Here is a 51,480-nt window from a genome sequence, read left to right as displayed (position 1 = left end):
CGAGATGTACAACGATACCGTCCTGGGCTTCAACAAGTCGGGCAAGGAAGTGGCGCGTATTCAGGTCGAAGAGCCGATCTACATTCGGCCGGCCGAGCGCGTGACCTGGCTGTAAGTCTGAGCTAGGCATCGCTTCACGGATGGGCGGGTCTCCGAAAGGGGCCCGCCCGTTCTGTTTTGTGCGAGTGATGGGTCTCCATCTTGCGGGCGGGAGAAGGACTCACGTATCCTTTGCCGGGGAATCGAATGGCTCGGTTCCGGTGCTCCCCCCAGAGGGCGGGCCTTTCTTCACGGAGGCTCCGGCAGAGACGCCCCGCGGGTGTGTGGTTGGCTGGAGAAGCGCGAATGCGCGATGTCGAAGGCAGTTATCGGGCCTTGCTGGCGGTCACCAACGTGCTGAACTCTCAGCGCGATACCGATAGTCTGTGGCGGGCGATTACGGAGCAGATCCGCCAGGTGCTGCCGTGGGAACGGGCCGGGATCACGCTCTACAATCCCGACACCGATTCGTTCCGGTTTTATGCCGTGGAAACCAGCATGCCCAATCGCCAATTGCAGCGCGATGCCGTCATCCCGAAGGTCGGAAGCGCGGTCGGCTGGGTGCATGACCATCGGACGATTCACGTGCGCCCCGATCTCCAGCGCGAGCGAATCTTTCTGGAGGATGAATATTATGTCCGGGAAGGGCTGGGGCGCATGATCAATTCGCCTCTGCTGGTCGGCGACTCCTGCATCGGCACGCTCAACATCGGCAGCGTCCAGCATGGAGAGCCCGACGCTGCGGATCTTGAATTTCTGCAGCTCGTGGCGACGCAGATCGCCTATGCCATCGACCATGTCCGGGCCTATGAACAGATCGATCAGTTGCGGCAGCAATTGGCGCGCGAGAACGAATACCTCGTCGAAGAGCTGAAATCCACGCACAACTTCGGCGCGATGATCGGGGTGAGCGGAGTGTTCCGCAAGGCGCTGATGCAGGCGCAGGCGGTGGGGACGACGTCGAGCACGGTGTTGATCGCCGGGGAAACTGGGACCGGGAAAGAACTCATGGCGCGGGCGATCCATGAGCTCAGCCCCCGCCGGGATAAGCCGTTCGTCCGCGTCAACTGTGCGGCTCTGCCGATGGGATTGGTCGAGAGCGAGCTGTTCGGCCATGAACGCGGGGCGTTTACCGGGGCGGATCAGAAGCGGCCGGGGCGGTTCGAACTCGCCAATGGCGGAACTCTGTTTCTCGACGAGATCGGTGAAATGCCGCTGGAAGCCCAGGCCAAACTGTTGCGGGTGCTGGAAGACGGGATGGTCGATCGCGTGGGAGGCACAAGGCCTGTGCCGGTGGATGTGCGCATCATTGCGGCCACCAATGCCGATTTGGCGGGTTTGGTGAGCGAGGGGCGATTCCGGTCCGATCTCTACTACCGCCTCCACGTGTTTCCGATTCTGTTGCCGCCGTTGCGTGAACGCCTCGAAGACATTCCTTTTCTGGTTCGTCATTTTCTTGAGGCCTATCGGGTGAAATTAAAGCGGCCGGCCTTGGAACTGAGCCCCGAGTCGATGGAGCGCCTGGCCCGTTATGCCTGGCCGGGGAACGTGCGGGAGCTGCAGAATGTCATCGAACGGGCGGTCATCCTGGCCCGCTCGCCGATCGTCACGGTTGATCCGCAGTCCCTGACGAATGTGGCGCCCCCCTCCGACCCGTCCGTCAACCTCGTGGAGATGGAGCGCCGCCATATCCTCCGCGTGTTGGACTGCACGCATTGGCGTATCTATGGACCCTCCGGCGCGGCCGCTCAGTTGGGTATGAATCCAAGTACCCTGCGCAGCCGGATGAAAAAGCTCGGGCTGCGCAGGGTGGTCCAATTGCCCATTGCCTGATGAAACACGGAGAGGGTCCGCCAACCTCCGTCTCGCATCGCTTTCAAGCACGGTAAACAGTAAGATGTGAGCGGTGGTCCGCCCGGGAGCCAATCAGGGCTTCCAGCACGGCAGGAAGATTCGTGAAATCAGAGAGCGATGAGCGAGAGGGGAGCTTGACGTCTGTCTAATGCAGCCAATAGACTGAGTTGATACCATCGTGTTTTTCCCACCTTGAATGAGGGTTATGACATGGCATCGATCAAAATAGAGCAGGATTCTCTCCCCGGCCGCCTGGTGACCGGGTTGTCCAAGATCGGCTTGGCGATGAAGAGTCGGCCCTGGCGACGGCAGGGGCGGCAGGGCGTCGGCCCCCTGCAGGTTCAGGTACTGAGTTTCTTGCGGACACAACCGAATCGTTGCGCGATGGTCTCGGTCATCGCGAGGGAATTATCGGTCAAATTGCCGACGGCTTCCGAGGTCATCCGCACGCTCGAGGAGAAAAAGCTGGTGCGCCGGCGCCGGTCGGATACGGATAACCGGGTGGTGACGGTTCATCTCACGGCCAAGGGGTTGAAGGCCGGCGAGGTGGTGACCGGATGGCCGGAGGCTCTCTCGGCGGCTGCGCAGCAGCTCTCAGGCCAGGAGCAGGTTGCCCTTCTGACGATCCTGACCAAATTGATCCGCTCGTTGCAGGAGCAGGGAGAAATTTCCATCGCCCGGATGTGTGTCTCCTGCCAATATTTCCGTCCCCATGTGCATGCGAATGCGGGGCAGCCGCACCACTGTGAATACGTGGACGCACCGCTCGGACCCCAGTCGCTTCGTCTCGACTGCCAGGAGTATGTCGCGGCGACGACGGCCGATGCGCAAGCGGCCTGGGTGAAGTTTACTCAGGCGAAGACCGCCTAGCGCCTGTCACCGTTAGGGCGCGCGAGGGAATGAGTGTGCGTGGAGGAGCCCGCGTTAGGGCATCGTTCCCCGCGTCGGTTCTTTAGGCAGGTACAATGGCCGGTCGGCCTCGATCTGTGAGAGGAGATCGTCCAGCGCATACTGCAGGGCGGCCTCGATCGGCTCACGATCGGAGGCCGTCACCCACCGGACTCTTGAGCCTGGAACGGATCGTTCCGCGCGATAAGCCTTGATCACGCCCATAGGCGCCTGTCGCATCTCAGCCTGCAATGTCACGAGGTACTGGTATCGGGCCCGTGAGGTCATGGCCAGCTTCGTCGTGACCGCCAGCGTAAGTTCGCCTGTGTCTGTCGAGACCGAGGTGAACGTGCCCCGCTCGCGAATGTAGTGGATGAGCGCCGGCGTAAGAGTGCGGGGGCGCCATTCCAACAGCGTGATCCCCGGCTGGTGGTCCGCGCCTTGAACGGTCAGCTCATTCAGCAGGACGCGCAGGGAGCGGGGAATCGTCGCATCCGCCGGATGCGCGGGAAGCGGGTGGACGTCGATCACGTGGGTACAGCCTGAGCACAGGGTCGCGAGCAGGACAAAGAGCCATGCGGCCATGCCCGTGGGATGACCTGCTGCGCCGGGTGCTGTGTGAATAGGGCTCATCGTATGCCGGGCAGTCACAGCCTAGGGCGCGGATTTCGCCGCGGGAGGCGCCATGATGTCGAGGTCTTTCAAGGCGCGCAGGGCCTGGTCTCGATAGGACCGGTCGGTCGGCTGTGTGTAGGTATCAAGGACTCGCTGGTAGGTGGCGCGGGCTTGCGGGTATTGCCTCTTGATCGAGAAGTATTGCCCTAAGGCCAGCCAGTTTTGCACCGCCGCCTCATTGGCTGTTTGCATCAATGCGAATTCCCGTTCGACATGGGAAGTCCCTTTGAGTTGAGCTTGGGTCCGAACGGTATCGGCCATGATCGCCGCCATGGCTTCAATCTGCTCGTTCTCGTGGATGGCGGATTCCACGCGGTTGGCCTTCAAGTGACCGTAAAAGCCTTCTACGTGCTCTTTTATGATATCGGCACGTTGCTGGTAGGTATCGTGGGCGCAGCCGAATACCAGCAGGAGGAGCATTCCTATGCCGGTCACCGTCGTCCGGGCCAGAGATCGGGATATGCGCATCATCTTGTGTCGGGCCGACAAGGCATGGAAAAGCTGATTGCTGGCTGAGTCTAACATATTTCGTTCAGGGACCGGTACCGGTGAGCGGCGCGGTCGGGAGCCTGTCGCGTCCCGGGATCCTCAAACAGTGTAGTGACAGGGCCTCCGTGAGTGTGGTAAAAAGCCGTTCGCTTGTGTGCCGTTGCCTCGAGTCCCCATCGTCTAGCCTGGCCTAGGACATTGCCCTTTCAAGGCAGTAACACGGGTTCAAATCCCGTTGGGGACACCACCTTCCCGCTGTTTCCCACTTCTGCACGATCCCTCCCGTTGTGTTTGCCGGACCTGATCGGTACACTCCCTCGATATTGTTTTCGGGCGAGCCGGTGAATGTGATGCTCAAGACTGTGAGGACAATGATGAGGCAGGGAATCTGTTGGGGTGTCGGGTTCGTCATCCTCTTCACTGCACCACTCGTCGGGGCGGCCGATATCGGGGCGCCTCCGCCTGCGTCGACCGTGGCGGTGGAGTCGGTCAAGGGCAAGGATGGCGCGCCGATGGTGCGTATTCCGGCCGGCGCCTTTCTCATGGGAAGCAACGATGGACTCCCGAATGAGCGGCCTGAACATACCGTCACGCTGAATGACTTTTACATTGATCAATACGAGGTGACGGCCGGCCGCTATCAGAAATTCCTTGAGTCGGGCAAGCAGGAGATTCCTCCGGTTCAAAATGATGACGCGGTGTCTTCCCTCGAAGATCGCCCCGCTGTGGGTATGACCTGGACCGAGGCGGCGAATTATTGCAAATGGGCGGGGAAACGGTTGCCGACCGAGGCCGAATGGGAGAAGGCCGCGAGAGGAAGGGACGGCCGGCGGTATCCCTGGGGGGACATGCAGCCGTTTGTGGATATCGCGAACTACAATCGGGGGCTTTGGGTGAGCGAGGCTGTTACGCTGGTGCCGGTCGGAAGCGGGCTTGAGGGCATGAGCGTGCGCCACGGGCTGAAAGAAGGGGGGAAGAGCCCCTATGGCCTGTTTCACATGGCGGGAAATGCGGCGGAATGGGTGAACGACTGGTATGACCGCGAGTATTATCAAAAGAGTCCGGACAAGAATCCCCCCGGACCGAGTACGGGAGAAAAGCGGGTGTTGCGCGGCGGGTCATGGGCTGACTTGCCGACGGCGCTGCGCGTGACGGCGCGATTTTCCGCTGAGCCGGAGTTTGAAGACCGGACGGTCGGATTTCGATGTGCGATGGATGCGGGGAAATAGACGGGGTCCGTTTCCCAAATCCCCAACAGTGATGGCTTCTTTGAAGCGAGTGCCGCATGGAATTGTCCATGTCCGAGTCTTCCTCTAAAAAGCCTCGTTCTCCACGTTCGCCTGAACAAGCCATCACCTTGATGGTCACCGGCCTGGTGTTGCTCTACGCGCTCTGGATGCTCAGGGCCCCGGGTCCGGTGTCTCCACCCGCTTCGCCCGTGAGCCCTAGCCTGGCTACCGGGCTCTCTCCGGAAAATATTCCTCTGGTGACGGGAGAAGAGCCGGTGAGCGAGATCTTTACCCGGGCCGGATGTGCGGTGTGTCACCTCATTCCCGGCATTCCAGGCGCCAACGGCCAGGTCGGTCCTGCGCTTGTCCTGGGGACAACGGGAGCCCGGCGGCTGGCGGATCCCTCATATGGCGGGACAGCTCAAACGGTGCATGAGTATATCGTGGAGTCCGTCGTCGATCCGGCGGCCTTCGTCGTGCCCGGTTTTCCTGAGCGGACGATGCCGTCGTGGTATGGGACGAAGTTGAGCGCTCTCGCGCTGGAGAAAATCGCCGACTATCTTGAGTCTCAGACCGAGCGTGCTCAAGTGAAATGAGCGCCGGGCGGCCGGAGGAGTGCGGCGTTGGCCGGCCTAGGTCTTCCGCAACTGAGCGATCTTCCCGGTACTCTGGATCTTGAATGCGTCGCCCTGCTGGCCCCCTCCCTGTTTGTCCAGCAAGGCATTCACGGCATCGTCGCCTTTCAGCCCTTCCAGTTTAATCTTTAACCGGAGATTGTTGGCGCTGTCGGCATTGATGAGGGCTTGCTCCAGGGAGATTTTGTTGGCCTTGTACAGTTGGAGCAGGACGTGATCGAAGGTCTGGCAGCCTTCGTCGATGCCTTGCTCCATCGCTTCTTTCAAAATGTCGACTTCCGCTTTTTTGATCAAGTCCTTGATGCGTGGGGTGTCCAGCATGATTTCGAGGGCCGGGACCCGTCGGCCATCCGTCGAGGGAATGAGCCGCTGGGAGATGATGGCCCGGAGGTTCAGCGATAATTGCAGATAGATCTGTGCGTGACGCTCAACCGGGAAGAAGTTCATGATGCGCTCGATGGCCTGGTTGGCGTTGTTCGAGTGCAGGGTGCCGATGCAGAGGTGGCCGGTTTCCGCGAAGGTAATCGCCGCCTCCATCGTCTCGGTATCCCGGATTTCTCCGATGAGAATCACGTCCGGGGCCTGCCGGAGCGTGTTTTTGAGGGCATTTTGAAAGTTCAGGGTGTCGAATCCGATTTCCCGCTGAGTGATCAACGACTTCTTGTGGCTGTGCACAAACTCGATCGGGTCTTCGACGGTGATGATGTGGCCGGGATGCACGGTGTTCCGGTGATCGATCATGGCCGCCAGGGAGGTGGATTTGCCGGAGCCGGTGGCGCCGACCACCAGCACCAGCCCGCGTTTCGTCATGACGATATCTTTGATGATGGGAGGGAGCTGGAGCTGCTCGACGGTTTGAATTTCCGCTTTGATATGACGAAAGACCAGTCCGACGTTGCCCTTTTGCCGGAAGATATTCACGCGGAACCGGCCGAGCTCCTTATAGTACAGGGCCAGGTTCATCTCCATCTTTTCTTCGAACTCGCCGCGCTGTTGCCCGCGCATGAGCGCCAGCGCCAGGGCCTCCAACTGTTCGTTGGTGAAGGGCGGGGCATCGGTGCGTTGTGTCGATCCGTGGATGCGATAGATGGGCGGGGCATCGATCGTCAGATAGAGATCCGAGGCTTCACGGTCGACCATCACCTTTAAGAGGCTGCGAATATCCATAATCGGGCTCCGTGGTAAATGGGCGGTTAGGCTGCGCCAATGGCCGACCCGAAGAGATTCGGGTTCATGCTGCGCGACTGCGCTTCGGCTTTGGTCACGACGCCGCGAGAGGCCAGCTCAACCAGGGCCATGTCCATCGTCTGCATGCCGTCCTTTTGGCTGGCCTGCATGATGCCGGGAATCTGATGGAGCTTGGCCTCCCGGATAAGGTTGCGCACGGCCGTGGTGGCCACCATGATTTCCAGCGCCGCGGCGCGCCCTCCGGTCTTTTTCTTGAGCAGCGTTTGGGTGATGACGGCTTCCAAGGCTTCCGAGAGCTGGGTGCGGATTTGGGCCTGTTGCGACGGAGGAAAGGCGTCGATGATGCGGTCGATGGTTTTGGGCGCGCTGGAGGTGTGCAGCGTGCCAAAGACCAGGTGGCCGGTTTCCGCCGCGGTCAGGGCGAGCTGGATCGTTTCGAGATCGCGCATTTCGCCGACGAGCACGATATCCGGGTCTTCACGGAGGGCGGACTTCAAGGCGTTGGCGAAGGAGAGGGTATGCACGCCCAGTTCGCGCTGGTTGACGAGGCATTTCTTGGACTTATGGACGAACTCGATCGGGTCCTCGATCGTGATGATATGCCCTTCAAACGTATTGTTCAGATAATCGACCATGCCGGCCAGCGTAGTGGATTTTCCGGAACCGGTAGGACCGGTCACCAGGATCAAGCCTTTTTCCTTGTCGCAGAGCTGGCGGAGGATTGGCGGCATGCCGAGCTTTTCGAGCGGCAGAATCTGAGTGGGAATATTCCGGAAGACGGCGCCGAGGCCGCGCTGTTGCACAAACACGTTGACGCGAAACCGCGCGATGTCGCCGAGCTCGAAAGAAAAGTCGCACTCGCGCTTCTCCTCGAAGTTTTTCCGTTGGGCGTCGTTCATCATGTCGTAGATCAGGGCATGCGTCTCGTCCGGGGTCAGCGCGGGGTGATCGAGCTTTTTGAGGTCGCCATGCAGGCGGATCATGGGGGGCTCGCCGGCGCTGATGTGGCAGTCGGAGGCGCCTTCTTTCACCGAGAAGGTCAGCAGCTTAGAAATATCCATTGAGCAGTCTCCGTATAGAAGGACGGAAGTACGGGCATCTCTTCCCCACCGGCTCGTCTCGGTCTGTGCGGGAGGAGAACTATGGGAGCATCATGCCATAGCACGATGGGAAAGCAAGAAATTCGCAGGAAGCGGTGGAGGGGGAAGCGTCAGCGCAGGCCGGCAGCGGTTCCCGCATGTGCGAATGCGGTGAGCGCGGCGTCAAGCTGCTCGGCTGTGTGTTCGGAGGTGACGGTGACCCGGATGCGGCTGGTGGCATCCGGGACGGTCGGCGGGCGAATCGCCGGGGCGTAGACCCCCTGCGCGAGGAGTTGTTCGGCGAAGGCCAGAGCTTTGTCCGCTTCCCCCACAAGAACGGGGAGGATGGGGCTGACGGTCTCTGTCAGGCGGAAGCCGATGCGCCGGAGCCCGGTGTAGAGCCGGTCACGGTTTGCCCAGAGACGTGCCCGGCGCGCCGGATCCTTCTGAATCACGGCGAGGGCGGCCGTGGCGGCGGCGGCGGCGCCGGGGGGCGGCGCGGTGGTGAAGATGAACGGCTTGCAGGTATTGATGAGATAGCGAATCAAATCTGCGCTGCCGGCAATGTAGGCTCCGCTGCTGCCCAGCGCTTTTCCGAGCGTTCCCATATGAAAAGGAATCTGACCCTCCACGTCAAAGTGTTCCAGGGTTCCCCGGCCTGAAGGCCCCATCACGCCGGTTCCGTGGGCATCGTCAACATAGAGCATGGCTTCGAATCGTGCCGCCAGCGCCGCCAGTTCAGGAAGGGGAGCCAGGTCGCCGTCCATGCTGAAGAGGCCATCAGTCACGATCAGGGTCGGCCGGCCGGCAGCGCGTCGTTTCAGAATGGATTCCAGATGATCGAGATCCCGGTGCCGGTAGACGCGAAAATCGGCGCCACTCAGCCGGCAGCCGTCGATGAGGCTGGCATGGCTGAGTCGATCGGCCAGGATCAGTCCGTCTTTGCCGATGAGGGTGGGGATGACGCCCACGTTGGCCAGGTAGCCTGATCCGAAGGTCAGTGCGGCCGGGGTGCGCTTAAAGGCGGCGAGCGCCGCCTCCAACTCTTCATGAGGGGGGAGTGTTCCGCAGACCAGGCGGGAGGCGCCCGCACCGGTTCCATATCGCTCTGTCGCCTGAATCGCGGCCTGAATGACCTCCGGGTGGGTGGCGAGGCCCAGGTAGTCGTTTGAGGACAGCAGAATGACGGTCCGTCCGGAGAGTTCGACGGTGGGGCCGGTGGCTGAGCCGAGCGGGCGCAGTTGTCTCAGCAGAGATCGGTCGGCCAGTTGTTGAAGACGATCATGAAACATGCGATTGAAGGCCTCATTCCCGGTCGACGATATGGGCGGGTCGGTGACTGGGAGGTCGGCCATGCTCTATCTGCATTGACAAGGCAAATCGATCCCTAGTATAAGGCCGAGGCTCATATGAAGGGAATGCCTATCCGGCTGATTGAATTATGACCTATCGCATCAAAGTTCCTCCGAAGACGTTGCCGATGGATGAAGCGCATCTGGCCGGCAATATGGAGCGCCTGCTCGAGACGTTGCGTCTCTATCGCGGTCCATTGCTTGTGGGGATTGCCATTGTCATTGTGGCGACCGGCATTGTCGGGGGGGTGTTGTGGTACGACGCTCAGACCGCACAAAAAGCGCAGGACCTGGAGCACGAGGCGACGCTGCATTATTTCACCCGGCCCGCCGACGATCCCAAGAAGTCGGAGATGAACCTGAAGGAAGCGATTGCCCTCTATCGAAAAGTCGTTGAGGAATACCCCCGCACTCAGACCGCTCCGGTGGCACTGTTTCAGCTGGGCAACGCCTTGGTCCAGGCCAACGAGGTGGACGCGGCCATCGAGGCCTATAAGCGTTTCATTCTGATGTATGGCTCCAATACGTCCTTGCTGGGGCTTGTCCAACAGCGCCTGGGGTATGCGTATTTATTGAAGGGCGACCGCGACCAGGCCGCCAAGGCCTATTCGTCCGTGCTCGAAATCCCCGGATCGCTGAATCGGGATCACGCCCTCTTTGAATTGGCCCGGCTTGAAGAAAGTCTCTCTCGCCCGGAGGGAGCCCTGGCGCATTATCAAGACTTGATGAAGAATTATCCGAACTCCCCGCTGGCGAATGAGGCGGCGGTCAGGGTGAAGGCGCTCGAAGTCAAGAAATCCCCGGATCCTGCTGCCGCGGCTCCCGCTCAAGCCTCATCCACGGCTTCACCAGCCGCCCCCAAGAAACCCTAAGGCACGTAACAGGCGCCACCGGGTCCGTTGCTGATTCCGGCAAGGGAGGAGGGCGGCTGTCCGCTATCGCCCGATGATTAAGAGTTCGCCGGGCTTGATGACGGGACTGGTCAGGTTGTTCTTCGTCCTGAGTGTTTTCAGTGGGACACGAAAGCGTTTGGAGACTTTCTCCAGCGTGTCGCCCGCGCGAACTTTGTACCACCGGCTGTTATCGGTTTTGACCTGCTTCGCCCGCGCCGGGAGCGGGGGGAATTTGTAGGTCGGTATGCGGTCGAGGAGTTGCGCGAGTTTCGACCCTGTCCCTACCGGCACCTTCAAGTGGTACGACGAATCATCGGGCGGGGTGGCATCACGCCGCAATTCCGGATTGAGGAGCTTAAGTTCTTCGTACGAGATGCCTGTGGTATTCGCAATGGCTCTGAAATGGAGCGGCCGATTGACCGCCACTTCCTCAAACTGGTGCGGGGCGACAGGCTCCTGTGAAAATCCGTATTGGTCAGGATTTCTCGCGATGACCGTCGCAGCCATGATTCGAGGAACATATTGTTTGGTTTCGGCGCGAATGAGTTTGGTTTTGGAAATATCCGAGAACGTCTCGGCTTGCGCCTTGTGCAGGGCCCGCATGACTTTCCCCTCGCCGGCATTGTATGCCGCCATGGCCAGCGGCCAGGTGCCGAATAAGTCGTAAAGATCTCGCAGGTATCGCGCCGCCGCAACGGTCGACTTGATCGGATCGCGCCGTTCATCGACGTAATGGTCGATCCGCAGGCCGTACAGCAGTCCTGTGCCTTTCATAAACTGCCAGGGCCCTGTGGCTTTGGCGCGTGAATAGGCATGGGGGTTAAATCCGCTTTCGACGAGCGATAAGTACACGAGATCGCTCGGGAGATTGAATTCCGAGAAGATGTTCTCCACCAGCGGCCGATAGCGGCTGAGTCTGATCAGCCACTGTTCAAATCGGGAGCGGATCGAGATGTTGAAAAAGTGAATATGGTTCTGGACGGTCGGATCAATTACTACGGGAATGTTATAGGCGGGTGCGGCGGTTTCCGGAGCCTGCGCAGTTTGAATGGTTGAACGGGGTTGCGGAGGTACGCTTTCCGCAGGGGCGGTCACATCGGGAGGAGTGAGGGTGAGTTCCGCTTCGAGTGGGACCAGGTTGGCATCGGGCTCATCGTCTTCTTCAGCCGGATTCATCTCGGGAATGATATCGGGAGAAGTCGTTTGCGCATGACTCTCAGCCGGCATGCAAAGGATCGCTGCGACCAGCAAAAGGGGCAGGAGGCATAGGGTGGAAACAACGGTTCTCAACTGATCCAAGGTAGCCCTCGCGTTCCGGTGAGGAGGTTGGGGAGGTGTCTCTTTTATGGGTAGACTAGCGATGCCTTTGTAGGTTGTCAAGAAATAGAACAGGTTAGGTCGTGGAGTGCGTGCGGCATGGTGGCGGGAGTGAGGCTTGGTTCGGAGTTTATTTCTGAGCGGACGCAACGGTGAAGAACATTCCGCTGCCTGATATTCGCTGTGCCCTTTCTGCCCTGTGATTTCTTGACAGTCTCGTGGCGCTAGTGGTAGCGTACCGCCTCTTTTCTGGTCAATTCCCCACGGGTATTATCGAAGGAGGATCGGTCAATGTTGAAGCGGTATCTATTGGCCCCCGGCCCCACGCCTGTGCCCCCGGAAGTGTTGCTGGCGATGGCGCGCCCCATGATTCACCACCGGGCGCCAGAGTTCGATCCGATCTTTGCCGAAGTCCGCGAGGGGCTCAAGTGGTTATTTCAGACCCAGAATGATGTGTTGATGCTCGCCTCTTCCGGAACGGGAGGGATGGAGGGATCGGTATCGAACTTCCTGTCACCCGGCGATAAGGCCCTGTTCGTGAATGGCGGAAAATTCGGCGAGCGATGGGGCAAGATCTGCAAGGCGTTCGGTGTCCAGGCAACTGAGATTAAGGTGGAATGGGGCCATGCCGTGGACCCGCAGCTCGTCGCCGACGCGCTGAAGAAGGATCCCGCCATTAAAGCCGTGTATGTGCAAGCCAGTGAAACCTCCACCGGCGTGTCCCACGATGTAAAGGCGCTCGGGGAGATCGTCAAGGGATGCGAGAACACGATTCTCGTCGTGGACGCCATTACCGCGCTCGGCGTCTTCGATATTAAGACCGATGCCTGGGGGCTGGATGTGGTCATTACCGGATCTCAGAAAGCGCTGATGCTTCCGCCCGGGATGGCGTTTGTGAGCGTCAGCGACAAAGCTTGGGCGTTTGCGGAAAAAGCTAAAAACGCGTCGTTCTATTTCAACTTCAAGAAAGAACGCGAGAACCAGGCGAAGAACCAGACATTGTTTACGCCCACGGTGTCCCTGATTATCGGTCTCCAGGAAGTGTTCAGAATTATGAAGGCCGAAGGGCTCGATAAGATGTTTGCCCGGCAGGGGCAATTGGCCCACGCCATGCGTGAAGGAATGAAAGCTGCCGGGTTGGCACTGTTCCCCAAGAATTCCCCCAGCGACGCCTTGACGACGGTGTGCGCGCCGGATGGAGTGGATGGGCAGGCCATCTATAAGAATCTCCGTGTCCAATACGGGATTACCGCCGCCGGCGGCCAGGACCAATTGAAGGGAAAGGTGTTCCGTCTCTCGCATATGGGCTATGCCGATCGGTTTGACGTGATAACGGCAGTGGCTGCGACCGAGATGGTCTTAAAGGGGCTGGGCCATCCCGTGAAGTTGGGCAGCGGTGTGGGTAAAGCACAAGAAATCTTGATGGCGAAATAGGCAGGTCTCCATGAAAATTCTGATCAGCGACAGTTTGTCGAAGCAGGGTGTCGAACTCCTCGAGAAGGCCGGATTCACCGTTGTAGTGAAATCCAAGATGCCGAAAGAGGAGCTGTTCAAAGAGATCAAGGATGCCGACGGGCTGATCGTGCGGTCCGGCACCAAGGTCACCGAGGAGCTGATCGCGGCGGCGGAAAAGTTGAAGATCGTGGGACGCGCGGGCTCCGGCCTCGACAACGTCGATACGCCGGCCGCCACCCGGCGCGGCATCGTCGTGATGAATACGCCGGGCGGCAATACCGTCACCACGGCCGAGCACACGATGTCCATGATCTGCGCCATGAGCCGGCGGATTCCCCAGGCCACCGCCTCGGTCAAGGCCGGGAAGTGGGAAAAAGACAAGTTCATGGGCGTCGAGCTCTATAATAAGGTGCTCGGCATCGTCGGCGTCGGCCAAATCGGCAGCCATTTGACCAAAATGGCGCAAGGGATCGGCATGAGAGTGATTGCCTACGATCCCTACTTGGCCCCGGATCGAGCGGAGAAAATGGGCGTGACGATGATGGAGTTGCCCGAGCTGTTCAAAACAGCCGATATCATTTCGGTCCACACGCCGTTGACCCCGGAGACAAAAGGCATCATCAACGCGCAAGCCATTGCCACGATGAAGCCCGGTGTCTTGATCGTGAATTGCGCCCGCGGCGGGATCATCAACGAAGCCGATCTGGTCGAGGCGTTGAAGAGCAAGCGCGTGGCCGCAGCGGCGTTCGACGTATTTGAAGAAGAGCCGGTCAAGGCGGACAACCCTCTCCTGGCCCTGGATAATTTCATTTGCACGCCGCACATCGGCGCTCAGACCACCGAAGCCCAAGAAAATGTTGCGGTCGGGATCGCCGAACAGGTGGTGGACTACTTTACGAAGGGGGTTGCCAGGGGAGCCGTGAACATTCCCTCCATCGCCCCGGAATTGTTGCCGCGCTTGCAGCCGTACCTGACGCTTGTGGAAAAGATGGGGTCGCTGCAGTCGCAATTGTGCCAGGGCGGGATCGAGCGGGTGACGGTGGAATACAGCGGGGAAGTCTCGACGCTCTCGATCGCGCCGCTGACGATCGGTGTGTTGAAGGGCCTGCTGACGCCCATCATGGAAAACCCGGTAAACTACGTGAATGCTCCGATCGTGGCGAAAGAGCGGGGCATCGAAGTGAAAGAGGTGAAGATCTCTGACGCGGGCGACTTTACCAGCCTGATTCGCGTCAAGGTGGAGGCGGGGAAGGTCTCGCACCAGGTGGCGGGCACGCTCTACCATAAGAAGGATGCGCGGGTCGTCGAGATCGACAGCTTTAAGGTCGAAGTGGTTCCCGAAGGGCACATGCTGTTCATTCACAATGTCGACCGCCCCGGTGTGATCGGGATGGTGGGCCATGTGCTCGGCGAGAACAATATCAATATTGTGCGCATGCAATGCGCGCTGGAAAAACGCGGCGGGAATGCGTTGTTGATCATCGGATCGGATACGGCGTTCCCGGCGGCAGTGTTGGACAAGATCAAGTCGAGCTCGAATATCTTGTCGGTGAAAGTCGCCAATCTCTCCTAGCAGGCTGTTGATAAAGCCCGCCAGCGGCGTTCTCGCGGCGCTCAGAGGCTCAACGTACCGGAGCGTACGCCTCGCCTCTTCGCTTGCTGCGGCCTAGCTGGACGGCCTTTCTGAACAACCTGCAAAGAATTGTAAGGGTGTCTGTGGGCGTCCAGGTGCTCATGGTTTCTGAGTGCTCAAGTAGTTTGTCGATAATCTCCTAACCATCGAGACGCGCATCGGTCTGCTATGGCCTCTGTTCCTTCGAAGCCTCCCGTCCAATCGGGGCAGACGAACTCTCTGCGTGAGCGTTCTCTGGTCCCCTCCGGCATGGCCACCATTCTGCCGGCTGCCGCCAAGCAGGTGCGGCAGCTGGAAGCCCAGCTGCTCGGCCAGCTCACGCGCCGGGGCTACGACGAAATTATCCTCCCCACGTTTGAGTATCTCGACGTGCTCACGCCGGGCCTGGAGCCGGAGCTGATCGAGAAGTGCTACAAGTTTGCGGATCGCACCACAGGGCGGATTCTGCTCCTCCGTCCCGATGCGACGGCCCAGATTGCCAGGACCGTCGCATCGGGGATGATGGGGGCGCATCTTCCCCTGAGGTTGTCCTACCGGACGTCGGTATTCCGCTATGAACCGGAGCATGCGGGGCGTGACCGGGAGATCTTTCAAGTCGGCGCTGAATTCATCGGCGCGGATGACGCGACGGCCGACAGCGAGATTGTGACGCTCCTGATCGAATGTCTGAAGCGGGTTGGCCTGCGATCCTTCAAAATCTCACTCGGACACGTCGGCTTCTTCAAGGGGCTGCTGATTCGCGCCGGGCTGTCGCCGGAAGGACAGAAGCGGGCCGAACAGGCAGCGGCACGGAAAGACCTTCCCCGGCTTCAGGAGATTCTCGAGCGCGAGCGGGTGACGAAGAAATACGCCAGGAGCATTTTGGAAGCGCCGGAGCTCTGCGGCCAGTCCGAAGTGCTGGCCAGGGGGCGCGAGCTGGCCGGAGGGGAGCGCGCACTGTCGCAGGCACTGGAACGGTTGACGACGGTGTATGAATCGCTCTGCAAGGCCGGTCATCAGGATGTGCTCTTCCTCGATCTCGGTGAATTCCGGGGGTTTGATTACTATGATGGAGTGGTGTTCGACGTATTTGCCGAGGGCGTCGGTGTGGAGTTGGGGGGCGGCGGCCGGTATGATCATTTGATCGGACGGTTCGGTCGGAATATCCCCTCGACGGGTTTCGCGCTGAACGTCGATCGCCTGTTCCGCGGGTTGGGGGAGCAGGCCACTCGCGGGAGGGCGCGGTCCGGCTCCGCAAGACGGTCCGGGAAGCCGACGAAGGGGAACGAATGAAGTCACTCGGGGCGGTTGATCTCTCCCAGCCGAAACTGCCGCCGCAGAACCTTGAGGCGGAACAGTCGGTGCTGGGCGCCATCCTGCTGGACAATGCGGCGATGCCGAAGGCGATGGAGTTGCTCCAGGAGGAGGATTTTTATCGCACGGCCCATCGCAAAGTGTATCGGGCGATGCTCGACTTGTCCGATATCGGCGAGGTGATCGACCAGATTACCTTGACGGAGCGGTTGAAGGCCAAGACCGAGCTCGAGTCAGTCGGCGGCGCGGCCTATCTCGCCGAGCTCGTCCAATCGGTGTCCAGCGCGGCGAACGTGCGCTATCACTGCAAGATCGTGCGGGACAAGTCCGTGGCCCGGCAGCTGATTCATACCTCGACCGAAGTGTTGACGAAAGGGTATGAGGGGACTTCCTCGATCGACGACCTGCTCGATTTTGCCGAGCGCTCTGTCTTCAGCATCGCACAGGGCAAACTCGAACGCGCCTTCAGCCCGATCAATGAGATTATCAAAGAGAGTCTCGACCTCGTCGATCAGCTCTCGAAGCGGAAAGAGCACGTCACGGGTGTGCCGACCGGCTTTATCGATCTCGACGATCTCTCGGCGGGGTTGCAGCCGTCCGATCTTGTGGTCGTGGCCGGCCGTCCGAGCATGGGCAAGACCAGTCTGGCCCTGGGGTTTGCGACGCATGCGGCGATCCATGCAAAAGCCGTGGTGGGGATTTTCAGCCTCGAAATGTCCAAACCGCAAATCGTCCTGCGCATGTTGAGTTCCGAGGCCCGCGTGGATTCGCATGGCTTGCGGACGGGAAAGCTGCAAAAGGAGGATTGGTGGCGTCTTGCGGAGGCGGCGGGCAAATTAGAACAGGCGCCGATCTACATTGACGACACCGGGGGTATAACGGTGCAGCAGATGCGCGGGAAAGCCCGCCGCCTCAAGGCGGAAAAGGGCCTGGATCTGCTCATCGTCGATTATCTTCAGCTGATGCAGGGCCGGAGCGATTCAGAATCCCGGCAGCAGGAAATCTCCGATATTTCCCGATCGCTGAAGGCCTTGGCCAAAGAGTTGAATGTCCCGGTCGTGGCCTTATCCCAGCTCAGCCGGGCGGTGGAGGCGAGGAAGCCCCCGATCCCCATGCTTGCCGACCTTCGAGAGAGTGGTGCCATCGAGCAGGATGCCGATGTGGTCATGTTTATTTATCGCGAAGAGGTCTATGATCAGAACTCCGAGCGAAAAGGCATTGCCGATATTATCGTCAGCAAGCACCGCAACGGGCCGATCGGAAAGGTCGATCTCCATTTTCACAGCCGGTACGCGAAATTCGAGAATCTCGATACTCGCGAAGTCGTTTGACGGGTCTTTTCCCCGCTCGGTATAATTCCGTTCATCAGAACCAGGCACTCCGGGTCTTCTTCCCAGCAAGGGTATCGTGGCGAAACAGCAATCTTCTTCCATCGTGCGCGCATCGTCTGGTCGGCCCTTGTCACGATCGGGGAACCGGTTGCTGCTCGCGTTGATTCCCCTCATCATCGTCGCCTGCGCGGCGGCGCCCAATCCCCAGGACGCGCCATCGGGCGTCACGACCGTTGCGCCGACGCCGCCCAAGCCCGCCCCCGTGCCTGATGCGGCGGCGTCCTATCATTTTATGCTGGGCTATCAAGCCGAGTTGGCGCAGGACACGGAGAAGGCTCTGCAGGAATATCGTGCGGTGTTGAAGACCGACCCGTCCTCCCGTTCTGTGAAGGCCAGAATGGCGGGGATTTACTATGGTTTGGGAGACCTGCCCAATGCCGTGCGGTATGCCGAAGAGGCGGGGGAGGGCACGGGCCAGGATCCCCAAATGCTCATCCAGATGGCCGGCATTTTGGCGAGCGCCGGCAGGGCCGATCGGGCGCTGCATTTCTTGGATCTCGCCATCGAGCGCGATCCTGAAAAAGGCGAGGCCTATTTCCATAAGGGCATCATTCTGGTCAACCAGAAACGGCTGGCTGAGGCCGAGCAGGCGATGAAGCAAGGGCTGAAGGTTTCTCCGGATTCGCCCAACGGGCATTATTATCTCGGCCGGATTTACGGTGAATCGGGGAATGTCGATCAAGCCGTTGCCAGTTTTGAACGGGCCATTGCAGTAAACCCGCTATTTGAACCGGCGTATCTGGCAGAAGCCTCCTTATATGAATCGCGTCAGGAGAAAGAGAAGGCCATTGCTATTCTGAAACGGTATCTCGATCGGGTCAATCCGAACAACAAAGACATTCGTCAACGGCTGGTTCAGCTGTATGTGAATACGAAAGACTATGCCGGAGCATTGGCCGAACTTGAGAAGATGCTGGCCGAAGATCCCGGGGACCTGGATGCCCAGCTGAGGATGGCCTTGATCTACGGGGAGAAAAGAGATTTCCCCAAAGCCATTGAACAATTGCAGGCGATCCTCAAGGTGCGTCCGGCTGAGCTCAAAGTGCGGGATTATCTGGGCTATCTCTATGAGGAGATGAAAGAGTTCCCCAAGGCCATCGAGGCCTACCGGTTCAATTTGCAACTCGACGCGACCTACGTGGAGAGTCATATCCATCTCGGGGTGCTCCATTACCGGCTGAAGCAATATGCCGAGGCGATCGCCCATCTGAGCGAGGCCACCAGGTTGAATCCCAAACAACCTGAGCCCTTTATTGTGCTGGGTTTGGCCTATTTGCAAAGCGAGCAGTACGAAAAGTCGGTGCAGACCCTCGAAGAAGGGCTGCGTCATCACCCCAAGCATGCCGATCTGCACTTCAACCTCGGTACCGCCTACGATAAGCTCAATCGCTTTGATGATGTGGTGCGGGCCATGGAGACCGCGCTGGCGTTGGATCCGCATCATGCCGACGCCATGAACTATCTGGGCTACAGTTATGCAGAGCGCGGGATCAAGATCGACCAGGCGCTGTCGCTCACGCGGCAGGCGGTGGCCCTCAAGCCGGAGAATGGCTACTACGTTGACAGCTTGGGATGGGCGTTCTTCAAGTCAGGAATGCTGGCGGAGGCCCTCACCGAAATCAAGCGGGCCGTTGCGCTGGTCGGCGATGATCCGGTCATCTACGAACATCTGGGCGAAATTTATATGGAGCAGCAGAAGTTGACGGATGCCAGAGAGGCCTGGCTCCATTCCCTGGAGCTTGATCCCACGAACGAAAAACTGCTCCAACGATTCCGCGAGCGAGGGTTGGGCGACCCGGCTCAGGAAGATCGCATCCAGCAAGCCAAGCGGCGCGTATCGGACAAGATACAGACACCGTAACTTTCCTCGTACAGACGTTTCCTCTTCGCTGCCTCCCCAAATCGTCCGCAAACGTGGCCAACTCACAAGCATCAGGCTTGCGTGGAACCTGCGATCCTTGCGTCGTGTGATCGCCGTTCGCTTTCCAAATAGATTCGGCTAGATGAGAGCCGAAATATCCATTGCGGTCTGTTTCAATCGAATAGCGGCAAGGGGGAAAGCGATGGTGCGGGAAGGCCTGTGGCCGCGCTTTTTTTGTGTGCCTGATATGGACGACATGCCAATTCTCGGCATCTTTGATCACAAACCGGAAAGCTGGAAGAGGTGAAGGTCGAGAGGCCGGATGATGCAAAGTTTGTAAATGGTTGATTTCTCAATGCCTGATGATAATGTCGATTTTGTCGCTGACAGGCACCAAACCTGCTATGGCACAGGTAGGCGGCAATAGAGCGCCGCAGTGATCAAGGCAAGGACAGAGTAAGTCGGGCCAGTCGGTGAACCATCAACCAGGAGGCAGTGCAATGTTCAAGTCATTCCGCAAACAAGAGGGTTTCACCCTCATTGAGTTGATGATCGTTGTGGCGATCATCGGTATCTTGGCGGCTATCGCCATTCCGAACTTCCTGCAGTACCAGTTGAAGTCGAAGCAGTCGGAGGCCAAGGTGAACTTGAACGCGATTAAGACGTCCGAGATCGCGTTCCAGGCTGAGAAGGGCTGCTATCTCGGTGTGCCTCCGCCTCCGCTCGGTGCGGCAGCTCCGGCGGCGGGTGTCAAGTCGCTCCCGGTCGGTTGGCCGTCTACGCTCGCTGGTCAACCCTATGCGGCCACGGTGTTGGCTGTGACCGATGGGTTCTGTTCGACCCCGGTGAACGGTGTGGGTACGGCGTTTTATGTCGGGAACTTCACTGATATCGGGTTTATCGCATCGGGCAAGACGGCGTATCAGTATGCTGTTCAGGGTTCATTGATCCCTGCTCCGATTAATGCGTGTGCCCTCGGACCGGTGGCCGCGAGCGGTGCTGCGGCGGCTGGTGACACAGGGTTCATCGCGACGGCGGGGGTGAATCTGGACGGAGATAACGCCATCTCCTACTGGGCGTCGAGCAGCGATCAAGGTTCTCAGGACTGCACGCAGGGAATATTCTAGTTCCCTGTGAGTTCGCTGGGGACGCCGGCCATGTGTGTGGCCGGCGTCCTTCCATTTTGTCATCTAGGTCGAAAGCCTCGGGTCCATGAGCCTATCCCTCCCAAACGAATGGATGATCTGGTGGTGGCGTCTCAGGAACGGAATCGGGCTGTGCCTGGTTCTTGTCACCGTCATTCTGCTCCAACATCAGTCTGATCAGGTTCAGGATCGAGCCGTCAATCAAATCAAAGACCTCGCGAACCTTCCGAAAGGCGAATATCTCAAGCCCGCCATGCTCGGGTATCACCACCTTGGAGCGGATCTGCTCTGGCTCAAGCTGGTGCAGGTGATGGGGGAAAAACGAAACACTTCGGACGAATATGAGTGGATGTATGAGGCGCTCGATGTCATCACCACCCTCGACCCTCAGTACGCGTATGCCTATTATGTCGGGGGAGTCACGCTCGGGGATCTTGCCCAGCGACCTGATTTGAGCAATCGGTTGCTGGCCAAGGGGGCGGAGGCTAACTCGACAGTTTGGCATATCCCATTTTTACTCGGCTACAATTATTACTTTTTGCTGGGCGATCCTGAGAAGGGGGCTGAATTTATCATGCGGGCTTCGACATTGCCCGACCGGCCTGCCTATTTGCCCGGGCTGGCGACTCGTCTGGCGGCAGAGGCGGGAAGCCTTTCAACCGCCTTCGCCTTCCTGGAAGCACGTTTGCGGGAGACGGCCGATCCGGAAATGCGACAATTCTATTTGAATCGGATGAAAGAGGTTATCATCGAGCGAGACATTCAGTTGCTGGAGCGTGCCGTGGAATCGTATCGCACGACATACCGAACCCTTCCCCCGACGTTGCCTGCGCTGGTGAGTGACCGGGTCTTGACGGCGCTTCCTCAGGAACCGTTTGGAGGGGAATACCGATTGGACGTACAGACGGGCTTCATCTCCAGTTCCACGCATCCCAATCGGCTGCGGTCGCTGTACAAGTTTAAGCAGGGGCCTCCTTCTCTGCTTCCCAAAGTAGAGCCTGCCTACGTCTTCCCAAGGATATGGGAGTGAGTGATGATGTCGAGCAGCGATCTTGTGGTTCAAACAGAGAAGCTCGCGAAGACCTTTCGCGTGGGCTTCTGGGGCAAGAAGGTGACGGCGGTCGATGGTCTCACTCTCGACGTCCGCCGCGGCGAGGTCTTCGGATTTCTTGGCCCCAATGGAGCCGGTAAGACGACGACGCTGAAGATGTTGATGGGGCTGATCCATCCCACGAGCGGCAGGGCGTCGATATTCGGGCATCCGGTCGGTGATCTGGCAGCCAAGGCCAGGCTCGGGTTTTTGCCGGAGTCCCCCTACTTCTACGACTATCTCACCAGCCGGGAATTCCTCAAGTTCTACGGCCATCTCTTTGGACTCCGGGGCGCTGCTCTCGAGAAGCGGGTGGACGAGTTGCTGGAGCTGGTGGGAATGACGACTGCGCGGGATTTGCAGTTGCGCAAGTTTTCCAAAGGGATGTTGCAGCGGGTGGGCATCGCCCAGGCGCTGATCAACGATCCCTCCCTTGTCGTGTTGGACGAGCCGATGTCGGGGCTCGATCCGATCGGACGAAAAGAGGTGCGCGATCTCATCCTGCGTTTGAAGGAGGCGGGCAAGACGGTGTTGTTCAGTTCCCACATCCTGCATGATGCCGAGTTGCTGTGCGACCGTGTGGCGATGATATTGAAGGGCCGCCTTGTGGCCTGCGGGGAAGTGACCGACCTGGTCGAACGGGGCACGACGCAGTATGTGGAAATGGTCATCGACCGGCTGTTGCCCGAGCGGCTCGCTCACATGCGGCCGCTGGCAGAACGAGTGGTCCAGCAAGGAGAGCGGGTCATGGTCGTGTTGAGCAGCCAGCAACACGTGGACGAGGCGCTTGAAATCGTTCGCGTGTCCAGGGCCAAGCTGGTGTCGCTGACGCCGCACAGGGCCTCCCTGGAGGAGTTGTTCATTCGAGAGGCTACGGGGGCGCACAGACCGGTGGAGACGCATGTATGAAAGTCTGGTCGATTGCCGTGAACACATTCCGCGAGAATTTGCGCGACAAGCTTCTCTATAATCTGCTGGTCTTTGCGCTTTTGATGATCGGGAGCTCGCTCCTGCTCATGCACGTCACGCTCGGAGAATTTCATCGCCTGCTGTTGGATGTCGGCCTGGGGAGCGTGAACATTTTCAGCGTGCTGATCGCCGTTTTCGTGGGTATCGGGCTGGTCAACAAAGAAATCGAGAAGAAGACCATTTACACGATTGTCTCCAAGCCGGTTGCCCGCTACGAATTTCTGCTGGGGAAGTATCTCGGACTGACGATCACCCTCTTGGTCAACCTGCTTGTCATGACGGCAGGGTTGCTGGCCGTCCTCGTGGCCCAGGCGGTGCCGGTCGAGGCGGTGTTGTTCAAGGCGATGGGGCTCATTTTACTTGAGTGCATGGTCGTCACGGCGGTCGCCGTGCTCTTCTCGACATTCACGAGCGCGACGCTGAGCGCGATCTTCACGCTGGCGACGTATGTGATCGGGCACCTGACTGCGGATCTGAAGACCTTTGGGGGGAAGATGGGCGAAGGGGGCCAGGCGCTTCTGAACGGTCTCTACTATGTATTGCCCAATTTAGAGCGGTTCAATCTGAAAGGACATGTGACCCATCATCTTGAGGTGCAGACAGCCGAACTTCTGCTTATCGTAGCCTATGGGCTGGCTTATATTGCGTTGCTCCTTGTATCCGCCAGCGTGATTTTTCAGCGACGGGATTTCCGCTGAGATTGCTGCCCCCGCCCCATCATTTCTCTACTTGCAAAGACATTGCGTCCAGGGTATTGATGGGGCATCGTGTTCTTTTCAAGGATGAGCCAATGGTGTATCTTCCACTGACGAGCCTAACCGTATGAATATCCCCCTACTTGACCTCAAAGCCCAGTTTCTGCCGCTTCGCACCGAGATTATGACGGCGGTGCAAACCGTCTGTGACGAGCAGGGCTTCGTCCTCGGCCCCCGTGTCGTGGCGTTCGAGGACGCGGTTGCCAAGTACATCGGGGCGCGCTATGCGATCAGTTGCGCGTCGGGCAGCGATGCCCTGTTGCTCTCGCTGATGGCGATGGGGGTGGGGCACGGCGACGAGGTCATCACCGTGCCGTTTACATTTTTCGCCACCGCGGGAGCGATCTCCCGGCTCGGGGCGAAGCCGGTTTTCATCGATATCCAGCGGGACACCTTCAATCTTGATCCGACTCAGCTTGAACGGGCCATCACGCCGCGGACGAAGGCGATCATTCCGGTTCATCTCTTCGGCCAGTGTGCCGATATGGCCGCGATCAATCGTCTTGCCGGCGCTCGCAAGATTCCGGTGATTGAAGACGCCTGTCAGGCGATCGGGGCCGGGCAGGGAGGCAAGCGAGCGGGGGTGCTTGGAGATACCGGCTGCTTCAGCTTCTTCCCTTCGAAGAATCTTGGAGGATTCGGCGACGGCGGCATGATCACGACCAACGATCAAGCCCTGGCGGATTCCCTTTCCATGTTGCGGGTTCATGGGAGCCGGGTGCGGTATCTCCATGAAGTGATTGGAATCAACAGCCGATTGGACGCGCTCCAGGCGGTGGTGCTTCATATCAAATTGAAGTATCTCGACCAGTGGGCCGAAGGCCGGCGGCGCAACGCGGCCCGGTATGAGCAATTATTCAAAGATGCAGGCCTCCTCGATCGAGTGACCTTGCCGGTGACCAGGTCAGGAAATTTCCACGTCTACAATCAATACACCATTCGTGTCCCGAAGCGTGACGAACTTCGCGCCTACCTCAAAGACAAGGGCGTGGGGACGGAGATCTATTATCCTCTTCCCATGCATCTCCAAACCTGTTATCAGGGTCTGGGCCATCAAAAAGGGGCGTTCCCCGAGTCCGAGCGGGCGGCCGAAGAGGTGCTCTCGCTGCCGATCTATGCTGAACTCACCGATGTTCAGCTGACCTATGTCGTCGACTTGATCGCCGATTTCTATAAGCGTCAGTAGGCGCGGCGGGATCACAGCTTGCCTCCTCCGGCCAGCCCAAGAGCCGGTCAACGCCTGGCACAGCCTGGCGGTCAGTCCTATAATGACACAAATGTCTGTGCGCCATTGTGGGCCGGGGATGTCCCCGTGGCCCCATCTCACTCCCGGCGGGATAAGGGGGGATCGATGAGATACTGCATCGTACTGCTGGTTCTCTGTCTTTCCGGCTCAATCGCAGAGGCGAAAGAGCTCTCTCCACGAGAAATCTATGAACAGGCCTCGCCGGCTGTCGTGATGGTGATGGGCCATCCCGACAGGGGCAAAAGCGGGAGCGGCGGGACCGGATCCATCATTCAGGCCGATGGGCTGGTGTTGACGAATGCCCATGTGGTGATCGAGGAAAGAACGGGGAAGCCTTATCCTCGGCTGTCGGTGTTTCTCAAGCCGGCACGGGTGAGCGGCGATTCGAAGGCCGATCTCTCGCGGATGGTGCGGGCCAGGATGGTCGCGTATTCGTCGCCGCTGGACCTCGCGCTGCTGAAGCTTGACGGAACGGCGGGGCCGCTCCCGACCATAGACCTGAGCGACTCCGACCGCACGAGAATCGGTGACCGTGTCGTGGCGATCGGGCATCCGGAGCAGGGCGGCCTCTGGACTTTGACGACGGGAGTCATCAGCGCCGAGGTCGACAACTTCAACGGCGTGCAGGGCAAGCACGTGTTTCAAACCGAGACAGGCTTGAACCGGGGCAATTCCGGCGGTCCGCTGGTCGACGGAGAAGGGCATATGATTGGAGTCAATACGGCCATCGCCCGCGTCGCGCCGGACGGCTTGCCCATTACAGGCATCAGTTTCTCATTGAAATCGACCGTGGCCAAACAGTGGCTTCGAGAGCAGGGGATCGTCCTTGCCGGCCAGGTGGCCGCTCCTTCTACTCCGGCACCGACGCGAGCGGCGACCGAGGCTCCGGCGGGCCAGCAGCCGGCCACCGGTCCCCTGGCGGTCCCGAGTCCGGCCCCCGCTCCGGTTCCTCCGCCCAAGGCCGCTGTCCCTGCCAAGCCAGCTGTGTCGCCGACGCCCGCGGAGAGTCTTCCTCCCGCCCGTGCCTACAACCTGGATGAGCTGGTCGGTGATCGGGCCAAGGCCGAGGCCGATCTTGAGGGAATGATTTCGGAGATGCGCGGCCGCATGAAGGGCCAGTAGGCCGTTCCCGCGTCCAGCCCATGGCGAGAAAAAACGGGGCGGAGCACCTGACGTGCTCCGCCCCGCTGTAAGCGGCCATGGCTCCGGCCAGCTAGGTCGTCACCGCCCCTTCCGATGCGGAGGAGACATGACGGGAGTACTTGCCCATGACGCCCATGGTGTATCGGGGTTTGGGGTGTTTCACCTTCTTTAAGCGCGCTTTGATTTCTTTATCCGTGAGCTTCACATCCAGACGCCGCTTGGCGATGTCGAACGTGACGATGTCACCGTTCTTTACGGCTCCGATCGGCCCGCCCTTGACGGCTTCCGGCGCCACATGGCCGGCCATGAGGCCGTGCGTGGCCCCGGAGAACCGTCCGTCGGTAAGCAGTGCCACCGAATCTCCCAGTCCTGCCCCCACGATGGCCGCCGTCACGCCCAGCATTTCTCTCATGCCCGGTCCGCCTGACGGGCCCTCATAGCGGATGACGACGACATCACCGGCCTTGATCCGTCCGGATTTCACGGCGGCAAAGGCATCTTCCTCGCGATCATAGACTTTGGCCGGCCCCTGGAAATGCATGATCGAATGGCCGGCGACTTTCACCACACAGCCTTCCGGCGCCAGGTTGCCTTTCAGAATCACCAGGCCCCCGGTCGGCTTGATGGGGTTTGACAGCGGTCGCAGGACTTGTTGTCCCGGCGTCTCTTTCGCGGTCGCGGCTTCTTCGCCGATCGTCCGTCCGGTCACCGTGGGCTGGTTGGCGTGCAGGATGCCGGCGTCCAGCAGGCGTTTGGCGACCAAGGTGGTGCCGCCGGCCGCAAAGAGGTCCGCGGCCGTAAAGCGGCCGCCCGGCTTGAGGTCCGCGAGGAGCGGGACTTTGCGGTTCAGTTTGTCGAAGTCGTCGATCGTCAGCTTCACGCCCATTTCGCGGGCGACCGCCAGCAGGTGCAGCACGGCGTTCGTCGATCCGCCGGTCGTGGCCACGGCGGCAATCGCATTCTCCAGCGACTTGCGGGTGATGATCTGCTTCGGACGCAGATCCCGTTTGATCAAGTCCATCACCATCTTGCCGCATTCAAAGGCGACGTCGTCTTTGTGTTGATCCATGGCCGGCACGCCGTTGCGGCCCATCGGCGACATGCCGAGGAACTCGAAGGCAATGGCCATGGTGTTCGCGGTGAACTGGCCGCCGCAGGCGCCGGGGCCCGGGCAGGCATGGTCTTCCAGATCTTTCAATTCCGCGTTCGTCATGTTCCCGCACGCGTGTTTCCCGACCGCTTCGAACACGTCCTGGATCGTCACGTCATGCCCCTGGAACTGGCCGGGCATGATCGATCCGCCATAGAGCATCACCGACGGCAGGTTGAGCCGGGCAAGGCCCATGACGGTGCCGGGAATCGTCTTGTCGCAGCCCGAGAGCGCCACCACGGCATCGAACAGATGGCCGCGCGCCACCAGCTCGACCGAATCCGCAATCACTTCCCGGCTGATCAGGGAGGCCTTCATGCCTTCCGTGCCCATGGAAATCCCGTCGGACACGGCGATGGTGTTGTACTCGATCGGGGTGCCCCCGGCGGCCCGGATGCCGGCCTTCACCCGCTCCGACAGCCGCCGCAAATGATAATTGCAGGGCATCACCTCGATCCAGGTGTTGGCCACACCGACGATCGGTTTCGAGAGATCCTCGTCGGTGAACCCGACCGCTTTCAACATGGCCCGGGCCGGGGCCCGGCCCGGGCCAACCAGGAGATCGTGACTCTTTAGCTTCAACTCTTTCGGCATAACATCCTCTTTCAGGCTGCTGAAAATGCCCTCCAGCGTCGTTCTCAGTCGTTCGGACCCCTCGACGTACCCTGCCCGCGTAGGCCTCGGGGTTCTCTCTCCTTGCGGCCTTGCTGGACGGCATGTTGATCAGCCTGGGGAGCAGTCGACCTATGGTGAGACATGAGAAAGTAGGAACTACTTTCCTTTCTTGCCTTCTTTCTTCTTCTCGTCTTTCTTGTCTTTCGCTTCCGTATCGAGCACGGCTCCGGTCACGGCATCGATGCAGACTTCCGTCACCTTCCCGTCGGCGCCCAGCACCTCGACTTCCCAGGTGATCTTGTCGTGCTTCTTTTCCAACTCGGCTTCGACGACAGTCCCGGGGACTTTTTCCGTGGCGGTCTTGACCGCTTGATCGATCGTCACCTTCGCTTCTTTGGCCAGGGCGGCGATGTCGCTTTCCTTGTCCTTCTTTTTGTCACTCCATGCCGGAGAGCCAAGGGCCAGGACGGTTCCGACGGTCAGAGCCAGGATCAGGCTGAGGGATTTCATACGCGACCTCCTTTGTTGAATGCGTTATTGCACAGACATGCTGCCGGGCGCGGCCGGGGTGCTGCCGTGCGGGTTGGATCCGCCGTGGGGATTCGCCGTCCCGCCGCCATGCGGATTGCCGTGCCCGTTGCCGGCGCCCTTGTGCTGCTGCATCATCTTCTCGTGCTCGGCCTTTTCCTTCGCGCGTTGTTCCGGCGTTAACAGGCCCAGCACCTCGCGCTTGGTCTTGATCGAGGTCAGGCGCAGGCCGACTTGCAGGTCTTCGCTCTGTTTCAGCATCGCTTCGATGGCGCCGAGGTCGGATTTTTCGTCGTCGGTCAGGGCTTTCAATTCACGTTCCGCCACCTGGATATCGGCTTCCGCCTTGATGCGGGTCTTGTCCAGGTTGAGCTGGATCTCTTTCAGCTTGGTGACTTGATCGGCGGTCAGCCCGATTTCCTTTTCATGCTTCAACAGATGGCGGATCAGATGGCCGGCGCTGCTATGCATCATGCCCGCGCCATGGCCGCCCATGGCGCTGTGGCCGCCGCTCGCGTGCCCCTCTTTCCCATAGCCCTCAGCCCAGGCGCCGGACGCGCCGAGTACGAGGCAGAACGCGGCTGCAATGCTCACGGTGATGAGTGCGGTACGGGATTGGTGCATACGGTCCTCCTTGGTTGATGTCGCATCAAGATCACGAATGAGACGAAATTATGGCTGTAACAAGCCGCCTTCTCCCTTGAGGCCGTTGAAGAGAAACTGGACCGCCAAGGCCGCCAGCAACAGCCCCATCAGGCGGGTCACGATTTTTTCGGCCATCGGAGTGAGCCATTTGGCGCCCTTCGCTCCGAGCGCCAGGATGATGTAGCTTGCCAGACCCACCACCACAAGGCAAGCGAGCAACAGGCCCCGTTGAGCCCAACTCGTGGCTTGGGCATCCAGCAGCATCACCGTGGAAATCGCGGCGGGTCCGGCCAGCATGGGAATGGCCAGCGGCGTAATGGCGATATCGTCCTTCGCGCTGGCTTCAGCGGTTTCGGCCGCGGTTTCCATCACGGGGGAGCGCTGGGCCCGGAGCATGTCCAGCGCGACCAGGAGCAGCACCAGCGCGCCGGCCACTTGGACGGCCGGGAGCGTGATGCCCAGCAGATGAAAGAGTGATTGGCCGACCAGGGCGAATCCCGCCAGGACGCCGACCATGACCAGACAGGCCACGCGGGCCATCCGGAGCCGCTGCTGCACCGTATCGCGCGCCGTCATGGCAAGAAAGGCCGGGACCGTGGCAATCGGATCGACGATGACGAAGAGGGAGCTGAAGGCCAGCAGGGCGTACTCCGTGAGTTTCATCGGGCAGGATCTCCGGCGCGTCAGGCGCGGCTAGCCTCGTTGCGCCGCCGCGAGCAGATCGGCTCTGGGATCGCCGGTGCGCAGCCGCCCGAGTTGTGCGAAGAGCGCGCGCTCGTCGTCGGTCAACGAGGAGGGCATCACGATCTGCAGGATGAGAAACAAGTCGCCATGGCCTCCCGCGGCGGTCGGCAGCCCCTTCCCCTTGAGACGCAACTTACTCTCCGCCCGGCTTCCGGCGGGAATCTTGACGCGCACCGGTTCCGTCAGTGTCGGGGCCATGACTTCCGCGCCTAAGGCCGCTTCCCAGGGCCAAACGGGGAGAGTCGCCTGCAGGTCGCTGCCCTGCCGGCGAAAGATTTTATCGGGCGCGATGGTGACATGAAGGTAGAGATCGCCGCGTTTGCCGCCGTTGACGCCCGGCTGGCCTTTCCCCGCGACGCGCACCCGCGTGCCGTCCTGCACGCCGGCGGGGATTTTTACTTCGATCGTTTTGGATTCCACGTGGCTGCCTGTACCCAGGCAGGCCTGGCAGGGCCGGTTCCGCACGGCGCCGCTGCCCCGGCAGGTGAGGCAGGGGGTCGGTTCCATCAGGTTCACCCGCTTCGTGACGCCGGTCAGGACTTCCCGGAGCGAGAGTTCGGCTTCGGTTTCCAGATCCTCGCCCTGGGCCGAGAATCCTCGCGGGCTCCCGCTTCTCCCCCGTCCACCAAAGAGGTTTTCAAAGATATCCGAGAACCCTTCGCCGCTGAAGGAATGAGCCTGCCCTCCGCCCTGCGCTCCGGCGGCCTGGCGGGCCCGCTCGTAGGCCTCGGCCTGTTCCCATTGTGCGCCGTATCGGTCGTATTTCTTCCGCTTGTCCGTGTCGGACAGCACCTCGTGCGCTTCGTTCAGTTCCTTGAACTTCTTCTCCATCTCGCTTTTCTTGGCGCCGCTGTGCATGTCGGGATGGAACTGGCGAGCCAGGCGGCGGTAGGCCTTCTTAATCTCGTCAGCCGACGCCGTGTTCGGGATCCCCAGCACCTGATAGTAGTCGCGTTGACTTGTCGCCATGAGCCTGCTCTCTGGATTGGAATATCCTTAAACGGAAGATAATTTCGCAGCTTACGAGGTCAATCCCCTCTTTGCAAGAGAGGAACCGCACGTGAGGGCCCCGCCGGCCTGCGCAGAGCCTCCGGGTTATAGCCAGCGGTATGAGAGGCCGAGAAACGGGGCGGCGTTCGTTCAATCTCAAATCGGGAACAGAGGGCCGGCAGCTGGTCGGCCCTCAGGACGCGGAATGGGTTTTGGCGCGCGCCATCATCTTGCAGTAGGAGCAGACCTCGGCGGTCGTCGGTTGTTGGCACATCGCGCAGGGATGGAGGGAGGCCTGGTCCCGCTCCGCCATTGTGGTAGGCGCCGCCTCCGGCCTGTGCTGTTTTTCGAGGAAGCCCCAGTAGAAGGCCTGTTTGGTGCCGGGCGATTCGGTTTCCAGCCGGTTGAGGACTTCCTTATAAAGAATCGTGCGCGCGCCCTTCGCCATCGGACATTCCTCGACGATGTAGTCGATCCGGTTCAAGACCGAGTAGGCGGCGAGCTCACGCTCGGAGAGACGATAGAGCGGCTTCACCTTCTTGGCGAACCCTTCCAGCGAGGCCGGTAAGCTGGGGGCCTGCTTATCCAGATATTCCTCCTGCCAGCGCAGCACGTTGCCGAGGAGGCGGGCGGCCTCGTCGTCCAGATTATGGCCGGTGGCCATGACGTCGTACTTGTGTTCCAGCGCCACGCGGTTGAACTGGTACCGCTTGATCGTGCCGCAGGTCGAGCAGGCGGGGCGATGAATGAGCTGCGCCAGTTCCTTGATCCCGGCCCCGGCCTCTTCCTGGACGGTATGCACGTGGAGAGTGGCGCCATGCGCCGCCGCAGTCGTCTGCGCAAACCGTGCGACTTTGCGGTGAGATTCTTCTGAATAGGTCCCGATCCCGAGATTGACGTAGAGGGCGTCGGCTTTGTAGCCCAGCTTCAATAGAATATCCCACAGCGCCAGACTGTCCTTGCCGCCTGAGACGGCCACGAGAATCCGGTCGTCCTTCCCGAACATCTTCTGCGACTTGATGGCTTTGGCCGTCTGGTCGTGGACGAAGACGTTGAAGCAGCCTTTGCAGAAGGCGGCGTTGTGGCGCGGCAGGTCGATCACCGCTTTGGTTTTACATCTTGTGCAATTCATGTTTTTAGGGCGCGAGGCTCGTGGCGAGAGGCAAGGGGGTAAAGAATCGCTGCCCTCTTGCCCCTAGCCCCTAGCCTCGATCCCCGTGCCTGTTTCAATTTCCACCAGAGATCACCGGCCGGATTTCGATCTGGTCTTTGTCATAGAGCATTTCATCTTCGGTCACGAGTTCATCGCCGCGAATGACGAGATGGGCCTCGACCACGAGGTTCAGCTCTTTGAGCAGATCTTTGGCCTTCTTGGGGCCTTTGATTTCGACGCTGCGTGTGGGATGGCTGAGTTGGATGAGCATGGGGCGATGATATGCCGCGGATGCAGGGAGGAGCAAGGGGCTTGTGGAGGGTGGTGCGTGACGGGTGAAACGTGGGCTACGAGGGCGATGAGAGTTTCTGCCGGACATAGGCCAGGCCTTCGTCCGGGGTGGTGAAGAGCCCGTCAAGTTGGGCTTCGTAGCAGTCGTCGAGCAGCCTGCCCATGTCGGGTCCTGGTTCGACTCCCAGGTCAAGCAGGTGGCGGCCCATCACGAGAGGCGCGGGCGCCTGCCGCTCGACCGCCAGTCGCCGCGCGTTCTCCAGCAGCCAAACACCAGCCGGGAAACCGTCGTTTGGTTTCGGGGGACGGCCGAGATGATCCGCTCGCGCCACACGCACCAACCGGTCGATCCGTCCCACCCGCCTGGCGAGCCGGCGGACCGCGCTATCCGATGCCTGGGCGTCGTAGAGCTGGCGCGGGCGCAGGTGGCAGCGGACGAGTGACACGACGTCGTCCGCCAGATCGGTCTGGTTGGTCAGCCGCGCGAGGAATCGACGGGTCGGTGCCTCCCCTTCCGTTTCATGGCCGCGCGAGGTGATGCGCCCGAACTCCGCGTTCGTCGTGGCAGGTTTCCCGAAGTCGTGACAGAGCACGCCGAGTCCCACCATCAGATCGTCTTCATCGTGGCCGGTCCGCTCTGATGCAAAGACATCAAGGCAATGGAGCGTGTGGATCCACACGTCCCCTTCCGGATGCCATTCCGCATCCTGAGGGCAGTCTTGCAATGCCGCGAGTTCCGGATAAAACCGCAGCCAGGCGCAGTCGCGCAGCCATTGCAGCCCTGCCGAGGGTTTCACCCCTTGCAGGAGCAGCTTCTTCCACTCATCCCACAGTCGTTCAGAGGGCAGGCCGTCCTGCGTGAGCGTGCGACAGAGCGCCACGGTTTCCGGTGCGGCGGTCAGGTCGTATCGGGCGACCAGCTGCATGCCGCGCAAGACGCGGAGCGGGTCTTCGCCGAACCGGTCGGACACGTGACGCAGGCAGCGCCGGGAGAGATCCGCCCGGCCGTCGAACGGATCCCGCAGTTCCAGGGTGTCGGGGTCCCAGGCCATCGCATTGATGGTGAAATCGCGCCGGGCCAAGGCTTCGTCGATATCCATGTAGGGATCGGCTTGTTGCAGGAGTCCGGGAATAGACGCGTCGTCCATGGGGCGGTGCATGGGGAGCGCGATGTCGATCGGCAGGCCGCCCAGCTTAAAGACGCCGAAGGCCTTGCCGACGAATTGCGCGGGGAACTGCTCGGTGAGGATCCGATGAACCTGGCCCGGGGAAACGCCGTGGATTTCCAGGTCCAGATCGCGCGGTTGCCGTCCGAGCGCGAGATCGCGTACGCATCCTCCGACGAGCCAGGTGCGGCCCCCGGCGCGGCGAATCAGCTGCTCGATTTGGCGCAGCGGCTGCGTGAGCGCGGGATTGTCGATGTGGAAACGAACGGGCACGAGGGCTCCTTGAGACGGTATGGCGGGATGATAGTCTTGCGCGGGAGGGGGGGCAAGAGGGCGGCGGCATCCGGGCCGGCGATCGCTACAGGCCCCTGCGGCGCGCGCGAGCTGTGTGGCAATAGCCTGCGTTCTTGGCGGCTACAGCTCTACTTCTCTCAGAAACTTCGCCGACTCTTCTGGTGAGACCGGGTTGATGTAGAAACCCGTGCCCCATTCGAAGCCGGCGACTTGCGTGAGTTTCGGAATAATCTCCACATGCCAGTGGTAATAGTCCCCCGTCTTTTCGTGCAGGGGCGAGCTGTGGAGCACGAAGTTATAGGACGGCCTCGCGAGGACTTTGTCCATGCGGCGCAGGGCTTCAGAGAGCATCGGAGCCAGGAATTCGAATTGCCCCTTCTGGCTTTCTTCAAAGTAGGCCGCATGGCGTTTGGGGAGAATCCACATTTCGAACGGGAAGCGCGGGGCAAACGGGGTGACACAGATGAACTCGGGATTATCCGCCACGATCCGGTTTCCGTCCGAGATGTCCTGCCGCACGATATCGCAGTAGATGCAGCGCTCTTTCTGCTGATAGTGCGCACGGCACCCGTCAAGTTCCTCAAGCACGCTGGTCGGGACGATGGGGAGCGCGATGAGCTGGGAATGGCTGTGCTCCAGCGAGGCGCCGGCCGAGGCGCCGTGGTTTTTGAAGATGAGAATGTAACGGAAGCGCTGATCTTTCTTGAGGTCCAACACCCGATCGCGATAGGCCCAGAGCACGTCTTCGATCTTCTTGGTCGGCATGTCGGCAAGGCCGGCCGTGTGTTCCGGCGTTTCGATGATGACCTCGTGTGCGCCGATGCCGTTCATGCGGTCGTACAGCCCGATGCCTTCGCGGCCCATGTCGCCCTCGACTTGCAGCGCGGGGAATTTGTTCGGGACCACTCGGACGGTCCAATTCGGGCTGTTGGGTTCGGCGGGTTGCGGCCGGTAGGCCATGATTTCTTTGGGCGTCAGCCGTTCCTGCCCCGGGCAAAAAGGGCAGAGCGCGGTGGAAATCGGCCGCGCCGGTTCCAGATGGACAAAGTCATACGGGCGGCCGGTCCGCTCCGTGGAAATAATCACCCAGCGGCCGACGATAGGATCGCGTCTTAAGTCAGGCATGGTTGCTCCGCAGTTGTATGGAAGTCCTGAGCCTTGAGTCCTGAGTGCTCAGTGTCGCAGACGGAATGGAATTTCACAACTCATCAGGTAGCCCTCAGCACGTCTTCATCTCACACCCGCCACATGGCGGCATCAAACTCGCTGTCGGGCATGATTAACGTCGCCGGGGCCTGATGCGGGTACCGGGCGACCTCCAGCCCATGCTCCCGCACGATCAGACTCATGTGAAGAGTTTGTCCCGGTTCAAGGTGAAGCTCTTTCGCGGGAATCGCCAGTTCCACAATCGCCCTGGTTGAGATGGAGCGATAGGACGCCTTCTCGTCCCAGGTTCCGGCGTCACTTTCCTGGTACAACTGGAAGGAGGCTGGACCCGGCGGGGTGAGGGAGAATGCCACGCGAAAGTGGTGGCGCGGACAGCGGAGGGCGATCTCCACCGCCAGGCCATGCTGTCTGGGCTGTGCGGCCTCATCCGGGTCCAATCGCAGGAAGAGATGTTCCTCGTTCCAGCCAAACTGAATTGCGGTGAAAAGCCCTTCGGCTTTCCACATGGCGCCGAGCGGCGGCTGGGTATTGATGGTGCCGGCGCCGCGCCATTCGAAGAAGTCCGTCACCAATCCATCGAGGGTCGGCGCGAGTCGCGAGACCGGCTGGACGACGCGATCCATGTCCGGCTGTGCCGTGATGGCGCAGATGGGCTGGTTCAACGAATCCGGGGGCGTCAGGCCCATGTGCGTCCAGACGTTGCGGAGATGGGTTCTGAAGAGCCGGTCGAATTCGGGCTTGAAGTCGGTATCGAAGTCGTCGCCATACCACCAGAACCAGTCGCTGCCTTCGGCGGCATACAGTTCGCTCCAGGCGGCGCTGGCGCGCTCCGTTGAAAGGGTGGGGGCGATCTCAAGCAGGCGGGAGCGGGTATGGCCGAGGAGATCCCAGCCGCGGTTGTCTTCCGCGTGCCCGATCCAAATTTTGTAATCCTGGTTGATCCAGGAGCCTGAATGGAGATGGGGCAGGTGCTGAGTCGCAGGCACGGCCGCGATGCCTGCGGACATTGTGGAAGCTGAAAACCTGACTGTCTCGGCCTCGTCCAGCTCATGCGTCGTGAAGGCGCGATAGAGGCGGGTGAGAAAGTGTTCGCCGCCATCGTGATAGTGTTCCCAGGGATTTTCTCCGTCCAGAATGATCGGGATGAGGACGTGTTTCTGCGGCGCATCGCGCGCAATGCCGCGGAGGCGACGGATCACATCGTCGGCAGCCGAGTCCGGATCGGTCTTGTGATACACGAACCCGAACGCATCAGAGAGGTCGCGATCGCGAAACACCAGCGTCGCCTCATGGCCCCCGTCTCCCGCCCGATAGGGCTGGTAGAGCGCGGTATGACGATGCCAGGGCTGTCCGCTCATATCGAGAGACCGGGCCAGCACGCCTTCATCGGTCGCCAGCCACTGCAGGCCCACCCGTCGGACGAGCGGCAGCAGTTCGGGGCATACCGAGCCTTCCGAAGGCCAGAGGCCGACCGGAGGGCGCCCGAATGTGGCGGTGTGAAATTCGACGGCGCGCTGCAGTTGGGCTTCGGCGTCGTCCGGGGCGCGGAATCGAGAGGGAAGCGGGAGATCCGGTCTCGCGCGGCGCGTGAGGTCGGTGTCAATGACGAGGGGAAGGATCGGGTGGAAGAACGGGGTGGTGGTCAGTTCAACCTGGCCCCGTTCCGCGAGCCGGCGATAGAGCGGCACGATGTCTTGAATCACGGCGCGCTGCAGGCCCAGGGTTTCATGCTTTTCCTCTTCCGTGAAGCCGCGATTTTTACGGCGCAGGGCGGCGAGGCGTGGATGCCGGTGGACCGCGCCATATCCGAACCACGCGAGGTTGTGCCAGACCTGCAGGTCGAGAAAATCCTGCGTGGAAAACTGCGTCGCGATCTTCGCCAGATCCCGCCCATTGACCTCGGCCCCGCGTTTGACGAGCAACTCATGGTAGCGGGGATGAGGACGGACCATCGTCGCCCAATTGGCCGAGAAGAAATGACGGATCAGGAAGGCCTGTTCTTCCTGATTCAGGTCCGCGGCCGGGCGCTGCGCCCGTTCGAGGAAGAGGTCCCGCACGGTGCCGGTGCCGATTTCCTGGAGCTGCAAGAGCAAGGACGGCGTGAAGTTGAAGGTCGCGTGGACGGCCGGAAACTTCTCCAGCAGATAGGCCATGTCGAAATAGGCTTTGGTGGCGTGGAGCCGCACCCAGGGCATACTCGCCGACCCTGCCACCGGATCGGTGTAGTAGGGCTGGTGCAGGTGCCAGAGAAAACAGACGTGAACGTGTTTCATAAATCGGAATCAAGAGAGTTGCGTGCCTCAAAAAGAGTATGTCATAGGGGTAGGGGGGGTGCAATGAAGGGAGAGATTCGCATCGTGGACGATCTTGCCGGACCATCAGCCCGGCTGCGGGCATTGATCCATTGGGGGCCGGTGGCCCTCTACGCCGGACTGATTTTCTATCTTTCGGCTCAATCGCATCTGGATGAAGATCTGCCGTCGTTTCTCGATATCTTCGGCGACAAGGTTCTGCATGCGGTGGAGTATGCCGGTCTCGGAGCGCTGTGCTACCGGGCCTTCCGCCGGGGCGCGAGCGGGCTGCCGGCCTCGCGTGTGCTCCTGCTTGCCGTTGTCGCAGCGTCTCTGTATGGAATCACCGATGAAGTGCACCAGTTGTTTGTCCCCTTCCGCGAGTCGAGCTGGCAGGATTGGGTGGCGGATACCGTCGGCGCGGTGCTGGGGGCCGTCGGAGTCATGAGTTGCCCTGCCGTGTTCAGCGACACCGCGCATGGAAAGACGTCAGGGTACTCCAATCGGATGTCGGAATAGCTGCATGTCATCCGTACCCCGCCTCCGGCGCGCCAGGGCGTATCGCTGATCAGGCCTCGCCCCGCGTCGCTCAATGGCGCACCGCCCGCCTTCACCTCCGCGTTTGTTTCAGCATGTGCCGCGTGACTCTTTGAGGCATCCTGCAAACAATTCTGGTAGGATTATACATGCGCAAGCAGGGCGGAGTGTTTGTCGGAACCGGGGTTTCCTGTGGCCGGTTAAGTTTCTCCGAAGCCTTTCGAGAGGAATGACGCTCAAGGCCGCGTGAACGATCGGAAATATCCGCTTGCCTCCTGCCTCATCGGTCCGGAGTGTTTCCCTATCCATGGATAGAGTCGAGACGGCTCGATTGATGGATAGCCGGAAGCTGGTGCGATGACCGTATCGAGGGCTGACACGATCATAATGGTTTCAATAAGGAGCGCGTATCATTTGAAATGGTTTCCTTTTGCATCCGGTTCCTGTATATTCCCGCCGTTTTGTGTCAAGCTGTTTTAATTAGTGGGAAATAACTACTTATGAGTACTGTTAATCCAGCGCTTCAGAAAGGGCCGCTCGCGCTTCCCGACCGGACGCTTGTCGCGCGTACCATCGCCTCTCGATTCGCGCCGGGCCTCGCCCTGGGGGAATTGCAGCCGTTGGCCGGTGATGCATCGAACCGCCGCTATTTCCGGGCGGTCCTGACGGGCGGCCCGCCGCACTCCGTCATCCTCATGCAGCTCGCGGAGCCGGAAGGGTTCAAACAGTCGGAGGAAGCGGTCAGCGGCGCGACGCACCAGATCGCCGAGTTGCCGTTCCTGAATATTTTGTCGCATCTGGCGAAGGCCGGCGTGTCGGTGCCCCGGCTGCATGTCTATGACCAGGCGGCGGGGTTGCTCTATCTGGAGGATTTCGGGGACCTGACGCTGGCCGAGGCGGTGCGGGAGGCTGACGGGCCGACCGTGGAGTCCCGATACAGGCAAGCCATCAATGTGCTGGTGCAGATGCAGGTGAAGGCTACGACTCCGGCCGATCCAGGCTGCCTGGCGTTCCACCGGAGTTTCGATGCGCCGTTGCTCATGTGGGAGTTTGAGCACTTTGTCGAATACGGGATTGAGGCGAGGCGGGGGCAGCCGATCCCGGACGGAGATGCGACGGTCATCCGGAACGAGTTCGGTAAGATTGCCGATCTGTTGGCCGGACAGCCGCACGTCTTTGCCCATCGGGACTTTCATTCCCGTAATTTGATGGTCGATGGCCTGCGTCTCGGCGTGATCGATTTCCAGGATGCGCTGCTGGGCCCGGCGACGTATGACCTGGCCTCCTTGTTGCGCGACGCCTACATCCAATTGGACGAGGCCCTGATCGATCAGCTGGTCGGGTACTATCTTGATCAGCTGGCGGAACAGCGGCATGTCTGGACCAACCGCGACGCATTTCGGCGGCTCTTCGATCTGACCAGCATCCAGCGGAATCTGAAGGCGGCCGGCCGGTTCGTCTATATCGATCGGGTCAAGGGGAACTCCAAGTTTCTTGCGGATATTCCGCGCGTGTTGAGTTATGTGAAGCGCAATCTGCAGCGTTACCCCGAACTCGCGGTGCTGCGTAAACACCTCACCCCGTATGTGCCCGAGCTTCAGTGATCGGTGATGAGCTGAACCCAGAGGCCCAGATGATGTCGCTCGAGACCGACCCATCACCCATCACTCCTTACCGATCACTTCTCACATGAAAGCCATGATTCTCGCGGCGGGTCTCGGGACTCGCCTCAGGCCATTGACCAACACGATTCCCAAACCGCTGATCCCTGTCGGCGGAACCCCGCTCATCGTCTGGAATCTGCTGTTGCTCAAGCACCACGGGTTTCACGAGGTCGTGATCAATCTGCACCATCTCGGGCCGATGATCGAGCAGGCGCTCGGCAACGGATCGAAATTCGGGCTGCGGCTGATCTACTCGCGTGAGCCTGTGATTCTGGGAACCGGCGGTGGAATCAAGCAGGCGGAAGGGTACTTCGCGAACGACACCGTGCTGGTGTTGAACGGAGACACGCTCTTCGATCTGGATCTGAGCGCCCTCTGCGCATTTCATCGTGAACGCAACGCCGTCGCGACGCTGGTCGTGCGTGAAGATCCCGAAGCGGTTCAGTGGGGGCTGGTTGAAGTGGGGGAAGAAGACCGGATTGTACGGATCACAGGGAAGGGGGTGCCGGACCCTGTTTCGACCAAGCCCCGCATGTTTGCGGGGATCCACATTCTGCATCCCCGGATTCTTCGGGGCGTGCCGAAAGGGGTGGCGTCATCGATCATCGATCCCTATGTGGGGGCGATCCTGCGGGGCGAGACGGTGCTGGGGTATGATTTGACGGGCTACTGGTCCGATGTCGGCACGCCCGAGCGCTATGCGCAGACAGAGCGGGATGTCATGGCCGGACGCATCCGCATAGAGGATCGGCAGGACGTGCCCGGCTGATTCCCCGCCATATTCAGGGTTCCGCTTCGCTCTCGACTTTCCCCTCCTGCCGGTCCCGCTGTTGCTTGAGGAGTCGGGCCAGATAGGTTCGTTGCAGTTTGAGATATTCCGCCGCTCTCGTCTGATTCCCCTCCGCTTTTTCAATCGCCCGTGCAATGATGTGGCGGCTATGTTCGTCCATCGACTCGTGGTAGGGCAACTCCAGATAGGGCAGGGCGCCGTTGTGTGGTCCGCAGAGATGGGCGTCTTCCGGAGCCAGGGCGAGGACGTCGGGCTCGATGAGATCGGTCGGGCTCAGGACGACCGCTCTGGCAATCACGTTCTCCAATTCGCGGATGTTGCCTGGCCAGGGGTGCCGGGTCAGCGCGTCCATGGATGTCGGACTCAGGGTGATGGCGGGGCGCTTGGCCTCTCTGGCATGCCGCTCAAGAAAAAATTGAGCGAGCGCGGGAATATCGGTTCGCCGGTCTCTGAGCGGCGGCAGGGTGAGGCTGATGACGTTGAGACGGAAATAGAGATCCTCGCGGAACTGCCCCGTTTTGACGGCTTGCCGGAGATCCTTATTCGTCGCGGCAATAATGCGGATGTTGACCGAGACGGTTCGCGTGCCGCCGACCCGCTGGAATTCGCGGTCTTGGAGCACCCGCAGCAACTTGGCCTGCAGCGGCAAGGGCATGTCCCCGATTTCGTCGAGGAAGACGGTGCCGCCGTCCGCCATTTCCAGCTTGCCCTTCTGCAGGCGGTCGGCGCCCGTGAACGCTCCGCGTTCGTGGCCGAACAGCTCGTTCTCCAGCAGCGTCTCCGTCAGCGCGACGCAGTTGATCACGACGAGGGGCATCGCGTGACGATGGCTCCACTGATGGATGGAGCGGGCGAACAATTCCTTCCCGGTTCCGCTTTCACCCAGCAGCAGCACGCTGGCGTCCGATCGCGCGGCCCGCTGCGCCGCCTCCACGACGGACCGGACCGAGGTGCTGTGGCCGATGATTCTGGCGTACCGGCCGTCCACTTCCGACCGGAGATAGGCGACCTGGCGTTTAAGCGAATCACGCTCGAGCGCTTTCCGGATGACGATCAGCAGGTGGTCTTTGTCGAGGGGTTTGGTGAGAAAGTCGTAGGCGCCCTCTTTCATTGCCTCGACCGCGGCGTTGACCGAGCCATGGGCGGTCATCACGATGACGGGGAGTTCTTCGACCTGTTTGATCTGCGAGAGTCGTTTGAGGACCTCGATGCCGGTCAGTTTCGGCAGGTCGAGATCCAGCAGGATGAGGTTCGGCGATTCCTGCTCGATCTGTTCGAGCGCCTGTTGGCCGTCTCTGGCGACGACTGTGCTGTAGCCGGAGGCCTGCAGCCGGTCCTCCAGCACCGTGATGATATCGGCGTTGTCGTCGACGATGAGGATCTTGGCCTTCATTACGCTTCAGCGAGGCGAGGGGTGCGAGGCGCTGGGCGAGGAGGAATTCGATGGCCGGCCTGCCCCGTGCCTCTTGCCTCTAGCCCTCCATCACATTCATAACCAGACCCGTCAGCGGCTTCGGGAAGAAGTAGGTGGACTTGTGGGGCATCCGCTCGCCGGCGGTGGCCACATCCTTGACCTCGCTCACCTTCGTCGCGTTCAACAGCAACGCCCCGGTGCCCGTTCCGCTGGCCGCCCAATTCAGGGCTTCGTCGTCGTCTTTGGTGTAGAGAATGGCTTCCTGTTCCTGTTGCGTGGGACAGAGTCTGGCCACGACTAACTGTTGCAGGAGCGAGACGTCGAGCTTGGTGCGCGGCGACGCGCCGGCCGGCGGGCGGTGCGCGGGCTTGAGCTCCAGCGTCAGATAGGTGTCTCGTCCCTTCAGCGCGAGCCCGAATATCGGCGCCGTCCGGCCTTTCGTGCGCAGCGCCTCGATGAATTGCCGGCGCATCGTCGATTGGGTCTGGCCGGTGAACGGATATTCCTGCAGATCGAAGGTGTCCGCGAAGAGGGCCTTCACCTCATCGAACGACGGCAGCGGGGTCGTCGTCACGCGGTGCGTCGGCAGCACGGTGAGCCCCGGATCTTCGATCGGCGTGAAGAGCATGAGGACGCTGTCGTAGGGCTGGAGTCCCTCTACGTTGCCGGCCTGCTGGCGGCGAAGCTTCTGGTAATTCAGCGCCGTTTCGTAGCGATGATGGCCATCGGCGATGAAAATGGGTTTGCTGGCCATGGCGGCGACGATTTGCCTGGTGATGGCAGGGTCGTTGATCGCCCAGAGACGCTGTTCGAATCCGACATCGTCGCGAAAGGTGATGCGGGGGGCGGCGGTCTTGGCGGCCTGCGCCAGCGCGGACAGGATGGCGTCCTGCGGATCGGAGTAGAGCGACCAGATCGGGCTGAAGTTCGCCCGGCAGGCTTCCATCAAATTCAACCGGTCGGTCTTGGCCGCCGCTCTGGTGTTTTCATGCGGATAGATCGCTCCCGTGCCGAACTCTTCCAGCTTGAACGTGGCGAGGAAACCCCGCAGGGTTTTTCTCGGTCCGTTCGGATCGGCTCCCGGCGGCACATATTCGATGGTGTGATAGTAGATCGCCGGTTGCGGATCCCGCTTCAGCGCGCCGGATTGCATCCACTGGGACAGTGTCGCGGCGGCTCTGGTGTAACGGTTGTTGGTCGGACCGTCGCCCGGCTGGTCCATGCCCAATTCCAGGCGAATGACGTTATGCGGGTTGCGGTTGTAGAGCGCCTGCTGGCCGCCCGCGTCGATAATGTCGTAGGGAGGAGCGACAACGTCGCGTGCCGCACCGGCAATACCGGCATCGTAGAGCGCACCGCGAAACGGGAAAATCTGGGCCATGATGGTTTCGTGCTCCAGTGTGTGATGGTATGGGTGATCGATAATAGACCGGGATGACATACGCCCTCATCCCGACTCAGTGCCTCTCTTCTCACCGGGAACGGGGTGGTGATCAGAGTGAGCGGAGGAAGGTTACCGGTCGCGGGTAATCATGTAATCGGCGGCGACGGTCAATGCCCGGCGCGCCGTGGAGTCCTCAAACGCTTCGAGTTCGTGCTTGGCCGCGGCGATGTAGGTTCTCGCCTGTTCCATCGCATAGGTCAGCGACCCGCAGTCGCGCATCAAGGCGAGGATTCGAGCGAGATCGCCCTCGTTGAGCGTGCGGGTTTCCATCCGATCCTTGATCATGCTCCGGTCTTCCTCTCCGCAATGCGCGAGCAGGTGGAGCAGGGGGAGCGTCGCTTTGCCTTGCCGCAAGTCTTGCCCGAGCGTCTTTCCCAGCCGTTCGCCGTCGGCATTGTAGTCGAGGGTATCGTCGGCCACTTGAAACGCGATCCCGATGTATTGTCCGAAGCGGAAGAGCGCGGTCTGTTTTTCTTCGGAGGCTTCGGCCAGGATGGCGCCCATGCGGCAGGCGGCGGCGATCAGCCCGGCGGTCTTATGTTCGACGATCTTGACGTAATCGGATTCCGGCATCGAGGGGTTGCCGTTGTAGTAGAGCTGCAGCACTTCCCCCTCGGCCATCTTGGTGCAAGCCTCGGCCAGAACTTCGTTGATGCCCTGGCTGCGAAACTCGACCACCAGCGCCATGGCTTTGGAGTAGAGGTAGTCGCCTACGAGGATGCTGATCTGGTTGCCCCAGACCTTTCTGGCCGTTTGCCGTCCCCGCCGGATATCGGCATCGTCGACCACGTCGTCGTGCAGGAGGGTGGCGGTATGGATGAATTCGACCAGGCTGCCGAGCTGATGGTGTTCGCGGCCGACATAGCCGCAGAGTCTGGCGCTCAGCAGCAGCAGGAGCGGGCGGACTCGTTTGCCGCCGCTGCTGAGGATGTGCGCTGCAACCGTATTGACAAGGGTGACACTGGAATCGAGGTTCTTACGAACCTGATGTTCGACGCCGTCGATCTCGTCGCGGTACGCGTCCCAGACGTCCGCCATGCTGCTGATGGTCGAGATGGCCGGTCCCTGTGGCATGGGGCGGATGGTAGGGCAGCGGGGGAAACAAAGTCAAGCAAAGGGCCTGGCAAATTAGCGGGGTTGGAGCCCTTGCCGGGGCGATGGATTGACGCCGTTTTGGCGCGCGGCAGAATCTTGACAGGGCCGCAACCCATCCAGTAAGGTGGCGCACGAGAGAGCGCTGAAGGACATCGTCAAGAAAACAACAAGATATCGCGTTTCTGCATCCTCGCACGAGTGGCCTCAGACCGCGAAGTCGTCACCTGCCTCGCTATAACGAGATTGAATGATGCTGATACCCGGGCTTCCACCGAAGCAAGGCCTTTATGACCCTGAACACGAAACGGGTGTGTGCGGGGCGGGCTTTCTCTGGAATGTCCAAGCCCGGAAAAGCCGTTCAGCTGCCCGTCCTGGATCCAAGATTTCCGGCTATCGGATGTACCATGGTGAGATAAAGAAATGATGATCCCCGGGCTGCCACCAAAGCAAGGCTTGTATGATCCCGATCAGGAAAAGGATTCCTGCGGGGTGGGCTTTGTCGTCAATATTCAGGGCCAGAAATCCCATACGATCGTCCAGCAGGGACTGCAGATTCTTGAAAACCTGACCCATCGCGGTGCTCAGGGATGCGACCCTTGCACCGGTGATGGCGCGGGCATTCTGCTGCAAGTACCGCACGACTTTTTGAAGCGCGCAGCCGGTGATGTCGGCGTGTCCCTGCCCAACGCCGGAGAGTACGGCGTGGGGATGGTGTTTTTGCCGCCCCAGGCCGACCGCCGTCAGCAGTGCGAGCAGTTGTTTGCCAAAGTCATTGCGGAAGAAGGGCTGCGGCTCTTGGGTTGGCGCGATGTGCCGGTGAAGAGCGATGCCATCGGAGCGGTCGCCCGCAGCACCGAGCCCTTCATGCGGCAGATCTTTATCGCCCGCGACGTGCTCAACGAAGCGCAGTTCGAGCGGAAGCTCTATGTGGTCCGCAAGCGGGTCGAGAACGCCGTGCGGGAGTCCGCGATCCAGGGCCGCGAGTATTTCTATATCCCCAGCCTGTCGGCGAATACCATCGTCTACAAGGGATTGCTGCTGCCGCATCAGATGGCGGCCTACTATCAAGATCTCAAAGATGCGAGCCTGACGAGCGCCCTGGCCCTGGTCCATTCGCGGTTCAGCACCAATACCTTTCCGACCTGGCCGCTGGCCCATCCCTATCGCTATATCTGCCACAACGGCGAGATCAATACGCTCAAGGGCAATGTGAATTGGATGCGCGCCCGCCAGGGGCGGCTCAACTCCGATTTGTTCGGCAAGGATCTCGAGAAGCTCTATCCGATCGTCTATGAAAACCAGAGCGACTCGGCCTGCCTGGATAACGCCGTTGAGTTCCTGACCATGGGCGGACGGTCGTTGCCCCACGCGATGATGATGCTGATTCCCGAGCCCTGGGTCGCGAATCCGCAGATGGATCTCGATCGCCGCGGGTTCTACGAATATCACGCTGCGATGCAGGAGCCCTGGGATGGTCCCGCAGCGGTCTGCTTCACCGACGGCAAGTTGATCGGCGCGACGCTGGACCGGAATGGCCTGCGTCCCTGCCGCTATCAGGTGACGACCGATGGACTGGTGGTGCTGGCGTCGGAAGCCGGTGTGCTCCCTATTGAGACACAGCGGATCAGGCAGAAGGGCCGGCTCATGCCGGGCCGCATGTTCCTGATCGATACCGTGCAGGGCCGCCTGATCGACGATGAAGAGGTGAAGGCGGAGATCGTCAGCCGCAAACCCTATCGGTCCTGGGTCACCCAGTACCGGATTTCGCTGGACGAGTTGCCTGAACCCCTGAACGTCCCTCAGCCCGACCATCCCACGACACGCCAGCGCCAGCAGGCCTTCGGCTATACGGTCGAAGAGCTGAAGATGGTGCTCACGCCGATGGTGGTGAACGGAGAAGAAGCCATCTCCTCGATGGGGACGGATACGCCGCTGGCCGTGTTGTCCGACCGGCCGCAGCTCCTGTTTAAGTATTTCAAGCAGCTCTTTGCGCAGGTGACGAATCCGCCGATCGACCCGATCCGGGAAGAACTCGTCATGTCGCTCACGACGAGCATCGGACCGAAGCCGAATTTGATGGATGAAAATCCGGAATCCTGCCGGCGCATCCGTGTGAAGCAGCCGATTCTGACGAACGTCGATCTGCAAAAGATCCGCGAGCTCGCCGATCCGCATTTCAAGAGCAAGACGCTGAAGATGCTCTTCCGTGTGGCGGAAGGGCCGGAAGGATTGGGCGCAGCCGTCGATGAGCTCTGCCGCCAGGCGTCGCAGGCGATTAAAGAAGGCTATAAGTTCCTGATCCTGAGCGATCGGGGCGTGAACGAAGAGTGGGCGCCGATTCCGAGCTTGCTCGGGGTGGCCGCCGTCCACCATCACCTGGTTCGCGAATGCACCAGAACGGAAGTCGGATTGACCGTGGAAACCGGCGAACCGCGCGACGTGCATCACTTCGCCTGCCTCATCGGCTACGGCGCCGGGACCGTGAACCCGTACCTTGTGTTCGAATCATTGGTGGACATGGAGCGCGATGGCTACCTGCCGGAAGGGCTCGATGCGCAGACCGCCGAAGGCAAATTCATCAAGGCGATCAACAAAGGCCTGCTGAAAGTCTTCTCGAAGATGGGCATTTCGACCGTCCAGTCCTATTGCGGCGCGCAGATTTTCGAGGCGATCGGTCTCAACCACGAATTGATCGGCCGCTACTTCACCGGGACGCCGTCCCGTGTGGAAGGGATCGGTATTCGTGAGATCGGGGAAGAGACGCTGCGGCGGCACAAGCTGGCCTACGAACCGGCGCCCATCAGGCAGCTCGATTTCGGCGGCGAGATTCACTATCGGATCCAGGGCGAGCACCACAACTGGAACCCGGATACGATCTACAAACTGCAGCATGCGACGCGGAACAACGATCCGAAGACCTTCGCGGAGTTCTCGCAGCTCGTCAACGACGAGAGCAAGCGGCGCTCCAACTTGCGCGGGCTCCTCGACTTCAAGTTCCTGCCGGAGCCGATCTCCATCGACGAAGTGGAGCCGGCCAAGGACATCGTCAAGCGGTTTACGACCGGCGCGATGTCGTTCGGCTCGATCAGCAAAGAGGCCCATGAGACGCTGGCCGTCGCGATGAACCGCCTCGGCGCCAAGAGCAACACCGGCGAGGGCGGCGAAGATCCGGAGCGGTTTAAGCCGCTGCCGAACGGCGATTCGAAGAACAGCTACATCAAGCAGGTGGCGTCGGCGCGGTTCGGCGTGACCAGCCATTATCTGGTGAATGCGAAAGAGTTGCAGATCAAGATGGCGCAGGGCGCGAAGCCGGGCGAAGGCGGGCAGTTGCCGGGCCACAAGGTCGATGAAAACATCGCCAAGTTCCGCTACTCCACGCCGGGCGTGCAGCTGATTTCGCCGCCGCCGCACCATGACATCTACTCCATCGAGGATCTAGCGCAACTGATTTTCGATCTAAAGAATGCGAATCCCGAGGCGGCTGTGTCCGTAAAGCTGGTGTCGGAAGTGGGGGTCGGCACGGTCGCGGCCGGCGTGGCCAAGGCGCATGCCGATAAAGTCCTGATCAGCGGAGATTCCGGCGGAACCGGCGCCTCGCCCTTGTCCTCGATCAAGTATGCCGGTGGGCCCTGGGAGCTCGGGTTGGCGGAAACGCATCAGACGCTCGTGATGAACGATCTGCGCGGTCGCATCCGCGTGGAAACCGACGGCCAGCTCAAGACGGGGCGGGATGTTGCTATCGCGACGCTGCTGGGGGCGGAAGAATACGGGTTCGCCACGGCGCCGTTGATCATCGAAGGCTGCATCATGATGCGCAAGTGCCATCTGAATACCTGCCCGGTCGGCATCGCGACGCAGGACCCGGAGCTGCGCAAGAAATTCAACGGGCAGCCGGAGCACATCGTCAATTTCTTCTTCTTCGTCGCCGAAGAACTCCGCCAGATCATGGCGAAGCTGGGATTCCGTACGATCAACGAAATGGTCGGCCGCGTCGACAAGTTGAAGGTGCAGAAGGCCATCGACCATTGGAAGGCCAAGGGCCTCGACCTCACGCCGCTCTTGAAGGCGCCGGAAGTCGGAACGGATGTGCCGCGCCATTGCGTGCAGAAGCAGGATCACGGCCTGGCCGAAGTCCTCGACAATAAGTTGATTGAGCTCTGCAAACCGGCGCTGGACAAAGGCGAGAAGGTGACCCTCGATCTGCCGATCCGTAACGTGAACCGGACGGTCGGCACCATGTTGTCGAGCCGCATTGCGAAGAAGTACGGGCTGGAGGGGCTGCCGCCTGACACGATCTCGATCAAGTTCACAGGCTCGGCGGGCCAATCCTTCGGCGCGTTCCTCTCGCGCGGTGTCACGCTCACGCTCGAAGGAGAATCCAACGACTACATCGGTAAGGGACTCTCAGGCGGCAAGATCATCGTCTTCCCGCCCAAGAACGCCATCTATACGCCTGAGGACACGATCCTGGTCGGCAACACGTCGCTCTATGGCGGGACGCAAGGCGAAGCCTATTTCTACGGCATGGCCGGCGAGCGGTTCGCCGTGCGAAACAGCGGCGTGCGGGCCGTCGTGGAAGGCACCGGCGATCACGGGTGCGAGTACATGACCGGCGGCGTCGTCGTCGTGCTCGGACGCACGGGCCGGAATTTCGCGGCGGGCATGTCGGGCGGCGTGGCGTTCGTGCTGGATGAATTGGGCAAGTTCCCGGCGCGCTGCAATACCGGCATGGTTGAGCTGGAGAAAGTGGCGACGGCGGAAGATAAGAAACTGCTGCACGAGATGATCACCTCTCACTTCATGTGCACCGGCAGCCGGAACGCGAAGCGCATCCTGGGTTCGTGGGAAGCCATGCTGCCGAAGTTTGTGAAGGTCATGCCGGTCGATTACAAGCGCGTGCTGGAAGAGCGGAAGAAGAAAGCAACGGCGACTAAATAAAGATGTGACGCGTGCTGCGTTTTGCGAGATACAAAAGACGAAAGACGAGAGACGAATAAAAGATGGGCGATCCAAAAGGGTTCATGAAATATGCCCGCGAGGGCCCGAAGCGGAAGCCGGTCGAGCTGCGTGTGCTCGATTGGAAGGAAATGTATGAGCCGATCGCTGAGGACAAGCTCAAGGTCCAGGGCGCCCGCTGCATGGATTGCGGCGTGCCGTTCTGCCAGGGCACGACCGGCTGTCCGGTGGTGAACCTGATTCCCGAATGGAACGATCTCGTCTACCGCGGCCGTTGGAGAGACGCGCTCAAGGCGCTGCACACCACGAACAATTTTCCCGAATTCACCGGGCGGCTCTGCCCGGCTCCCTGTGAAGGCGCCTGCGTCCTCGGCATCAACGAGGATCCGGTCTCCATCCGCATCATCGAATGGAACATCATCGACCGGGGTTTCAACGAGGGCTACGTCGAGCCGATTCTGCCGGTGGTGAAGACGGGCAAGACCGTGGCTATCGTCGGTTCCGGTCCCTCCGGGTTAGCGGCAGCGCAGCAACTCGCGCGCGCCGGGCATAGCGTCACCGTGTTCGAGAAGGCCGACCGCATCGGCGGCTTGCTGCGCTACGGCATCCCCGATTTCAAAATGGAAAAGTGGGTGATCGACCGGCGGCTGGAGCAGATGAAGGCCGAAGGGGTCGAGTTCAAGACCGGCGTGACCATCGGGAAAGACATCACCGGTGAACAACTGCGCAGGCAGTTCGATGCGGTGGGGCTGACCATGGGCGCTGAGCAGGCGCGCGAGTTGCCGATCCCGGGGCGCGAACTCAAGGGCGTGCACCTCGCAATGGAATATCTCACCCAGCAGAACAAGCGGACGGCAGGGATACCCGTCACCGACGAGCCCATCACGGCCAAAGGCAAGCGGGTGGTCGTCATCGGCGGCGGCGATACCGGATCCGATTGCGTCGGCACGGCCCATCGCCAAGGCTGCGCGGAAGTCCATCAGTTTGAATTGCTGCCGGAGCCGCCTCCCTCCCGTGCCAGTTCCACCCCCTGGCCGCTGTGGCCGATGCAGTTGCGGACCTCGCACGCACATGAAGAGGGCTGCGACCGGCAGTGGAGCATCTCGACCACCAAGTTCTCCGGCCACAACGGCCATGTGACCAAGCTCCATGCGAACAAAGTGAAGTTCGAGGGCGGCAAGTTCACGCCGATTCCGAACAGCGATTTCGACATGGATGCGGATCTCGTCCTGCTCGCCATGGGCTTTACCGGCCCGGTCAAGAACGGCCTGCTCGACAGCCTCGGCGTGAAATACGATCAGCGCGGGGCGGTGTCGGTGGACGAGGGCTTCATGACCAACCTCGACGGCGTCTTTGCCGGCGGCGACACCAAGCGCGGTGCCTCCCTCATCGTCTGGGCGATCGCCGAAGGCCGCAAGATGGCCGCGGGGATCAATCAGTATCTGCAAGCCGGAAAATCTGCAAAGCAATCAGCGAAGTAGCGGGTGCGGGTGCTGTCACGGCGAACAGCCCCGCTGTGCTCACTCCACCCACCCCCAGTGGGTCCTTTCGTTGCGCGTAGCGGGGCACCCCGTTCGCCGTGCCACCCGCCATTCGTAGCTCTGTCCCCTGTCGGTGTGCGAGCATTTATCTATCTCTTCTAGTTGACGCACCGCCCAGCAAAAAGTAGCCTGTTCTCATTCCCACATTTCGGATCGGCCTAATCGTTGTTGGGGCAACCGTATGGCGTCGAAGGTATTGGAGCGCATCTTTGTCGAGGGCTTCCTGCCGCGCCTTGGTTCGGGCTACGCGATCCTTGAGGAGCGCGAGTCTCCTGACTTTCTCGTCTCCGATGGAGAGGAGCGGTTTGGTCTTGAGGTTGCACAGGTCTTCCGCGATCAGAGCCCGACAGGGTCTCCTACCAAGGCTGCGGAGTCGAGGCGCGTGCAGTACCTCAGGAGACTAGCTTCAGACTACTACTCACGATCCGGGCTGCCGCTGCTCGTCACCGCCAACATCCCTAACCGTTTTAGTATGGATACCAGCGTTGTGGCAGATCGTCTGAAAACAGAGCGCCCAGCCGTGCATTGGACCAGGTCTCGGTTCGAGATGAACAGTGCTACCTTTTATCTGACGTCGCTTCCATCAGAGGCGGGGGCGTATTCGCGGTGGAGGTGTGGCAACAACTCTGTTGGTTGGCGAGGATGGCTGACAGCCGCCGACGTCGAGCCGGTCATCGGTGACAAGGCTTCGAAGCTGTCTAGCTATCGCGTGGGGATCGCTCGCGTGGAGCTTCTGCTTGTTGTAGATGTCGTGCACACTTCGGGCCTGATCCGCTGGCGCGACGGAACTCCCCATCCGGCCGCGCACGGATTCGATGCGGTCCACCTCTACTTTCATCCGGAAGAGGCAAGGCGGCTTGCGTAGGATGGCGCCCCAACACGCCGCAGGAGGCAATGGGGAAAACGAAAAGGTTCCAGGACCTATTGAATGTTGCACTCGTTGGAGCCCGTGCGGGTCGTTTTTGGAGTTTTGGATTTGCGGAGGCCGTCTTGCGGATGTTCTGTTTAGGAGCAAGGTTTCTGTAAGGAGATAGGGCTACACGCTGGCGGCGCTAAGGGTCGATTCTTCTTGCACTGACAGGGGCTTGATACGAGGGTATGGCTTCGACGAATTCCGTTGTCTCTGTCACGCTATCCGTCCGTCCGCAGGTCTGCTGCCGTTCCATAGGCATGTGGGAACGTCTCCGTCTGGACTTATGCTGCATGAGCCAGTAGGTTTGCCCTCCATGGGGCCTCAAGCTGTCGCTGGACTTCTCTCAGACTGTGCATGCGACACTGGACGGTAGCGGAGGTGTCTATGGAATCCCAATACCTCAGTCGTGATCCTGAAATTGTGAGCGGCGCTTTGTTTTTTAAAGACACACGCGTGCCAGTTCAGACCTTGTT

42 protein-coding genes and 1 tRNA gene (1 of these 43 cut by a window edge) are annotated in these 51,480 nt (G+C 60.5%); 24 read left to right on the top strand and 19 right to left on the bottom strand.

Annotated elements, in window-relative coordinates:
- The first annotated feature begins 345 nt into the window (after positions 1-345).
- Both ACO9S2_RS04295 and ACO9S2_RS04290 read left to right on the top strand, forming a co-directional pair.
- On the top strand, positions 346-1,872 hold the full coding sequence (locus ACO9S2_RS04295) for a sigma 54-interacting transcriptional regulator (RefSeq protein ID WP_423720682.1): 1,527 nt from the start codon (positions 346-348) through the stop codon (positions 1,870-1,872).
- A 231-nt stretch (positions 1,873-2,103) separates the two neighbouring features.
- Positions 2,104-2,763 (top strand): MarR family winged helix-turn-helix transcriptional regulator, encoded by a 660-nt coding sequence (locus ACO9S2_RS04290; protein WP_423720681.1) that lies wholly within the window; start codon positions 2,104-2,106, stop codon positions 2,761-2,763.
- A gap of 54 nt (positions 2,764-2,817) precedes the next feature.
- On the opposite strand, the gene ACO9S2_RS04285 is transcribed toward ACO9S2_RS04290, so the two are convergent.
- Both ACO9S2_RS04285 and ACO9S2_RS04280 read right to left on the bottom strand, forming a co-directional pair.
- The gene (locus ACO9S2_RS04285; RefSeq protein WP_423720680.1) at positions 2,818-3,366 is read right to left on the bottom strand and encodes a hypothetical protein; all 549 of its coding nucleotides are present in this window, start codon (positions 3,364-3,366) and stop codon (positions 2,818-2,820) included.
- 69 nt (positions 3,367-3,435) lie between these two features.
- Positions 3,436-3,927 carry a hypothetical protein gene (locus tag ACO9S2_RS04280; RefSeq protein ID WP_423720679.1) on the bottom strand — a complete coding sequence of 164 codons (492 nt, stop codon included), beginning with the start codon at positions 3,925-3,927 and terminating at the stop codon, positions 3,436-3,438.
- A 187-nt stretch (positions 3,928-4,114) separates the two neighbouring features.
- Between ACO9S2_RS04280 and ACO9S2_RS04275 the strand changes: the two genes are divergently transcribed.
- From ACO9S2_RS04275 to ACO9S2_RS04265, 3 genes are all read left to right on the top strand, one after another.
- Positions 4,115-4,192, top strand: a tRNA-Glu gene (locus ACO9S2_RS04275).
- A 124-nt stretch (positions 4,193-4,316) separates the two neighbouring features.
- Entirely contained in the window at positions 4,317-5,174 is an 858-nt protein-coding gene (locus tag ACO9S2_RS04270) for a formylglycine-generating enzyme family protein (protein WP_423720678.1), read from the top strand.
- A 56-nt stretch (positions 5,175-5,230) separates the two neighbouring features.
- Entirely contained in the window at positions 5,231-5,770 is a 540-nt protein-coding gene (locus ACO9S2_RS04265) for a hypothetical protein (RefSeq protein WP_423720677.1), read from the top strand.
- 36 nt (positions 5,771-5,806) lie between these two features.
- On the opposite strand, the gene ACO9S2_RS04260 is transcribed toward ACO9S2_RS04265, so the two are convergent.
- The 3 genes from ACO9S2_RS04260 to bioF all read right to left on the bottom strand — a co-directional run bounded on the left by ACO9S2_RS04260 (position 5,807) and on the right by bioF (position 9,368).
- On the bottom strand, positions 5,807-6,976 hold the full coding sequence (locus ACO9S2_RS04260) for a PilT/PilU family type 4a pilus ATPase (RefSeq protein ID WP_423720676.1): 1,170 nt from the start codon (positions 6,974-6,976) through the stop codon (positions 5,807-5,809).
- A gap of 26 nt (positions 6,977-7,002) precedes the next feature.
- Positions 7,003-8,058 carry a type IV pilus twitching motility protein PilT gene (locus ACO9S2_RS04255; RefSeq protein WP_423720675.1) on the bottom strand — a complete coding sequence of 352 codons (1,056 nt, stop codon included), beginning with the start codon at positions 8,056-8,058 and terminating at the stop codon, positions 7,003-7,005.
- Between the two features lie 149 nt (positions 8,059-8,207).
- Positions 8,208-9,368: an 8-amino-7-oxononanoate synthase gene (gene bioF, locus ACO9S2_RS04250; protein ID WP_423720708.1), complete on the bottom strand. Its 1,161-nt coding sequence runs from the start codon at positions 9,366-9,368 to the stop codon at positions 8,208-8,210.
- Positions 9,369-9,517: 149 nt separating this feature from the next.
- Here bioF and ACO9S2_RS04245 point away from each other — a divergent pair, with 149 nt between their 5' ends.
- Positions 9,518-10,300 carry a tetratricopeptide repeat protein gene (locus tag ACO9S2_RS04245; RefSeq protein ID WP_423720674.1) on the top strand — a complete coding sequence of 261 codons (783 nt, stop codon included), beginning with the start codon at positions 9,518-9,520 and terminating at the stop codon, positions 10,298-10,300.
- A 63-nt stretch (positions 10,301-10,363) separates the two neighbouring features.
- On the opposite strand, the gene ACO9S2_RS04240 is transcribed toward ACO9S2_RS04245, so the two are convergent.
- Complete coding sequence (locus ACO9S2_RS04240) at positions 10,364-11,548, bottom strand: transglycosylase SLT domain-containing protein (RefSeq protein WP_423720673.1); 1,185 nt, start codon at positions 11,546-11,548, stop codon at positions 10,364-10,366.
- Positions 11,549-11,929: 381 nt separating this feature from the next.
- Here ACO9S2_RS04240 and ACO9S2_RS04235 point away from each other — a divergent pair, with 381 nt between their 5' ends.
- The 11 genes from ACO9S2_RS04235 to ACO9S2_RS04185 all read left to right on the top strand — a co-directional run bounded on the left by ACO9S2_RS04235 (position 11,930) and on the right by ACO9S2_RS04185 (position 25,598).
- Positions 11,930-13,072, top strand: coding sequence for a pyridoxal-phosphate-dependent aminotransferase family protein (locus ACO9S2_RS04235; RefSeq protein WP_423720672.1), 1,143 nt, complete (start codon positions 11,930-11,932; stop codon positions 13,070-13,072).
- 10 nt (positions 13,073-13,082) lie between these two features.
- On the top strand, positions 13,083-14,666 hold the full coding sequence (serA, locus tag ACO9S2_RS04230) for a phosphoglycerate dehydrogenase (RefSeq protein ID WP_423720671.1): 1,584 nt from the start codon (positions 13,083-13,085) through the stop codon (positions 14,664-14,666).
- Positions 14,667-14,894: 228 nt separating this feature from the next.
- Positions 14,895-15,998 (top strand): ATP phosphoribosyltransferase regulatory subunit, encoded by a 1,104-nt coding sequence (hisZ, locus tag ACO9S2_RS04225; protein WP_423720670.1) that lies wholly within the window; start codon positions 14,895-14,897, stop codon positions 15,996-15,998.
- Complete coding sequence (gene dnaB / locus ACO9S2_RS04220; protein WP_423720669.1) at positions 15,995-17,350, top strand: replicative DNA helicase; 1,356 nt, start codon at positions 15,995-15,997, stop codon at positions 17,348-17,350. The genes hisZ and dnaB overlap by 4 nt, the downstream gene beginning before the upstream one ends.
- A gap of 76 nt (positions 17,351-17,426) precedes the next feature.
- Complete coding sequence (locus tag ACO9S2_RS04215; RefSeq protein WP_423720668.1) at positions 17,427-19,271, top strand: tetratricopeptide repeat protein; 1,845 nt, start codon at positions 17,427-17,429, stop codon at positions 19,269-19,271.
- 500 nt (positions 19,272-19,771) lie between these two features.
- A complete protein-coding gene (locus ACO9S2_RS04210; protein ID WP_423720667.1) occupies positions 19,772-20,398 on the top strand; it encodes a type IV pilin protein in 627 nt (208 codons plus the stop codon).
- A gap of 85 nt (positions 20,399-20,483) precedes the next feature.
- Positions 20,484-21,446, top strand: a complete 963-nt coding sequence (locus ACO9S2_RS04205; protein ID WP_423720666.1) for a hypothetical protein — start codon at positions 20,484-20,486, stop codon at positions 21,444-21,446.
- A gap of 3 nt (positions 21,447-21,449) precedes the next feature.
- Positions 21,450-22,415, top strand: coding sequence for an ABC transporter ATP-binding protein (locus ACO9S2_RS04200; RefSeq protein ID WP_423720665.1), 966 nt, complete (start codon positions 21,450-21,452; stop codon positions 22,413-22,415).
- On the top strand, positions 22,412-23,173 hold the full coding sequence (locus tag ACO9S2_RS04195) for an ABC transporter permease (RefSeq protein WP_423720664.1): 762 nt from the start codon (positions 22,412-22,414) through the stop codon (positions 23,171-23,173). Before ACO9S2_RS04200 ends, ACO9S2_RS04195 begins: the two co-directional genes overlap by 4 nt.
- Before the next feature lie 124 nt (positions 23,174-23,297).
- Positions 23,298-24,416 (top strand): DegT/DnrJ/EryC1/StrS family aminotransferase, encoded by a 1,119-nt coding sequence (locus ACO9S2_RS04190; RefSeq protein ID WP_423720663.1) that lies wholly within the window; start codon positions 23,298-23,300, stop codon positions 24,414-24,416.
- Positions 24,417-24,581: 165 nt separating this feature from the next.
- On the top strand, positions 24,582-25,598 hold the full coding sequence (locus ACO9S2_RS04185; protein ID WP_423720662.1) for a S1C family serine protease: 1,017 nt from the start codon (positions 24,582-24,584) through the stop codon (positions 25,596-25,598).
- Positions 25,599-25,689: 91 nt separating this feature from the next.
- Here ACO9S2_RS04185 and ilvD read toward each other — a convergent pair whose 3' ends face one another.
- The 10 genes from ilvD to ACO9S2_RS04135 all read right to left on the bottom strand — a co-directional run bounded on the left by ilvD (position 25,690) and on the right by ACO9S2_RS04135 (position 36,635).
- On the bottom strand, positions 25,690-27,363 hold the full coding sequence (gene ilvD / locus ACO9S2_RS04180; RefSeq protein WP_423720661.1) for a dihydroxy-acid dehydratase: 1,674 nt from the start codon (positions 27,361-27,363) through the stop codon (positions 25,690-25,692).
- A 177-nt stretch (positions 27,364-27,540) separates the two neighbouring features.
- Positions 27,541-27,894, bottom strand: a complete 354-nt coding sequence (locus tag ACO9S2_RS04175; RefSeq protein WP_423720660.1) for a PepSY domain-containing protein — start codon at positions 27,892-27,894, stop codon at positions 27,541-27,543.
- Positions 27,895-27,918: 24 nt separating this feature from the next.
- Positions 27,919-28,536, bottom strand: a complete 618-nt coding sequence (locus tag ACO9S2_RS04170; RefSeq protein ID WP_423720659.1) for a Spy/CpxP family protein refolding chaperone — start codon at positions 28,534-28,536, stop codon at positions 27,919-27,921.
- Between the two features lie 48 nt (positions 28,537-28,584).
- On the bottom strand, positions 28,585-29,220 hold the full coding sequence (locus ACO9S2_RS04165) for a MarC family protein (RefSeq protein ID WP_423720658.1): 636 nt from the start codon (positions 29,218-29,220) through the stop codon (positions 28,585-28,587).
- A gap of 30 nt (positions 29,221-29,250) precedes the next feature.
- Positions 29,251-30,270, bottom strand: a complete 1,020-nt coding sequence (locus tag ACO9S2_RS04160) for a DnaJ C-terminal domain-containing protein (RefSeq protein ID WP_423720657.1) — start codon at positions 30,268-30,270, stop codon at positions 29,251-29,253.
- A gap of 214 nt (positions 30,271-30,484) precedes the next feature.
- Positions 30,485-31,423: an ATP-binding protein gene (locus ACO9S2_RS04155; protein WP_423720656.1), complete on the bottom strand. Its 939-nt coding sequence runs from the start codon at positions 31,421-31,423 to the stop codon at positions 30,485-30,487.
- 94 nt (positions 31,424-31,517) lie between these two features.
- The gene (locus ACO9S2_RS04150) at positions 31,518-31,715 is read right to left on the bottom strand and encodes a MoaD/ThiS family protein (protein WP_423720655.1); all 198 of its coding nucleotides are present in this window, start codon (positions 31,713-31,715) and stop codon (positions 31,518-31,520) included.
- 76 nt (positions 31,716-31,791) lie between these two features.
- On the bottom strand, positions 31,792-33,174 hold the full coding sequence (locus ACO9S2_RS04145) for a CCA tRNA nucleotidyltransferase (protein ID WP_423720654.1): 1,383 nt from the start codon (positions 33,172-33,174) through the stop codon (positions 31,792-31,794).
- A 141-nt stretch (positions 33,175-33,315) separates the two neighbouring features.
- On the bottom strand, positions 33,316-34,320 hold the full coding sequence (gene galT, locus ACO9S2_RS04140; RefSeq protein WP_423720653.1) for a galactose-1-phosphate uridylyltransferase: 1,005 nt from the start codon (positions 34,318-34,320) through the stop codon (positions 33,316-33,318).
- A 110-nt stretch (positions 34,321-34,430) separates the two neighbouring features.
- A complete protein-coding gene (locus tag ACO9S2_RS04135) occupies positions 34,431-36,635 on the bottom strand; it encodes a glycoside hydrolase family 57 protein (RefSeq protein WP_423720652.1) in 2,205 nt (734 codons plus the stop codon).
- A 63-nt stretch (positions 36,636-36,698) separates the two neighbouring features.
- Here ACO9S2_RS04135 and ACO9S2_RS04130 point away from each other — a divergent pair, with 63 nt between their 5' ends.
- The 3 genes from ACO9S2_RS04130 (at position 36,699) to ACO9S2_RS04120 (ending at position 39,623) form a co-directional block, all read left to right on the top strand.
- A complete protein-coding gene (locus tag ACO9S2_RS04130) occupies positions 36,699-37,172 on the top strand; it encodes a VanZ family protein (RefSeq protein ID WP_423720651.1) in 474 nt (157 codons plus the stop codon).
- A 518-nt stretch (positions 37,173-37,690) separates the two neighbouring features.
- Positions 37,691-38,794: an aminoglycoside phosphotransferase family protein gene (locus tag ACO9S2_RS04125; protein ID WP_423720650.1), complete on the top strand. Its 1,104-nt coding sequence runs from the start codon at positions 37,691-37,693 to the stop codon at positions 38,792-38,794.
- Between the two features lie 85 nt (positions 38,795-38,879).
- The gene (locus ACO9S2_RS04120) at positions 38,880-39,623 is read left to right on the top strand and encodes a nucleotidyltransferase family protein (protein ID WP_423720649.1); all 744 of its coding nucleotides are present in this window, start codon (positions 38,880-38,882) and stop codon (positions 39,621-39,623) included.
- Between the two features lie 13 nt (positions 39,624-39,636).
- Here ACO9S2_RS04120 and ACO9S2_RS04115 read toward each other — a convergent pair whose 3' ends face one another.
- From ACO9S2_RS04115 to ACO9S2_RS04105, 3 genes are all read right to left on the bottom strand, one after another.
- Positions 39,637-41,037 (bottom strand): sigma-54-dependent transcriptional regulator, encoded by a 1,401-nt coding sequence (locus ACO9S2_RS04115; protein WP_423720648.1) that lies wholly within the window; start codon positions 41,035-41,037, stop codon positions 39,637-39,639.
- Positions 41,038-41,116: 79 nt separating this feature from the next.
- Positions 41,117-42,499 carry a DUF1015 domain-containing protein gene (locus ACO9S2_RS04110; protein ID WP_423720647.1) on the bottom strand — a complete coding sequence of 461 codons (1,383 nt, stop codon included), beginning with the start codon at positions 42,497-42,499 and terminating at the stop codon, positions 41,117-41,119.
- 72 nt (positions 42,500-42,571) lie between these two features.
- On the bottom strand, positions 42,572-43,576 hold the full coding sequence (locus ACO9S2_RS04105) for a polyprenyl synthetase family protein (protein WP_423720646.1): 1,005 nt from the start codon (positions 43,574-43,576) through the stop codon (positions 42,572-42,574).
- A gap of 441 nt (positions 43,577-44,017) precedes the next feature.
- Between ACO9S2_RS04105 and gltB the strand changes: the two genes are divergently transcribed.
- From gltB to ACO9S2_RS04085, 4 genes are all read left to right on the top strand, one after another.
- The gene (gene gltB, locus ACO9S2_RS04100; RefSeq protein ID WP_423720645.1) at positions 44,018-48,535 is read left to right on the top strand and encodes a glutamate synthase large subunit; all 4,518 of its coding nucleotides are present in this window, start codon (positions 44,018-44,020) and stop codon (positions 48,533-48,535) included.
- Between the two features lie 62 nt (positions 48,536-48,597).
- Positions 48,598-50,034 carry a glutamate synthase subunit beta gene (locus ACO9S2_RS04095; protein ID WP_423720644.1) on the top strand — a complete coding sequence of 479 codons (1,437 nt, stop codon included), beginning with the start codon at positions 48,598-48,600 and terminating at the stop codon, positions 50,032-50,034.
- A 241-nt stretch (positions 50,035-50,275) separates the two neighbouring features.
- Entirely contained in the window at positions 50,276-50,959 is a 684-nt protein-coding gene (locus ACO9S2_RS04090) for a hypothetical protein (RefSeq protein WP_423720643.1), read from the top strand.
- Between the two features lie 432 nt (positions 50,960-51,391).
- Positions 51,392-51,480 carry the beginning of a DUF433 domain-containing protein gene (locus ACO9S2_RS04085; RefSeq protein WP_423720642.1) on the top strand. Its footprint extends 103 nt past the window's final position, so 89 of the gene's 192 nt are visible here — the first part of the coding sequence; its start codon is at positions 51,392-51,394; the stop codon falls past the right edge of the window.

Origin of the sequence: Nitrospira sp. NS4, assembly GCF_049546785.1 — a bacterium.
GTDB lineage: Bacteria > Nitrospirota > Nitrospiria > Nitrospirales > Nitrospiraceae > Nitrospira_D.
Note: the sequence above shows the minus strand (reverse complement) of the source record. Positions and strands in the feature narration are given on the sequence as shown.

Coding starts and splice junctions, on each gene's coding strand:
- ACO9S2_RS04295 (WP_423720682.1), top strand. CDS start 346: ATGCGCGATGTCGAAGGCAGTTATCGGGCCTTGCTGGCGGTCACCAAC.
- ACO9S2_RS04290 (WP_423720681.1), top strand. CDS start 2,104: ATGGCATCGATCAAAATAGAGCAGGATTCTCTCCCCGGCCGCCTGGTG.
- ACO9S2_RS04285 (WP_423720680.1), bottom strand. CDS start 3,366: ATGGCCGCATGGCTCTTTGTCCTGCTCGCGACCCTGTGCTCAGGCTGT.
- ACO9S2_RS04280 (WP_423720679.1), bottom strand. CDS start 3,927: ATGATGCGCATATCCCGATCTCTGGCCCGGACGACGGTGACCGGCATA.
- ACO9S2_RS04270 (WP_423720678.1), top strand. CDS start 4,317: ATGATGAGGCAGGGAATCTGTTGGGGTGTCGGGTTCGTCATCCTCTTC.
- ACO9S2_RS04265 (WP_423720677.1), top strand. CDS start 5,231: ATGGAATTGTCCATGTCCGAGTCTTCCTCTAAAAAGCCTCGTTCTCCA.
- ACO9S2_RS04260 (WP_423720676.1), bottom strand. CDS start 6,976: ATGGATATTCGCAGCCTCTTAAAGGTGATGGTCGACCGTGAAGCCTCG.
- ACO9S2_RS04255 (WP_423720675.1), bottom strand. CDS start 8,058: ATGGATATTTCTAAGCTGCTGACCTTCTCGGTGAAAGAAGGCGCCTCC.
- bioF (WP_423720708.1), bottom strand. CDS start 9,368: ATGTTTCATGATCGTCTTCAACAACTGGCCGACCGATCTCTGCTGAGA.
- ACO9S2_RS04245 (WP_423720674.1), top strand. CDS start 9,518: ATGACCTATCGCATCAAAGTTCCTCCGAAGACGTTGCCGATGGATGAA.
- ACO9S2_RS04240 (WP_423720673.1), bottom strand. CDS start 11,548: ATGCCGGCTGAGAGTCATGCGCAAACGACTTCTCCCGATATCATTCCC.
- ACO9S2_RS04235 (WP_423720672.1), top strand. CDS start 11,930: ATGTTGAAGCGGTATCTATTGGCCCCCGGCCCCACGCCTGTGCCCCCG.
- serA (WP_423720671.1), top strand. CDS start 13,083: ATGAAAATTCTGATCAGCGACAGTTTGTCGAAGCAGGGTGTCGAACTC.
- hisZ (WP_423720670.1), top strand. CDS start 14,895: ATGGCCTCTGTTCCTTCGAAGCCTCCCGTCCAATCGGGGCAGACGAAC.
- dnaB (WP_423720669.1), top strand. CDS start 15,995: ATGAAGTCACTCGGGGCGGTTGATCTCTCCCAGCCGAAACTGCCGCCG.
- ACO9S2_RS04210 (WP_423720667.1), top strand. CDS start 19,772: ATGTTCAAGTCATTCCGCAAACAAGAGGGTTTCACCCTCATTGAGTTG.
- ACO9S2_RS04205 (WP_423720666.1), top strand. CDS start 20,484: ATGAGCCTATCCCTCCCAAACGAATGGATGATCTGGTGGTGGCGTCTC.
- ACO9S2_RS04200 (WP_423720665.1), top strand. CDS start 21,450: ATGATGTCGAGCAGCGATCTTGTGGTTCAAACAGAGAAGCTCGCGAAG.
- ACO9S2_RS04195 (WP_423720664.1), top strand. CDS start 22,412: ATGAAAGTCTGGTCGATTGCCGTGAACACATTCCGCGAGAATTTGCGC.
- ACO9S2_RS04190 (WP_423720663.1), top strand. CDS start 23,298: ATGAATATCCCCCTACTTGACCTCAAAGCCCAGTTTCTGCCGCTTCGC.
- ACO9S2_RS04185 (WP_423720662.1), top strand. CDS start 24,582: ATGAGATACTGCATCGTACTGCTGGTTCTCTGTCTTTCCGGCTCAATC.
- ilvD (WP_423720661.1), bottom strand. CDS start 27,363: ATGCCGAAAGAGTTGAAGCTAAAGAGTCACGATCTCCTGGTTGGCCCG.
- ACO9S2_RS04175 (WP_423720660.1), bottom strand. CDS start 27,894: ATGAAATCCCTCAGCCTGATCCTGGCTCTGACCGTCGGAACCGTCCTG.
- ACO9S2_RS04170 (WP_423720659.1), bottom strand. CDS start 28,536: ATGCACCAATCCCGTACCGCACTCATCACCGTGAGCATTGCAGCCGCG.
- ACO9S2_RS04165 (WP_423720658.1), bottom strand. CDS start 29,220: ATGAAACTCACGGAGTACGCCCTGCTGGCCTTCAGCTCCCTCTTCGTC.
- ACO9S2_RS04160 (WP_423720657.1), bottom strand. CDS start 30,270: ATGGCGACAAGTCAACGCGACTACTATCAGGTGCTGGGGATCCCGAAC.
- ACO9S2_RS04155 (WP_423720656.1), bottom strand. CDS start 31,423: ATGAATTGCACAAGATGTAAAACCAAAGCGGTGATCGACCTGCCGCGC.
- ACO9S2_RS04150 (WP_423720655.1), bottom strand. CDS start 31,715: ATGCTCATCCAACTCAGCCATCCCACACGCAGCGTCGAAATCAAAGGC.
- galT (WP_423720653.1), bottom strand. CDS start 34,320: ATGCCTGACTTAAGACGCGATCCTATCGTCGGCCGCTGGGTGATTATT.
- ACO9S2_RS04135 (WP_423720652.1), bottom strand. CDS start 36,635: ATGAAACACGTTCACGTCTGTTTTCTCTGGCACCTGCACCAGCCCTAC.
- ACO9S2_RS04130 (WP_423720651.1), top strand. CDS start 36,699: ATGAAGGGAGAGATTCGCATCGTGGACGATCTTGCCGGACCATCAGCC.
- ACO9S2_RS04125 (WP_423720650.1), top strand. CDS start 37,691: ATGAGTACTGTTAATCCAGCGCTTCAGAAAGGGCCGCTCGCGCTTCCC.
- ACO9S2_RS04120 (WP_423720649.1), top strand. CDS start 38,880: ATGAAAGCCATGATTCTCGCGGCGGGTCTCGGGACTCGCCTCAGGCCA.
- ACO9S2_RS04115 (WP_423720648.1), bottom strand. CDS start 41,037: ATGAAGGCCAAGATCCTCATCGTCGACGACAACGCCGATATCATCACG.
- ACO9S2_RS04110 (WP_423720647.1), bottom strand. CDS start 42,499: ATGTCATCCCGGTCTATTATCGATCACCCATACCATCACACACTGGAG.
- ACO9S2_RS04105 (WP_423720646.1), bottom strand. CDS start 43,576: ATGCCACAGGGACCGGCCATCTCGACCATCAGCAGCATGGCGGACGTC.
- gltB (WP_423720645.1), top strand. CDS start 44,018: ATGATGATCCCCGGGCTGCCACCAAAGCAAGGCTTGTATGATCCCGAT.
- ACO9S2_RS04095 (WP_423720644.1), top strand. CDS start 48,598: ATGGGCGATCCAAAAGGGTTCATGAAATATGCCCGCGAGGGCCCGAAG.
- ACO9S2_RS04090 (WP_423720643.1), top strand. CDS start 50,276: ATGGCGTCGAAGGTATTGGAGCGCATCTTTGTCGAGGGCTTCCTGCCG.